Origin of the sequence: Pantoea sp. BS_8, assembly GCF_041954965.1 — a bacterium.
Lineage (GTDB): Bacteria > Pseudomonadota > Gammaproteobacteria > Enterobacterales > Enterobacteriaceae > Pantoea > Pantoea stewartii.
Window position 1 is genome coordinate 172483 of sequence record NZ_JAVAXU010000001.1, and the last position, 55929, is coordinate 228411.

General features: G+C 54.1%; 59 protein-coding genes (2 of these 59 cut by a window edge). 24 read left to right on the forward strand and 35 right to left on the reverse strand.

Annotated elements, in window-relative coordinates; all coding sequences use genetic code 11:
• Together cfa and punC are read right to left on the reverse strand one after the other, a co-directional pair.
• A protein-coding gene (cfa, locus tag RAC65_RS00795; protein WP_033741158.1) for a cyclopropane fatty acyl phospholipid synthase crosses the window boundary here: on the reverse strand, window positions 1–1078 show its 5' portion. Its footprint begins 71 nt before the window's first position; only the first 1078 of its 1149 coding nucleotides appear in the window; it begins with the start codon at window positions 1076–1078; its stop codon lies beyond the left edge, outside the window.
• A gap of 284 nt (window positions 1079–1362) precedes the next feature.
• Window positions 1363–2565: a purine nucleoside transporter PunC gene (gene punC / locus RAC65_RS00800; RefSeq protein ID WP_375096240.1), complete on the reverse strand. Its 1203-nt coding sequence runs from the start codon at window positions 2563–2565 to the stop codon at window positions 1363–1365.
• A 108-nt stretch (window positions 2566–2673) separates the two neighbouring features.
• Between punC and punR the strand changes: the two genes are divergently transcribed.
• A complete protein-coding gene (gene punR / locus RAC65_RS00805; RefSeq protein ID WP_375096241.1) occupies window positions 2674–3579 on the forward strand; it encodes a DNA-binding transcriptional activator PunR in 906 nt (301 codons plus the stop codon).
• Here the strand turns inward: punR and purR are convergent.
• Entirely contained in the window at window positions 3576–4601 is a 1026-nt protein-coding gene (gene purR, locus RAC65_RS00810; protein WP_006118983.1) for an HTH-type transcriptional repressor PurR, read from the reverse strand. The genes punR and purR overlap by 4 nt on opposite strands.
• Window positions 4602–4883: 282 nt before the next feature.
• Here purR and RAC65_RS00815 point away from each other — a divergent pair, with 282 nt between their 5' ends.
• Window positions 4884–4973, forward strand: coding sequence for a YnhF family membrane protein (locus RAC65_RS00815; RefSeq protein WP_100208612.1), 90 nt, complete (start codon window positions 4884–4886; stop codon window positions 4971–4973).
• 330 nt (window positions 4974–5303) lie between these two features.
• Here the strand turns inward: RAC65_RS00815 and RAC65_RS00820 are convergent, their stop codons facing one another.
• Window positions 5304–6122 carry a C40 family peptidase gene (locus RAC65_RS00820; protein WP_164481865.1) on the reverse strand — a complete coding sequence of 273 codons (819 nt, stop codon included), beginning with the start codon at window positions 6120–6122 and terminating at the stop codon, window positions 5304–5306.
• Window positions 6123–6486: 364 nt separating this feature from the next.
• Here RAC65_RS00820 and RAC65_RS00825 point away from each other — a divergent pair, with 364 nt between their 5' ends.
• The gene (locus tag RAC65_RS00825) at window positions 6487–6822 is read left to right on the forward strand and encodes a Grx4 family monothiol glutaredoxin (protein ID WP_170317969.1); all 336 of its coding nucleotides are present in this window, start codon (window positions 6487–6489) and stop codon (window positions 6820–6822) included.
• Between the two features lie 38 nt (window positions 6823–6860).
• Here the strand turns inward: RAC65_RS00825 and rnt are convergent, their stop codons facing one another.
• The 4 genes from rnt to RAC65_RS00845 form a co-directional block, all read right to left on the reverse strand.
• Window positions 6861–7532, reverse strand: coding sequence for a ribonuclease T (rnt, locus tag RAC65_RS00830; RefSeq protein ID WP_375096242.1), 672 nt, complete (start codon window positions 7530–7532; stop codon window positions 6861–6863).
• 122 nt (window positions 7533–7654) lie between these two features.
• Window positions 7655–8062, reverse strand: a complete 408-nt coding sequence (gene gloA, locus RAC65_RS00835; protein ID WP_033741163.1) for a lactoylglutathione lyase — start codon at window positions 8060–8062, stop codon at window positions 7655–7657.
• Window positions 8063–8175: 113 nt separating this feature from the next.
• Window positions 8176–9273, reverse strand: coding sequence for an alkene reductase (locus tag RAC65_RS00840; RefSeq protein ID WP_039340582.1), 1098 nt, complete (start codon window positions 9271–9273; stop codon window positions 8176–8178).
• Between the two features lie 46 nt (window positions 9274–9319).
• Complete coding sequence (locus RAC65_RS00845; protein ID WP_205950101.1) at window positions 9320–9922, reverse strand: TetR/AcrR family transcriptional regulator; 603 nt, start codon at window positions 9920–9922, stop codon at window positions 9320–9322.
• A gap of 124 nt (window positions 9923–10046) precedes the next feature.
• Here RAC65_RS00845 and RAC65_RS00850 point away from each other — a divergent pair, with 124 nt between their 5' ends.
• The 4 genes from RAC65_RS00850 (at window position 10047) to RAC65_RS00865 (ending at window position 12510) form a co-directional block, all read left to right on the forward strand.
• Window positions 10047–10337: a DUF1289 domain-containing protein gene (locus RAC65_RS00850; protein WP_375096243.1), complete on the forward strand. Its 291-nt coding sequence runs from the start codon at window positions 10047–10049 to the stop codon at window positions 10335–10337.
• A 65-nt stretch (window positions 10338–10402) separates the two neighbouring features.
• Window positions 10403–11299 carry an aldo/keto reductase family oxidoreductase gene (locus RAC65_RS00855; RefSeq protein ID WP_033741168.1) on the forward strand — a complete coding sequence of 299 codons (897 nt, stop codon included), beginning with the start codon at window positions 10403–10405 and terminating at the stop codon, window positions 11297–11299.
• 82 nt (window positions 11300–11381) lie between these two features.
• The gene (gene sodC, locus RAC65_RS00860) at window positions 11382–11900 is read left to right on the forward strand and encodes a superoxide dismutase family protein (RefSeq protein ID WP_039340579.1); all 519 of its coding nucleotides are present in this window, start codon (window positions 11382–11384) and stop codon (window positions 11898–11900) included.
• 142 nt (window positions 11901–12042) lie between these two features.
• Window positions 12043–12510, forward strand: a complete 468-nt coding sequence (locus RAC65_RS00865) for a hypothetical protein (protein ID WP_039340576.1) — start codon at window positions 12043–12045, stop codon at window positions 12508–12510.
• On the opposite strand, the gene RAC65_RS00870 is transcribed toward RAC65_RS00865, so the two are convergent.
• Genes RAC65_RS00870 through RAC65_RS00880 form a run of 3 tightly spaced genes read right to left on the reverse strand, consistent with a single transcriptional unit; the run spans window position 12511 to window position 15613 of the window.
• Window positions 12511–14511 (reverse strand): FUSC family protein, encoded by a 2001-nt coding sequence (locus RAC65_RS00870; protein ID WP_375096244.1) that lies wholly within the window; start codon window positions 14509–14511, stop codon window positions 12511–12513.
• Complete coding sequence (locus tag RAC65_RS00875; RefSeq protein ID WP_375096447.1) at window positions 14508–15365, reverse strand: efflux RND transporter periplasmic adaptor subunit; 858 nt, start codon at window positions 15363–15365, stop codon at window positions 14508–14510. The genes RAC65_RS00870 and RAC65_RS00875 overlap by 4 nt, the downstream gene beginning before the upstream one ends.
• Before the next feature lie 5 nt (window positions 15366–15370).
• The gene (locus tag RAC65_RS00880) at window positions 15371–15613 is read right to left on the reverse strand and encodes a DUF1656 domain-containing protein (protein WP_006118996.1); all 243 of its coding nucleotides are present in this window, start codon (window positions 15611–15613) and stop codon (window positions 15371–15373) included.
• A gap of 143 nt (window positions 15614–15756) precedes the next feature.
• Between RAC65_RS00880 and slyA the strand changes: the two genes are divergently transcribed.
• Window positions 15757–16194 carry a transcriptional regulator SlyA gene (gene slyA, locus RAC65_RS00885; protein WP_006118997.1) on the forward strand — a complete coding sequence of 146 codons (438 nt, stop codon included), beginning with the start codon at window positions 15757–15759 and terminating at the stop codon, window positions 16192–16194.
• 46 nt (window positions 16195–16240) lie between these two features.
• Here the strand turns inward: slyA and slyB are convergent, their stop codons facing one another.
• Window positions 16241–16708 carry an outer membrane lipoprotein SlyB gene (gene slyB, locus RAC65_RS00890; protein WP_006118998.1) on the reverse strand — a complete coding sequence of 156 codons (468 nt, stop codon included), beginning with the start codon at window positions 16706–16708 and terminating at the stop codon, window positions 16241–16243.
• A gap of 282 nt (window positions 16709–16990) precedes the next feature.
• Between slyB and anmK the strand changes: the two genes are divergently transcribed.
• A complete protein-coding gene (anmK, locus tag RAC65_RS00895; RefSeq protein ID WP_006118999.1) occupies window positions 16991–18112 on the forward strand; it encodes an anhydro-N-acetylmuramic acid kinase in 1122 nt (373 codons plus the stop codon).
• Window positions 18113–18161: 49 nt separating this feature from the next.
• Here anmK and RAC65_RS00900 read toward each other — a convergent pair whose 3' ends face one another.
• Both RAC65_RS00900 and RAC65_RS00905 read right to left on the reverse strand, forming a co-directional pair.
• Window positions 18162–18395 (reverse strand): DUF4060 family protein, encoded by a 234-nt coding sequence (locus RAC65_RS00900; RefSeq protein ID WP_006119000.1) that lies wholly within the window; start codon window positions 18393–18395, stop codon window positions 18162–18164.
• Between the two features lie 228 nt (window positions 18396–18623).
• The gene (locus tag RAC65_RS00905) at window positions 18624–19835 is read right to left on the reverse strand and encodes a diguanylate phosphodiesterase (protein ID WP_110267815.1); all 1212 of its coding nucleotides are present in this window, start codon (window positions 19833–19835) and stop codon (window positions 18624–18626) included.
• A gap of 701 nt (window positions 19836–20536) precedes the next feature.
• Between RAC65_RS00905 and RAC65_RS00910 the strand changes: the two genes are divergently transcribed.
• On the forward strand, window positions 20537–20812 hold the full coding sequence (locus RAC65_RS00910) for a hypothetical protein (RefSeq protein ID WP_033741176.1): 276 nt from the start codon (window positions 20537–20539) through the stop codon (window positions 20810–20812).
• A gap of 167 nt (window positions 20813–20979) precedes the next feature.
• On the opposite strand, the gene RAC65_RS00915 is transcribed toward RAC65_RS00910, so the two are convergent.
• The 6 genes from RAC65_RS00915 to RAC65_RS00940 form a co-directional block, all read right to left on the reverse strand.
• The gene (locus RAC65_RS00915; protein WP_375096245.1) at window positions 20980–21744 is read right to left on the reverse strand and encodes an SDR family NAD(P)-dependent oxidoreductase; all 765 of its coding nucleotides are present in this window, start codon (window positions 21742–21744) and stop codon (window positions 20980–20982) included.
• 138 nt (window positions 21745–21882) lie between these two features.
• Window positions 21883–23955 carry a glycogen debranching protein GlgX gene (gene glgX / locus RAC65_RS00920; protein WP_033741181.1) on the reverse strand — a complete coding sequence of 691 codons (2073 nt, stop codon included), beginning with the start codon at window positions 23953–23955 and terminating at the stop codon, window positions 21883–21885.
• 59 nt (window positions 23956–24014) lie between these two features.
• On the reverse strand, window positions 24015–26546 hold the full coding sequence (gene treY / locus RAC65_RS00925; protein ID WP_375096246.1) for a malto-oligosyltrehalose synthase: 2532 nt from the start codon (window positions 26544–26546) through the stop codon (window positions 24015–24017).
• Window positions 26543–28330 carry a malto-oligosyltrehalose trehalohydrolase gene (gene treZ / locus RAC65_RS00930; RefSeq protein ID WP_375096247.1) on the reverse strand — a complete coding sequence of 596 codons (1788 nt, stop codon included), beginning with the start codon at window positions 28328–28330 and terminating at the stop codon, window positions 26543–26545. The genes treY and treZ overlap by 4 nt, the downstream gene beginning before the upstream one ends.
• A gap of 465 nt (window positions 28331–28795) precedes the next feature.
• A complete protein-coding gene (gene katE / locus RAC65_RS00935) occupies window positions 28796–31060 on the reverse strand; it encodes a catalase HPII (protein ID WP_375096248.1) in 2265 nt (754 codons plus the stop codon).
• 512 nt (window positions 31061–31572) lie between these two features.
• Window positions 31573–31749, reverse strand: coding sequence for a general stress protein (locus RAC65_RS00940; protein WP_375096249.1), 177 nt, complete (start codon window positions 31747–31749; stop codon window positions 31573–31575).
• Between the two features lie 326 nt (window positions 31750–32075).
• Here RAC65_RS00940 and RAC65_RS00945 point away from each other — a divergent pair, with 326 nt between their 5' ends.
• The gene (locus tag RAC65_RS00945; RefSeq protein ID WP_058701997.1) at window positions 32076–33044 is read left to right on the forward strand and encodes a UV damage endonuclease UvsE; all 969 of its coding nucleotides are present in this window, start codon (window positions 32076–32078) and stop codon (window positions 33042–33044) included.
• Between the two features lie 46 nt (window positions 33045–33090).
• Here the strand turns inward: RAC65_RS00945 and RAC65_RS00950 are convergent, their stop codons facing one another.
• A complete protein-coding gene (locus RAC65_RS00950) occupies window positions 33091–33948 on the reverse strand; it encodes a manganese catalase family protein (RefSeq protein WP_039340546.1) in 858 nt (285 codons plus the stop codon).
• 237 nt (window positions 33949–34185) lie between these two features.
• Window positions 34186–34443 carry a biofilm development regulator YmgB/AriR family protein gene (locus tag RAC65_RS00955; RefSeq protein ID WP_033741464.1) on the reverse strand — a complete coding sequence of 86 codons (258 nt, stop codon included), beginning with the start codon at window positions 34441–34443 and terminating at the stop codon, window positions 34186–34188.
• Window positions 34444–35033: 590 nt separating this feature from the next.
• Between RAC65_RS00955 and RAC65_RS00960 the strand changes: the two genes are divergently transcribed.
• Complete coding sequence (locus RAC65_RS00960) at window positions 35034–35258, forward strand: hypothetical protein (RefSeq protein ID WP_110267569.1); 225 nt, start codon at window positions 35034–35036, stop codon at window positions 35256–35258.
• A gap of 249 nt (window positions 35259–35507) precedes the next feature.
• Here RAC65_RS00960 and RAC65_RS00965 read toward each other — a convergent pair whose 3' ends face one another.
• Window positions 35508–36296 (reverse strand): BPL-N domain-containing protein, encoded by a 789-nt coding sequence (locus tag RAC65_RS00965; protein WP_375096250.1) that lies wholly within the window; start codon window positions 36294–36296, stop codon window positions 35508–35510.
• A 228-nt stretch (window positions 36297–36524) separates the two neighbouring features.
• Complete coding sequence (gene bla / locus RAC65_RS00970; protein WP_375096251.1) at window positions 36525–37406, reverse strand: class A beta-lactamase; 882 nt, start codon at window positions 37404–37406, stop codon at window positions 36525–36527.
• Between the two features lie 271 nt (window positions 37407–37677).
• Here bla and RAC65_RS00975 point away from each other — a divergent pair, with 271 nt between their 5' ends.
• A complete protein-coding gene (locus RAC65_RS00975; protein WP_162285647.1) occupies window positions 37678–38544 on the forward strand; it encodes a LysR family transcriptional regulator in 867 nt (288 codons plus the stop codon).
• 213 nt (window positions 38545–38757) lie between these two features.
• Here RAC65_RS00975 and RAC65_RS00980 read toward each other — a convergent pair whose 3' ends face one another.
• Complete coding sequence (locus RAC65_RS00980; protein WP_155489647.1) at window positions 38758–39045, reverse strand: hypothetical protein; 288 nt, start codon at window positions 39043–39045, stop codon at window positions 38758–38760.
• A gap of 655 nt (window positions 39046–39700) precedes the next feature.
• On the opposite strand from RAC65_RS00980, the gene umuD reads away from it, so the two are divergent.
• The 5 genes from umuD (at window position 39701) to RAC65_RS01005 (ending at window position 43490) form a co-directional block, all read left to right on the forward strand.
• The gene (umuD, locus tag RAC65_RS00985) at window positions 39701–40120 is read left to right on the forward strand and encodes a translesion error-prone DNA polymerase V autoproteolytic subunit (protein ID WP_033741198.1); all 420 of its coding nucleotides are present in this window, start codon (window positions 39701–39703) and stop codon (window positions 40118–40120) included.
• 2 nt (window positions 40121–40122) lie between these two features.
• Window positions 40123–41388: a translesion error-prone DNA polymerase V subunit UmuC gene (umuC, locus tag RAC65_RS00990; RefSeq protein ID WP_033741199.1), complete on the forward strand. Its 1266-nt coding sequence runs from the start codon at window positions 40123–40125 to the stop codon at window positions 41386–41388.
• Window positions 41389–41515: 127 nt separating this feature from the next.
• On the forward strand, window positions 41516–42361 hold the full coding sequence (gene hchA / locus RAC65_RS00995; RefSeq protein WP_375096252.1) for a glyoxalase III HchA: 846 nt from the start codon (window positions 41516–41518) through the stop codon (window positions 42359–42361).
• A gap of 140 nt (window positions 42362–42501) precedes the next feature.
• Window positions 42502–43143 (forward strand): TetR/AcrR family transcriptional regulator, encoded by a 642-nt coding sequence (locus tag RAC65_RS01000; RefSeq protein WP_375096253.1) that lies wholly within the window; start codon window positions 42502–42504, stop codon window positions 43141–43143.
• A gap of 143 nt (window positions 43144–43286) precedes the next feature.
• A complete protein-coding gene (locus RAC65_RS01005; RefSeq protein ID WP_054633877.1) occupies window positions 43287–43490 on the forward strand; it encodes a hypothetical protein in 204 nt (67 codons plus the stop codon).
• Between the two features lie 144 nt (window positions 43491–43634).
• On the opposite strand, the gene ycgZ is transcribed toward RAC65_RS01005, so the two are convergent.
• The 4 genes from ycgZ to RAC65_RS01025 form a co-directional block, all read right to left on the reverse strand.
• Window positions 43635–43874 (reverse strand): regulatory protein YcgZ, encoded by a 240-nt coding sequence (ycgZ, locus tag RAC65_RS01010; RefSeq protein WP_033741208.1) that lies wholly within the window; start codon window positions 43872–43874, stop codon window positions 43635–43637.
• A 227-nt stretch (window positions 43875–44101) separates the two neighbouring features.
• Complete coding sequence (locus RAC65_RS01015; RefSeq protein WP_033741209.1) at window positions 44102–44371, reverse strand: hypothetical protein; 270 nt, start codon at window positions 44369–44371, stop codon at window positions 44102–44104.
• A 563-nt stretch (window positions 44372–44934) separates the two neighbouring features.
• On the reverse strand, window positions 44935–45162 hold the full coding sequence (locus RAC65_RS01020; RefSeq protein ID WP_033741210.1) for a YgdI/YgdR family lipoprotein: 228 nt from the start codon (window positions 45160–45162) through the stop codon (window positions 44935–44937).
• 31 nt (window positions 45163–45193) lie between these two features.
• A complete protein-coding gene (locus tag RAC65_RS01025) occupies window positions 45194–45427 on the reverse strand; it encodes a YgdI/YgdR family lipoprotein (RefSeq protein ID WP_033741212.1) in 234 nt (77 codons plus the stop codon).
• 220 nt (window positions 45428–45647) lie between these two features.
• Between RAC65_RS01025 and uraH the strand changes: the two genes are divergently transcribed.
• From uraH to pdxY, 5 genes are all read left to right on the forward strand, one after another.
• Window positions 45648–46064: a hydroxyisourate hydrolase gene (gene uraH / locus RAC65_RS01030; RefSeq protein ID WP_375096254.1), complete on the forward strand. Its 417-nt coding sequence runs from the start codon at window positions 45648–45650 to the stop codon at window positions 46062–46064.
• 275 nt (window positions 46065–46339) lie between these two features.
• Entirely contained in the window at window positions 46340–46654 is a 315-nt protein-coding gene (locus RAC65_RS01035) for an MliC family protein (protein ID WP_006119010.1), read from the forward strand.
• A gap of 23 nt (window positions 46655–46677) precedes the next feature.
• The gene (pdxH, locus tag RAC65_RS01040; RefSeq protein ID WP_375096448.1) at window positions 46678–47334 is read left to right on the forward strand and encodes a pyridoxamine 5'-phosphate oxidase; all 657 of its coding nucleotides are present in this window, start codon (window positions 46678–46680) and stop codon (window positions 47332–47334) included.
• Between the two features lie 136 nt (window positions 47335–47470).
• A complete protein-coding gene (gene tyrS, locus RAC65_RS01045) occupies window positions 47471–48745 on the forward strand; it encodes a tyrosine--tRNA ligase (protein ID WP_375096255.1) in 1275 nt (424 codons plus the stop codon).
• A 56-nt stretch (window positions 48746–48801) separates the two neighbouring features.
• The gene (pdxY, locus tag RAC65_RS01050; protein WP_006119013.1) at window positions 48802–49662 is read left to right on the forward strand and encodes a pyridoxal kinase PdxY; all 861 of its coding nucleotides are present in this window, start codon (window positions 48802–48804) and stop codon (window positions 49660–49662) included.
• A 29-nt stretch (window positions 49663–49691) separates the two neighbouring features.
• Here the strand turns inward: pdxY and gstA are convergent, their stop codons facing one another.
• Together gstA and dtpA are read right to left on the reverse strand one after the other, a co-directional pair.
• Window positions 49692–50297: a glutathione transferase GstA gene (gene gstA / locus RAC65_RS01055; RefSeq protein WP_172912631.1), complete on the reverse strand. Its 606-nt coding sequence runs from the start codon at window positions 50295–50297 to the stop codon at window positions 49692–49694.
• A 154-nt stretch (window positions 50298–50451) separates the two neighbouring features.
• Window positions 50452–51936 (reverse strand): dipeptide/tripeptide permease DtpA, encoded by a 1485-nt coding sequence (gene dtpA / locus RAC65_RS01060; RefSeq protein ID WP_033741223.1) that lies wholly within the window; start codon window positions 51934–51936, stop codon window positions 50452–50454.
• A gap of 597 nt (window positions 51937–52533) precedes the next feature.
• Here dtpA and RAC65_RS01065 point away from each other — a divergent pair.
• Complete coding sequence (locus tag RAC65_RS01065; protein WP_375096256.1) at window positions 52534–53238, forward strand: CTP synthase; 705 nt, start codon at window positions 52534–52536, stop codon at window positions 53236–53238.
• A 43-nt stretch (window positions 53239–53281) separates the two neighbouring features.
• On the opposite strand, the gene nth is transcribed toward RAC65_RS01065, so the two are convergent.
• The 4 genes in view from nth to rsxD are tightly spaced (at most 3 nt apart) and all read right to left on the reverse strand, a layout consistent with a single transcriptional unit that may run on beyond the window.
• A complete protein-coding gene (nth, locus tag RAC65_RS01070) occupies window positions 53282–53914 on the reverse strand; it encodes an endonuclease III (protein ID WP_006119017.1) in 633 nt (210 codons plus the stop codon).
• The gene (locus RAC65_RS01075; RefSeq protein WP_054633871.1) at window positions 53911–54615 is read right to left on the reverse strand and encodes an electron transport complex subunit E; all 705 of its coding nucleotides are present in this window, start codon (window positions 54613–54615) and stop codon (window positions 53911–53913) included. The genes nth and RAC65_RS01075 overlap by 4 nt, the downstream gene beginning before the upstream one ends.
• Entirely contained in the window at window positions 54608–55240 is a 633-nt protein-coding gene (gene rsxG, locus RAC65_RS01080; protein ID WP_375096449.1) for an electron transport complex subunit RsxG, read from the reverse strand. Before rsxG ends, RAC65_RS01075 begins: the two co-directional genes overlap by 8 nt.
• A gap of 3 nt (window positions 55241–55243) precedes the next feature.
• Window positions 55244–55929, reverse strand: the 3' portion of a protein-coding gene (rsxD, locus tag RAC65_RS01085) for an electron transport complex subunit RsxD (protein ID WP_006119020.1). The gene runs 373 nt beyond the window's last position; the window shows 686 of its 1059 coding nt (coding positions 374–1059); its start codon lies off the right edge, out of view — the gene reads right to left on this strand; its stop codon occupies window positions 55244–55246.

Sequence of the window (55929 nt, forward strand, 5' to 3'; positions counted from 1 at the left end):
CGCGAAACGCACCCGCGCAGGCATTCAGATAGTACGTGAACATGCGGCGGAAGCGTTCGTCATAGCGCCCGGCAAGCTGCGGCCAGGCATGTAAGAAGCGTTCGTGCCAGGCCATCAATGTCGTGTCATAGTCCGCGCCAAAGTTATGCCAGTCTTCCATAATAAAATGGGGTTCGCTGACGTCAGCGATATGGCGCAAAGAGGGCAGGCAGCCGTTCGGAAAGATATATTTGCCAATCCAGGGATCGACATGCATATCCGTTTTGATCGCGCCTATTGTGTGAAGCAGGAAAATCCCGTCAGGCTTCAGGTTGCGATCGACCGTAGCAAAATAGGTGGGGTAATTTTTAGGCCCGACATGTTCAAACATGCCCACCGACACAATGCGGTCAAACTGCTGATCGAGATCGCGGTAGTCCTGCAACAGGATTTGGACATCCAGCCCCTCACAGCGCTGTTGAGCCAGTTTTTGTTGCTCTGCCGAGATGGTTACGCCCTGAACGCTCACGCCATAATTTCTGGCGGCAAAGGCCGCCAGGCCGCCCCAGCCGCAGCCGATATCCAGCAGGCGCATTCCCGGTTTGAGTTGCAGCTTGCGGCAAATCATATCGAGTTTGGCTTCCTGCGCCGCCTCAAGCGTGGTGGCGTCTTTCCAGTACGCGCAGGAATACTGCATGTAAGGATCCAGCATCAGGCTGAAGAGATCGTTGCCTAAATCGTAGTGGGCTTTACCCACCTGCCAGGCCCGCTTTTTGGATTGCAGGTTCACCAGACGCGCCAGCGCAATACGCAGGATGTCCTGAATATGATGCGGCAGTTGCTCGTCGAGTTTATGCTTCAGCGCCCGATGAAAAAACATATCCAGCCGCTCGCATTCCCACCAGCCATCCATATAACTCTCGCCCAGGCCCAGGGATCCTTTCTGCAGAACGCGTTTGAAAAAATCGGGGTGTTTGACCTGAATATCCCAGGGCCGCGAACCGTTAATTTCAATATCGGCTTTTTGCAGTAACTCCTGAACGATGCGATACCAATGGTTACGTTCGATGCCTACTTCTTCTACACATGATGAACTCATAGCCACTCCATCACCAGAACCGTCAGAACCTGAGAAAAAGCAGGAGCTGTTTCTCAGGATTATGAGAAAAGTCACAGATGACGCCTTGCGCCAGACAACAAAAAGGGTACAGAGAAGAGAAAACGTCGGTATCCATGCAGCGTTGCTCACACAGATGCCGTCACAGCCTGAAGGCTGTGTGAAACATTTTTATTATGATGACAGTGCGAGTGGGTCTGGCAGAGGAGGCACACTGGCAGACCCTGATTCAGTCAGTGAAAACGGGTAACACGCAAATCGTTGCCTCAGTGATTATCCTGGCAGGGATGTGCAGATGAGGCAATATCAGTTTGTGCGCCGGCGCGGCGCTGTAGCTGATAGCCCATCAATGCCAGACCAATCGTCACCATCATAATTAGCGTGGTCGTAAACAGAGCCTGGATCAAGCCTGCGGACACCGCAAGGCTGGCGGCAAAACAGAGTCCGAGCTGAAGCGTGTTCTGCAATGCCGCCGCTTTCCCGGTGGCATTTGGGAAGGGCAGCAGCGCACTGGACACCACAATCGGATAAATCGCGCCATTTGCCAGCGCCATGCCGCAGAACGGCACCAGTAACGCCGTGAGTGACGGGCTTCCCGAAAGCGCGACGGCAAACAGCGCCCCGACACTCAGGCTATAGACGCCGAGCAACCACGGCAGCAGTGTTGCGCCAGAAAACCGGTTGAGCAGCGCACGGCAGCCAAACCCGCCGATTAAAAAGGCGATGGTTTGGGGAATATAACTGAGCCCGATATCCGCAGGAGACAGACCAATATCAGCCAGAATAAACGGCGAACCCGTCAGCCATGCAAAAAAACTGGCCGAGCAGGCGGAATACATCAGTACGTTACCGCTGTAGGCACGTGCGCGCAGCAGCGTCAGAAACCCAGGCTGCGGAGCAGAGGAACGTTGATTTTTTTGCGGCGAAGGCAGGCGCAGCGTGACCAGGATGAGCGCCACAGCAATTCCCGTCAGCACCGCAAAAATGGCGCGCCAGTGAAAATGGCCAATCAGCCAGGCGCCCAGTAACGGCGCCAGGGCGGGAGACAGCGCGACGAGCGGCATAATGGTAGCAAAGACTTTATTGGCCTGTGACTGAGGATAGCGATCGACGACCAGCGCCTGCCAGCTGACGGCCGCCGCGCACACGCCGATAGCCTGTACAAAACGCAGTACCAGCATCAGGATCACATTATCTACCCACAACATACCCGCACAGCCCAGAGCAAACAGGGCGAGGCCTGCCAGCAGCACCGGCTTACGCCCCAACCGATCAGATAAGGGGCCCCAGACCAGTTGCCCACAGGCAAAACCGGCCAGAAACAGGCTCATGCTGGCGCTGATCATCCCGGCTGACGTGCTAAAACTTTGCTGCATAGCGCCGAAGGCGGGCAGGTACATATCGGTTGCCAGAAAGCCCAGCATACTGAGCACGGCAAGATAGGGAATAAAGCCTTTTGAAGCGGTCATCGGGTTCTCATCAGTTGCAGAATAAACGCGGGGCAGTGTAAAAGCTGTACTTCACGCTGTGAAACGGTAAAATTTGCCTGTTGCTGTTAAAAATTTTGAAGGCAAATTATGTGGTCTGAATATGCGCTGGAAGTGGTGGATGCGGTCGCACGCGGTGGCAGCTTTAGCGCGGCCGCCCAGGAACTGCACCGTGTGCCTTCTGCCATCAGCTATACCGTTCGCCAGCTGGAAACCTGGCTGGCTGTGCCGCTGTTTGAACGCCAGCACCGGGAGGTGATTCTCACCCCGGCGGGCGAGCATTTTGTGCGGGAAGGGCGCAGCGTTATCAAAAAAATGGATGCCACACGACGTCAGTGTCAACAGCTCGCCAACGGCTGGCGCGGTCAGATTGGTATTGCCGTCGACTGCATCGTCAAACCGCAGCGGACCCGGCAGTTTGTCAGGGATTTTTACCGCCATTTTCCCGACATGGAGTTGCACATCAGCTATGAGGTCTTTAACGGCGTCTGGGATGCGCTGGCAGACGGGCGAGTGGATGTGGCGATAGGTGCGACACAGGCGATTCCGGTGGGGGGGCGTTTCGCCTTTCGCGATATGGGCACCCTGAACTGGCGTTGCGTGGTGGCGCATCAGCATCCTCTGACGCAGGTTGCTACGCTGGATGATGAGGCGTTGCGCAACTGGCCTTCTCTGGTGCTGGAAGATACGTCACGCGCGTTACCGCGTCGTATGACCTGGGCGCTGGATAACCAAAGCCGGCTGGTGGTCCCGGACTGGCAAACCGGTCTGGACTGCGTGCGCGCCGGCTTGTGTGTCGCGATGATACCCGGCCATTTAGCGCGGCCCTTACTGGACAGCGGCGAGATGGCAGAGCTGAACTTACCGCAGGCGTTTCCGGAAAGTCCCTGCTGCGTCAGCTGGGCGGAAGATCGCGCATCACCGGCGCTGGGGTGGTTACTCCAGTACCTGGGCGATGCGCAAACGCTAAATCAGGAGTGGTTGAGCGAGGATTAACGGCGGTAATCGCGATAAGGGCCATAGCCCACCGAGCGTCGCTCAATAAGCGTCGGGTGGACTTCAATTGTCTGCGACTCTTCCCGTTTACTGGTGATGCGATCTAACAACATCTCCAGCGCTTTCTCACCCAACTGGGCTTTAGGTTGATGCACCGTGGTCAGTGCCGGAGTGAAATAGCGCGCATTGCGCACATTGTCGTAACCAATGACGGAGATATCCTGCGGCACGCGCAGGCCCATTTCGTCGGCCGCGCAGATTGCGCCCATCGCCATGATGTCGCCCCCACAGAATACGGCGCTTGGGCGCTGCTTCTGTGACAGAATCTGCTGCATGGCCTGATAGCCAGATTCGGGTTCAAAGTCACCCTGCACAATCCATTCGGCACGTGGCTGAATACCCGCTTCTTCCAGCGCCTTGAGGAAACCGGCATGGCGACCGCCTCCCGTGTTACGCTCCATCTGGCCGGGAATGGCACCAATATCGCGATGACCACGCTCAATCAAATAACGTCCCGCCAGATAACCGCCCTGGAAAGCATTGTCCAGTACGGTATCGGTAAAGTCGGCACGGGATTCGCCCCAGTCCATCACCACCATCGGAATATTGCGGTTCGCTTCCAGCATTTGCAGCAGATCATCCGGATACTCTGAACACATCACCAGAAGCCCGTCAACGCGCTTTTGCGCCATCATTGACAGATAGGCGCGCTGTTTTTGCAGGTCATTATGTGCGTTGCCCAGAATCAGGGTATAGCCTTTATCGAAGCAGTGATTCTCAATGGCTTCGATAATTTCAGCAAAGTAGGGCGCTTCACTGGACGTGGCGAGCAGGCCCAGCGTTTTGGTGTGATTCACCTTCAGGCTACGCGCGACTGCGCTGGGAGAATAATGCAGTTCCCGAATCGCTTCCCACACCGCTTCGCAGGTATTTTCTGCGACAAAGCGCGTTTTATTGATGACGTGTGAGACGGTCGTGGTGGACACGCCCGCACGCTTCGCCACATCTTTAATTGTTGCCATGTAAATCGAACTCCCGGGCCTATCTAAATTATTGATAAGCATATTGTTAAACGTTTGCGTCAGCGGACGGTTATTTCTACGAAAAACATCGCTTTTCTGTCCGGTATTGAGTCATCAGGGCAGGAAATAACGTCTGAAAAGGGCGCGGACGCAACCGATATTGCGCGCTGTTGCGCAACAAAGGGGGGATTCTAACAAGGCTGTGCGGATAAAACGAGATTTTTACCCACGCGTATGTGAAAATGCTTTCACCTTAAAAACGTCAGGGTTAAAGGAGAGGGGATGAGTACCGATTTAAAACTGTCATTAATGACGACGGCAGCCGCACTGTTAATGATCATCGCGTTTAGCTTCACCGCTATTCTGCACTAGCCGCATTCGTTTGCAGCGACGCTATACTGGCTGACTGGCTGACTGGCTGACTGGCTGACTGGCTGACTGGCTGACTGGCTGACTGGCTGACTGGCTGACTGGCTGACTGGCTGACTCGCTGACTCGCTGACTGGCTGACTCGCTGACTCGCTGACTCGCTGACTCGCTGGCTGCGCGTCCAGCCTTGCTGGTGATACGTCCTGTCTGTCAGACCTTATCATCGGCAGGTGCGGCATTTTCGCCTGGAACATCCGGCTGCACAATCGGGGTGAGGTGGGCAATAAAAAAGCCGGGAAGTTGCCTTTCCCGGCTTTTTTGTATGAAGGACGTTTAGCGAACGGTCTTTGGCGTCATAACGCGACGCGCACCAATATAATGGCGCTGCCAGTAATCTTCGCTCAACGCACTGATTTGAATATCTTTACCGGTACGCGGTGACTGAATGAATTTACCGTTGCCCAGGTAAACCCCGACATGATCTGCGGTTCCACGCCCGTTGATGCGGAAGAAAACCAGATCGCCTTTTTCAAGGGATTCGCGGTTGACCGGTGCTGCATCCCGCAGATGGTACATTTCGTTAGCGGTACGGGGGATCTTAAACTTCACGACGTCTTTGTAGGCGTACCATACGAGGCCACTGCAATCAAAACCCGTATGGGGCGATTTGCCTCCCCACTGATAACGCTTGCCAAGTTGCCCCATCAGTTTTGCCATCGCCGTTTCACGCGCTTTCTGGTAACGCTGGCGATGCGCTTTACTCATTTTAATGGTGCCGGTTTCGGTATTGTCTGCCGTTAACGCCTTCGCAGCACGTTGATGACCATACCGTTTTTTGCTGGCGGCATTGGCGGCGACTTTTTTGCTCAGCGTCTTGTGCGAGGCAGTCGTTTTAGCGAGCGTTTTGTGCGTGGTGGTGTGAGAGGTCGTTTTGCTGGTTTTCGTGGTCTTACTGACTTTCTGAACAGCGGAGGTGCGACTTTTTTTAGATGAGGCTTTAACCGCGCGTCGTTTGCGCCGATCATCGTCGCGCGCACTTTTTTTCTCTACCTTATGCAAGCTGGCCTTAACCGTCGCATGCGGGGAGGCAGCAGCGATGTTAAAGAAGAGTTGCGCAAAAGCCAGAATAAGAAGCGTAATGATTGAACGCATAGTCCGTTTACTGGTTAAGCTGTCAGATCAAACAGGTCTCTGACAAAGTTAAGAAAAATCTGATCACCGATCAGCGCCGAAGTCATTCTAGTCCAGTTTTTTTTAAAAGAGTAAGTCCTTTTTTTATTAATTGATGGCCTGGATAAAAATCAGGCATAAATCAGGAATTTCAGTCTCTTATAACAGCAAATTCATTGCAAATTATGAATACATTCATAGTCTTTGTCACAGTTTCCTGCGAATGCCTGACCAGCCTACTTAGCAAACATGGCGATTTAACGTCGGACGAGCCAAAATCTCGTTTTCAGTCCTGGCGTGAAGTCGCTACAATAAAGAAACACGAAGTGACGAATTAAGGAAGGCAATAATGAGTACTGTAGAAAAAATTCAGCGCCAGATCGCAGAAAACCCGATCCTGCTGTACATGAAAGGTTCGCCGAAACTGCCAAGCTGCGGTTTCTCTGCGCAGGCGGTCCAGGCGTTGTCTGCCTGTGGTGAGCGCTTTGCTTACGTGGATATTCTGCAGAACCCGGATATTCGCGCAGAGCTGCCAAAATACGCCAACTGGCCCACGTTCCCGCAGTTATGGGTTGATGGCGAACTGGTCGGCGGCTGCGACATTATTGTTGAAATGTTCCAGCGCGGCGAGTTGCAGCCGTTAATCAAAGAAACCGCTGAGAAGTTTAAAGAAGCGGAATAACTGAAAAAGGCCGACCTCGTCGGCCTTTTTTACGCGCGTTACTCGGTTGTTTCTCCACCCGTCGCCGACGCTTCCGTTACAGCTAACGGCCAGCCTCCCAGCCGTTTCCAGCGGTTAACCAGCTCGCAAAATAAGGTCGCCGTTTGCTGTGTATCATAGAGCGCGGAGTGCGCCTGACTGCTGTCGAACGTCATTCCTGCGGCTTTGCAGGCTTTCGCCAACACGGTCTGGCCCAGCACCAGTCCGCTCAGCGCGGCCGTGTCGAAGGTCGCAAAGGGATGAAAGGGATTGCGTTTCAGGCCCGCACGTTCCGCCGCCGCATTCATAAAGTTCAGATCAAACGTGGCGTTGTGAGCGACCATGATGGCGCGGTTGCATCCGGTCTCTTTGATGCCTTTGCGCACCATTTTAAAAATGGCATGCAGGGCCTCATATTCGCTGACTGCGCCGCGCAAAGGATTCGTGGGATCGATGCCCGTAAACGCCAGCGCTTCAGGGTGCAGGAGCGAACCGACAAAGGGTTCCACATGAAAATGCAGCGTCTCGTCGTGATGAAGCCAACCCTCATCATCCATTTTCAGGGTGATGGCAGCAACTTCCAGCAGCGCATCGGTTTGCGCATTAAAGCCCGCCGTTTCAACATCGATCACGACAGGATAAAAACCACGAAAGCGTTGATTGAGTGCGTTGGGGGAAGACGATTCAGACATCAGGATCTCATTGCAGAAAAAGGGCAGCGCGTAGTATGCCAAAAAAGCGCACTCTCTGCAGCAGATGTGGGCGAGGGAAGTAAGAATCAGCCTGCAGGAGGCAGGCTGATAGGCGGTAACGGTTAGTTACCGAGGCCGTGACCGGCATGTTTGTTTTCGATCAGCTCGATCTTATAACCGTCAGGATCTTCAACGAAGGCGATGATGGTGGAGCCGCCTTTCACCGGGCCCGCTTCACGGGTCACGTTGCCGCCGTCGTTACGGATACGTTCACAGGTTGCCGCGACATCATCAACGCCCAGCGCAATGTGGCCATAAGCATTCCCCAGGTCGTAGCTGTCTACGCCCCAGTTATAGGTCAGTTCAATCACCGCGCCTTCGCTCTCTTCGGTGTAGCCGACGAACGCAAGCGTATATTTATATTCAGCATTTTCGCTTTGACGCAGCAGACGCATGCCCAGCACACGGGTGTAAAAATCGATTGAGCGTTGTAAATCGCCAACGCGCAGCATGGTATGAAGTAAACGCATAGTTTCCTCTTTAAAAAAACGTCATCCCCGGATGACATAAATATGCAGTATAGCGACGATCATCGCCAAACAATAACCGCAGCCGTGACACCTTCTCACGGCTGCCTGCTGTTTTACAGCGCAGGATAATCAGTATAGCCCTCTGCGCCACCGCCGTAGAACGATTCGGGACGTTGTGGGTTAAGCGGAGCATCTTTTTGTAAACGCTGCGCCAGATCCGGGTTGGCGATGTAGTCACGACCAAACGCAACGGCATCGATCAGGCCACGGCTGATCAGGTCATCGGCTTTTTCGACCGTGTAGGCGCCGGCACCAATGATGACGCCCGGGAAGGTATCCCGCACTTTCTGGCGGAACGCATCGCTGTAAGGCGTGCCGCCTGCCCAGTCCGGTTCGGACATGTGCAGATAAGCGATGTTGCGTTTCGCCAGCTCAGCGATAAACCACAGCGCATCTTCTTCTTCGTTCGGACCGTTATCCAGGTTCTGGAAACTGCCAACAGGCGACACGCGAATACCTACGCGGTCTGCGGACCAGTTAGCAATGGCGGCATCGACGACCTCCAGCGCAAAACGGCCACGGTTTTCCACGCTGCCGCCGTAGGCATCGGTACGATGGTTAGACGACGGCGACAGGAACTGATGCATCAGATAACCATGAGCAGAGTGCAGTTCCAGCAGGTCGAAATCAGCTTCACGCGCATTGGCGGCTGCCTGACCAAAATCCGCCACAATCTGCTGGATTTCACTGACGCTCAGCTCGCGCGGCATCGAGGTATCTTCGCGATACACGCTGCCGTCTTCAGCACGCAATGAGGTGCGGGTGCCTGCCGGAATGGCGGACGGTGCAACCGGTGCCTTACCTTCAGGCTGAACGCTGTTATGTGAAATGCGGCCGGTGTGCCAAAGCTGGACTGCGCTGTGGCCGCCTGCCTGATGAATGCCCTCATTGATGACTTTCCACGCGGCAATTTGTTCCTGCGTGTGCAGGCCTGGCGCGCCCGCATAACCTTTCGCCTGGAAGGAGACCTGAGTCGCTTCAGTGATAATTAACCCCGCACCCGCACGTTGGCGATAGTATTCGGCCATCAACGGCGTCGGGATATCGCCCGGTTCGATGCTACGTAAACGCGTCAGTGGGGCCATAAAGACACGATGAGGAACGGTAATTGCGCCCACTTTTAACGGACGAAACAACTGAGTACTCGCCATAACAACTCCTTTCAAGTAGACCGGTCGTCTACAAATGGTGGTTTTTTTAAACCAGCGGTTTTGTTAGCCACTGTTCGATGGTAATTAAGGCCAGCCGCATGGGCTGTGCATTACGGGATAGCTTGCTCTGTAAACTCGCACCCAGCCAGAGAACATACAGCAGTTCAGCCAGTTGCCCCGGAGGCGAGGGCAGAGATAAATCCTCTTCGTGCTGTGCCTGCGTCAGCGCCTTAACATAGACGGCGATAACGTGGCTGGCTCCCTGCTGCAAGGCTATGCGCATAGGCTCTGACAGGTCGCAGACTTCGGCTGATAATTTTACGCTCAGGCAGCCCACAATATTGCCCTGCCGTTCAAACAGATCGAGCGCATGGCGAAAATGGGCCAGTAATCGCTCACCCGCCGATCCCGCAGGCTGGAAGAGCTGCTGCTCAAGGTTCTGCAGGTAACGGACAAAGTACCGCTCAAGCAACGCCACGCCAAAGGCTTCTTTAGAGGGAAAATAGTAATAAAACGATCCCTTAGGGATCTGCGCCTGGTTCAGTAGCTGGCTCAGGCCCATGCCGGTAAAGCCCCGTTGCAGACAAAGCGATTCGCCTGTCGTCAGCAGGTGTTCCCGGGTTTCATTACGTTGCGGCATCTTATTCATGGGGTTCATCCTGGTAGACCAATCGGTCTAATGCAAACTTTTATCGCGCGCCAGGCACGCAGTGTTAAATTGAAGGCGATTTAGAGTGAATAAATTGTTCAAGTTATGATTATTTCTTGCACAAATGCCGGACTCTGGCTTCAATAGACGTATCACCTTTTCAGTAGAGGCCGTTGTGGCAGAGCAGCTTGAGTTTTTTCCGGTACCCAGTCCCTGCCGGCGTATTTGCGAAACCGATTCACGTGGCTACTGCAAAGGCTGCCTGCGCAGCCGTGAGGAACGTTTTAACTGGCTGCAATACAGCGACAGTCAAAAGCGTGAGGTGCTCCGCCTCTGTCACCAGCGCCGTTTGCGCCTGTTACGTCAGCAGCACAAAGAAGAACCGCAGGAACCGCAGCAACCCACCTTATTCTGACCGCATGGTGATTTCCGTTATACTCCCTGACACACATCCAGCCTCAAGGCCACAGGGAGAACACTATGCTACAACCGCAAGCCATCGCGCCACAGGGCCCCGACTTTTCACCGCTGATTATGGGCTATTGGCGTTTGATGGAATGGGGCATGACACCACAGCAGCTGGTGGGGTTTATTGAGCACCATCTTTCACTGGGCATTTCGACGGTCGATCATGCCGACATTTATGGTGATTACCGCTGTGAGGCCGCATTTGGTGAGGCGCTCAGACAGGCCCCGGGATTACGTGATCGGCTGCAGATCGTCACCAAGTGCGGTATCGCGACCCGCGCAAAACCTGAACACCAGATTGGCCATTACATTACGGAAAAAGCGCATATTGTGGCCAGTGCCGAACGCTCGCTGGGACATTTCAATACCGATCGCCTTGATCTGCTGTTGATTCATCGCCCCGACCCGCTCATGGCGGCCGATGAGGTTGCCGAAGCCTTTCTGCACCTGCATCAGGCAGGCAAAGTGTTGCATTTTGGCGTGTCCAATTTTACCCCCTCGCAGTTTGCCCTGCTGCAGTCTCGTTTGCCGTTTAGCCTCGTGACCAACCAGCTTGAGATCTCACCCGTTCAGCAACATGTTCTGCTTGATGGATCGCTGGATCACTGCCAGCAGCAGCGTTTGCGCCCAATGGCCTGGTCGTGCCTGGGGGGCGGACGTCTGTTCAGCGATCCGCATTTTCAGCCGCTGCGCGACGAGCTGGAAGCCATTCGTCAGGAGATCGGGGCATCAAGCCTTGAGCAGGTCGTCTATGCCTGGGTGATGCGTCTGCCGAGTAAACCCTTGCCCATCATCGGGTCAGGCAAAACCCATCGCATTACAGAAGCGGCAGGGGCGGCCGGGCTGACGCTCAGTCGGCAGCAGTGGTTCCGCATCCGCAAAGCCGCACTGGGCTATGACGTGCCCTGAGCGTAAACATTCGTCAATTTGCGGCAATCTTTGCGCTACGGGGCCAGGCTTAAGCTGAACCCCAGAGCAAAAAGGAGCCACAATGAAAGTGAACGCAATTGCGATAGCGACGCTGTTAGCCTGCGGTGCCGCGCAGGCGGCCAGCGAACAGGTGACAATTCATGCCGTTTCGGCGCAGGGAATCGGCAATGCCATCGGCACGGTAAATATTGAAGAGACGCAATACGGTTTGCAACTGACGCCCATGCTGGAAGGACTGAAGCCGGGCATTCACGGTTTTCATGTCCATGCGAAAAGCAGCTGTGAACCCGGCGAATCGGAAGGAAAAAGGGTGGCCGCGGGGGCGGCAGGGGGGCATCTTGATCCGGCGAACACCGGCAAGCACCTGGGGCCTTATGCTGAGGGCCATTTAGGGGACCTGCCTGCGCTCTATGTCGATGCGCAGGGTAAAGCCACCTATCCGGTGCTGGCACCGCGCATTAAAACGCTGAGCGAGGTAAAAGGCAAAGCGTTGATGGTGCATGTGGGCGGGGATAACCATGCGGATCACCCACAACCTTTGGGCGGTGGCGGGGCACGGTTTGCCTGCGGTGTTATCTGACGCTGTGTGTCGCTGATGGCGGCAGATTTTGCCGCCATCACGGCTTTTCGCTTGTTGACAATTTGTTGTAGCATCATCGTCTTATTCCCCCCTATGATACTGATTCCCGTTACAAAGCCTGACAAACTGAGGAGCAGTGCAAATGAAATGGAAGGGCGCCTGGCTACTGTGTCTGTTGCTGGCAGGATGCGATAAACCCAATGATACGCAACTGATCACAGAAACAGGACGTGAACTGCAGCGCACCATTGATACCAGTTCAGCACGCCTTCGCTGCGAAGAGATTGCGAAGGGCCGTGAACGGCTCAGTCGGGATGTGCGGCAAAAGCTTGAAGCGCAGCATTGCCAGAATGTTCTGCGCAGCGCCACGGAAACCAATTTCACGGATACCACCATTTACCGGCATAACACGACAATGATTTGTGGTGGCATCCTGGGCAAAAGTTTTACGGGGTCGATGATTTACCGGCGTTTTATCTATTCACCCGACGAAAAAGCCCTGGTGATTGAGCCTGTTTCCGAAGCCGATAAAACCCGGTTCGAAGGGCAAAAAACCGTTCAGCAACTTCAGGATGATTTTAACCGGCAGCACCAGCAGTATTGCCAGTAATCAGTCGGGAATCGCCTGTTTCAGCTGCGCCAGTGAACAGCGCAACCGCCACAGCAGGCCGGCCAGCGTGCCGGCGTCGGCACTGTTGACACTAAGCGCCTCTTCTGTGAGGTCCTGAAGCGCGTCCAGCGCGGTGTCCAGGTGGCGATGCTGCACACCGTGTAAGCTCATAATATTCTGTAGATTGTGCAATGCTTCGCTCCGGTACTGGTTCAGTAGCAGTGTGTCTGTTTGCCAGTCACGCAGTTGCCAGACGAGATGGGAACAGTTAAGCAGAACGACGCCCCAACGCAGTAGCCAGACGCGCGCCGTTTCATCTTTACTGTTACTGAGTTGACCAATTTTATGATAAATCAGCGATTCAAAACGGTTCTGATCCCGATGGGGATGCTGACGAAGCTGATCCAGAAACGCCAGCCTCAACGCCTGGATATGGCGACGGCTGCGGCGTGAATCGGAGCTGGGACGCAGGATCTGGAAAGCCAGCCAGGCCAGCAGCACACCGCAGACTTTCGCTATGTTATCGTTCACGAACCCCTGATAATCCCAGTCGGGCGGATTGGTGACGGCCAGAAACGACCCCAGAAAAACAATAAACTGGCCCCACATCGCCGCCCGCTGTTTTTGCTGTACCCGGAACAGTTGTAGCGTCAGCAGCAGCGGAAACAGGATGGCCAGCAGTTGCCACAGCTGATTAAACTGCACCATCACACCAAATTTAAACAGCACGCTAAAAGCAAACAGCCAGAGCAACGTTTTCAGTAACAGCGTAATGCTGCCTGTGGGCGAAAGGGCCGAGGCGTAAAGGACACAGGCAATCGCCGTAAACGTCAGGGCCGAGGCACCCGAGGTCCATTGTGTCGCGATCCAGAATGCGCAGCCTGCCACGATGATGCTGAATGTTCGTAGCGCACTCCAGCCGGCTTCGGCGCTGTCACTTTCGCTGGCCAGCGCAGACACTGCAGGCGGTTGAAAGCGGGTATCGGCATCAGCCTGTTCCAGTTGCCTTATCCAGCGCAACACATTGAGATACATCCAGCAGAAGTAGCGCAGCCGCTGACAAAACGCCCGTTGCCGGTAATCACCATCGCTGGCAGGGGTGATGCTGCGTAACAAAGCTGCCAGCCGGTACTTATCACAGTCCGGTTTTGCCAGCTCCTGCGTAATGCGTGTTAAAGCCTGATACAGCGCTTCCGGCGCATCTGGCCAGTTCAGCAGCATGCGCCGCAGGCTGGACAGGACGCTGGTCAGACGAAGCTGCTGATGCAGGATATAGTTCAGAACGTTATTTTGGCGACGAAAGCGGTAATGGCTCCAGAATGCCTGGATACGCAATAAATTCATGGTCAGGATCTGGCCAATCACCGCTTCATGAGCGTGACGGATCTCGTCGTTCCGGGTGTCCTGCAAGAGCAGCGTGGCGTGATCCAGCAGACGCGTGTGCATCTGCTTCAGGGCGGTGATCAGGGCTTCACCGTCTGACGTACTGGGCAGGATCATCATCATTAAACCCGCACAGAGCAGCCCGGAAATCACCTCACAGACGCGCGCCTGGGCAATGTCCCACAGGCCACTGATATCGGTCAGATTGACACAGCTGAAGGCAATGATCGCCGCAGTGTACCCGGCCAGCGAAAACCCATAGGCGACATTATTTTGATAGTGGTTGGCCACCCAGGTACACAGCGCCAGCCAGCCTGCGATAAAAAAGGCAAACAGCCAGGGTTCATTAAGCGTATGGCCCGCAATCAGCAAGGCGGCCGTTGCCCCCAGCAGGCTTCCAACAATACGTCCCAGACTCTTACTGATCACACCGCCGATTGTCGGGAAGCTTACCACCGCAGCGGAGGTCATGGCCCAGTAGGGTTCGTTAAGATCCAGTCCATAGGCAATGCTAAGAGCCAGGCACATGGCAGCCGCATTACGCAGAGCATAACGCCACTGATTGCTGTCCGCTTTCAGCCAGGGCAGGTTTTGCCAGGCCAGTCCGTTGAGGTTCATGGTTGTATCGTAATCGTGCAGGTCGTACCGGCGATTAACAGAGCGTTATCCGGGAGAGCAGCGAGACGAATGCGTACAGGAACACGTTGAGCAAGGCGCACCCAGGGCACGTTCGGTTTGATATCGGGCAGCAGCCCACTGTCGGCGTCCAGACTCTGATCGTAAATCGCGCGCCCTATGCTCTCAACCTGACCGGATAACTGCCGGCCCGTACTGTAGAGCGTCACCTGAGCGGCCGCACCCGGACGAATATGGCGCAATTTGGTCTCTTCAAAGTAGCCCACGACATAAAAAGCGTGACTGTCCACCAGCGCAAAAAGCGGAGTGCCAGCCGTGGCGAAATTGCCGGGACGTAGTGTCAGATTGCTGACCCAACCGTCCGTGGGGGCGTTCACGGTGGTTTGCTGTAAATTCCATGCGGCCTGTTCACGCGCGGCCTGCGCGGCCTTGACGTTGGCCTGCGCCGCCGCTGCATTCAGTCGGGCGACATCCAGATCTTCGCCCGAGATGGTATTGCGCGGCAGTTTACTGCGCCGGTTGAATTCATTTTGGGCTTTCGCCATATCGGCCTGCGCCTGGCTCAGCTGTGCGTCGGCTTTATGCAGAGCGATTTGCCAGGGCACAGGATCCAGCGTCAGTAACCGATCCCCTTTATGTACAAACTGATTATCGACCACGTTCAGTGCCGTGATCCGTCCCGAAATTTGCGGGGTGATCGTGACCAGCTCGGCACGTACTTTGCCGTCGCGCGTCCACGATGACTGCATGTAGTAGTTCCAGGCCCACCAGGCGCTGAGAAGCGCCAGCGTGAAAACAATCAACGTAGAAAAGTACTTTAATCCTGAAAGGTTCATCTTTTTCATCCGTGCGCCATTAACCAGAGTGCGCCTGTTACACACAACACAAACAGCGAGAGATCGAACAAGGTGGGATGCCAGACCTCACCCGACGCAAGCCAGCCGCGCAGAAGCGGGTGGATAAATAACCAGAGAACAAAACCGGCCAGCACCGCTTTAAACAGGGGAGGGAAATAGAGTGAGGCGCCGAAAATCAATTCGGAAAGCGGGCTGATGCTGAAAAATCCTTGGCGAATGATATCCATTGCAGTGCAGTATCCTGGAACCTGTGCGTGAAACAATTTCAGCCGAAACTGTTCACTTGGTTATTTGTAATTTAAACTTCGGGCTTGCAAAATGCTATACAATGCAGCTTGATAGCTGCGTACATACATTATAAGGAGATAGCATGGATACCCCTCTCGGCACGGATCTGTCCAGGCTGGTGCGAATCTGGCGAGCACTGATTGATCAACGTTTGAAGCCGTTAGAGCTGACTCAAACGCACTGGGTAACACTGCACAATATCCATCAACTGCCGCCTGAGCAGTCGCAAATCCAGTTAGCGAAAGCCATTGGTATCGAGCAGCCTTCTCTGGTCAGAACCCTGGATCAACTTGAGGAGAAAGGGCTGATTACCCGGACCACTTGCGCCCACGATCGCCGGGCCAAACGCATTAAGCTCACACAACAGGCAGAGCCAGTCATTCAGCAGGTTGAACACGTGATTGATATTACCCGGGATGACATTCTCTCCGGTATCAGCCGCGACGAAATCAACCAGATGGTGACGCTGATTGCGCGTCTTGAAAAGAATATTCTCGAACTGCAAAACAAAGAGAAATAAAACCGACGCGCAGTGCGACCGGCACCGGCGTCGGTTGGTCACTGCGTTAACGCGGAGAAACGGTAACCTGACTACCGTCGGTGGCCAACGCAACACGTTGTCCGACTGAGTAACGGCTGGCTGCCTGTTTCTGCACCACCATAATGGTGTTGCCGTCATCCTTACGGATTTCCAGCTCAACGCCGTCAGTTTTGTTCATTGCGCCTTGTACGCCCTGACCTGCAACGCCACCCAGCACCGCGCCTCCCGCTGTTGCCAGGCTACGTCCTGCACCACCGCCGATGGTATTACCCAGGAATCCACCCAGTACGGCGCCGCCAATGGCCCCAATGATGTTGCTGTCGTCTCCACCCTGGATTTTAACCGGGCGAACTGAGACTAAGGTACCGTAAGAAACACTTTGTACCTGCTTGGCCTCACTGGCACTGTAGGTATCGCCCGATAACGTATCGGTATTGCTACAGCCCGCCAGCATCGCACCAGTCAAAGCGACCACAATTAAACGCTTAATCATTTGAAACTCCTTTATTCAAGAATGCGCCATCTCTATCGCGAAATCCTGTAAACAGTATAAGACAGAAAACTGGCGAATTAACCTTCTGCGGAATAAAACATGGCTGTCGACAGCATAGACCGCAAATTTTTAACAATGATTCAATCAATCATAAAAATACCCGGGACGTTAACCACCAGACAGTTTATTGATTTAAAACAAAGTAATCGTGGATTCAGGGCCGATATTTTGTCAGGCTACAGGCAGCGTATTCACTTTTTCATCCCGATGAAAGGAACGGCTATGAAATCAGGACGCTACATTGGCGTGATGTCGGGTACCAGCCTTGATGGGGTCGATGTCGTGCTGGCCGCCATCGACGAAAATATGGTGGCGCAGCAGGCGAGCTACTGCCATCCCATGCCGCCCGACCTGCGCCAGAGCATTCTGGCGATTTGTCAGGGCCAGGCAGTGACGTTGTCGCAACTGGGGCAACTGGACACGCGACTGGGCCAGCTATTCGCTGACGCAGTACTGACGCTTATGCAGCGCGAGGCGCTGGAGATGAGCGATGTGGTGGCGATTGGCTGTCACGGTCAAACGGTATGGCATGAGCCGCACAGCGCGGCACCCAATACCTTACAAATTGGCGATAACAACCAGATAGTGGCGGCAACAGGCGTGACGGTGGTCGGGGATTTCCGTCGGCGCGATATGGCGCTGGGTGGGCAAGGCGCGCCGCTGGTGCCTGCCTTTCATCAGGCCCTGTTAATGGATGCCACGGAACGGCGCATGGTGCTGAATATCGGCGGTATTGCCAATCTCTCCCTGCTGATTCCGGGGCAGCCCGTGCGCGGCTTTGATACCGGGCCGGGCAATATGCTGCTGGACGCATGGATATGGCGTAATCAGGGCAAAGCCTATGATAAGGACGCGAACTGGGCGCGAAGCGGTAAGGTCAGTCCTGCGTTACTGGAAGCGCTACTGCGTGAACCCTGGCTGGCGCGGGTGCCGCCCAAAAGTACCGGACGTGAACTGTTTAATCTGGGCTGGCTTGAACAGCATTTGCGCCACTTTCCCGGCATCGCTGCTCAGGATGTGCAGGCCACGCTAAACGAATTTACCGCCGTGACCATTGCGCAACAGGTACAACTCAACGATGGCTGCGATCGGTTGCTGGTATGCGGAGGCGGCAGCCGAAATCCGTTGCTGATGGCCCGCCTGGCGGCGCATCTGGCCGGAACAGAAGTCACGACAACCGATACCGTCGGGATTAATGGTGACGACATGGAAGCGCTGGCATTTGCCTGGCTGGCTTACCGCACACTGTCTGGTTTGCCGGGCAATTTACCTGCGGTGACCGGGGCGCGGGAGAAAAGCATCATCGGGGCGATTTATCCGGCGAATCCGCGCTTTTACCGCTGAGAGAAAGGGGACAGGTTTGTCCCCTGAGCAGAAGGCGCGTAAAACAGCATCAGGCCACGCCGGGCAGGTGCGTCAGTTTACGCACGCCGGTAATGACGGTGGCGACGATCGTTTCACGTCGTGTAATGACTTCAACCTGGTAGTATTTGCTGCGATAGGCAATTGAATAGATAACCGGATGGTATTTATTTCCCTCACCATAGCGGGACATATGGGCTTCAAGCGCGCGCGAGGCGGCTACGATATGGACGGGTTCTTTATCACCGCGGATGATTTGCTTCATTCAGTTCCTCAAATGCTGTACCTGTGGGGCGCGCCTTAAAACGGCGCGTGACTTCGGCCTTTAACACTGAACATCTGACTGCTTAACATCTTTGATAATTTAAAAACAGCGTGCACGTCGACTATTGCAATGCGATGACACAATCTGAAACGCGCTTCTAATATTTAGCAGCGCGTTTTCAGTCCGGCAAGGAAGAACGAAAAATTCACTTTCCTGCGGATAACCGTCTTATTTTAACTCAGGCCAGGTAACAGAGGAGACGCCGTTGACTTTCGGCCAGGAGAAAAGAAACCCCTGGAATTGTGAAACGCCGGCCGCTTCCAGCCACATCCATTCTTCGGGCTGTTCAATGCCCTCTGCAATCACGGTAATTTCCAGTGACGAACAACAGGCTAAAATAGCGTGCACAATAGCCTGCTTCGGGCCGCTTTTATGCACATTGCTGATAATGCTGCGATCAATTTTTATTTTGTCGGGCTGAATCTGCGTCAGTAAGGATAGCCCGGCATAGCCCGCGCCAAAATCATCCAGTGCCACGCTGATGCCCGCTGCTTTGAGCTGTTTCAGCGCCGCTGCAAAGTCGTCAGGACGGGAAATGATTTCATTTTCGGTAAACTCGACCACGATCTGCTCAGGAACCAAATCGTGGGCATAGATTTCAGTAAGCAGAAACGTTACGGCATCCGGCACCAGCACCAGCGACATGGGCAACAGGTTGACTGACAGCATAATGCCTTCTATCCCCAGCGCCTTCGCCTGTGCAAAAGCGATGCGTTTGGACTGCAGATCGTCGCGGTAGATGTTCTCCGGCGGGAGGCGTGAAAAGTAATCCTGTTGTGTTTCGCCCTGCGAGCCCCGAAGCAGGGCTTCCAGCGAGACGATTTTACGTGCAAGGGGATCGATAATCGCCTGAAAAGCAAAATTGACGCCTTCGTGATTAATCAGCGCGTCGTCACCTTCGCGCACTTCCTCATCATCACTGATAAAATCCCAGCTTTCCGCTGAGGGAATTTCAAAATAATTCTCTTTTTCCCGTGCTTCGACAAAGGTGCGCAAAAATTTAAGCGCTCTGTCTTCATAGGTCAGCTGATATTTGGTTGTGCCTTTTTCAAGCACGGCATTAAGCACAGTGGTTTTATCGTATTCACGCAGATCAAACAGCTCCATGCCCACGTTACCGAAACGGCGGGAAGGCGCATAATCCCGCATTAATTCCACAATATTATGATGGCTGGTATCACGGCAGATACGTTCGTAAACCGCCAGTACATCATTCTCTGGACCTTCAAGAACCTGAAAAAAATGGGTGCCATTAAATAATAAGATGCCGGTAACGCTTGATGACTCATTAATTTTATTGGCTTTAGCGACCAGGCCTTCCAGCATTTTCAGTGGAACATGATCAGCGATGTGACTGCGATAGATAATTGTCAACAACATAACGTCTTCCAGATTCTTGTTCTTTTTACCGCACACATTGCCAAAACCCAGACCGGGCGGCCCCGAGCCTGCGTGAATGCCGTTGCAAAATGTGTTTGAGCCAGGCGTTTCCAGCATGGCGCAAGGAGGGTGCTTACCTGTGAGGTTCCGTTGTCACAGACGGGTTAATAGCGTTCAGATCACGCTGTCGGGCATCAACCGATTTGCTCTGGTTTTTTCTTTACCAGCGTGGTATCGCATCGTTTCCATTATATCAGCACTTCGACGTCCGGCGAGGAAATCCTGGTGTCTTTTTTGCAGTTTATGAACGGTTAATAAAGCAGTTTCTCTGCCTCAGCAGTCAGGTTACGCGGGGTAATCAAATTTTCTCTTTTATTGTCTCCTGCACGGGATTTAAAAAGGGTAGTGCCTTGATTTGGTATGATTTTCTCAGCGGGAGGCCAGACGATAAGGCCGAACGTAATGATTAAGACGGCGAACCGAACTTTTCGTATAAACCGTTTTGTAAAACAGGATGCTGATGCAACATTAACGGAAGGGCGAAGATGGGTTGCGAATAAATCTCAAAACCACCGTTTTATAATTGCCTGCGTAGTTTTAGGCATAATTCTCAGCTAGTGTTAATGACGCTACATTATTAAATAAAATCATACTTTGCTTTTTCTCACCTGATTGATACAGCAACCACCGGGGGCAGTACCATGCTTAAATCAAGCTACTATTATGTGTGTCCATACAACAGAAGCGGATGGATCATTCATAAAGAAGGCTGTGTTCATCTTTATAACAGCCGTGGCCGGGAATTTATTGGTTCACTGTATAGCCGTCAGCAGGCGCTGACAGTGGCAAAAATCCATCATCCCGAAGCGATTCTGTGTACGGTCTGCCTGAGCCATTATGTCTGTCCCACAGCCGGCAACCGTCTCACTTCCCGTGGCCGTCCGCTGCCGACACGACATACGCCAAAATCATCCTGAATAAGGCTGAGTGATAAAGCAGGGGACTATGATGTCAGAAGGCGGAGGGCGCCGGTCAGCCCGACGTGCCAGAAGTTGAAATGGCGGTTGCTGAGCCCGTGAAATAACGGGCAGCGGCGCTGTCGTGCAGTCAATAAAAAGCAGCTGCGAACAGCTGCTTAAGTCGGTTAAGCCTGTTTAGGCTGACCGTTTGAGGCGGTCAGGCCGCCATCGACAGGCAGATTCGCCCCGGTAATGTAGCGGGCGTCGTCGCTGGCAATAAACGCAATCGCATCAGCGATATCTTCCGGCTCCCCGGCGCGACGTAGCGGAATTCGGTCGTAGAAGCGTTCAAGCAGTGCCTGATCGTTCTTAACGCCTTCGGTCAGGTCGGTAAACGTAAAGCCAGGACAAATGGCGTTGACCCGCACGCCATCGGTGCCGTAGTCCATCGCCAGTGAGCGGGTAAAATTGGTGATTGCGCCTTTCGCCGCGTTATACACACTCATGCCCCAGTCGCCGCCCAGGCCTGATACTGACGAAATGTTCACGACGTTGCCCCGGGTTTTCAGCAGGGCAGGCATAAAATAGTGCACGCAGTGGAAGACGCCGTCGAGATCAACGCTCATCAGCTTTTTCCAGTCAGCGAGTTCAATCTCGTGAATGCGGCCCTGCACGATGATCCCGGCGTTATTCACCAGCACATCAACGCGGCCATATTTTTCTTCAACGCGGCTTGTCAGGTCCTGAACCTGGTCGGCTTCAGCGACATCACAATCGGCAACCATATGGTCCTGACCCGACAGTTGTGCCGCGACCTTTTCCAGTTTATCCCGGGTACGTCCCACCAGCACAACAGACGCGCCTTCCTCCGCAAAGCGTTTTGCACTCGCTGCGCCAATTCCTGATCCGGCGCCTGTCACTACAACGATTTTTCCTGTAAATCTGGACATGTTGCCTCCTTAATGGCGTTGCTTTTCTGTTGATACGCGTTTAAGCCTGGCAGCCACCAGGCTCAGGTCAAGCGCAGCGCGTCCGGATGCGCAGAGTTTAACCTGAGCAATCGCGGTACGCGTTGCGCTAACGCCGGCCTACGGCCTTCTGAACAGCGCCATACTGCGGCCTTCCAGTTCGAAGTCCTTTTCCTTGGTAATCACCAGACCGCGTTTATCCACATCGCTGGTGGTCAGTTCCAGCACCCAGCCGCCGTCACCGAACTGCGGAATACGGAAGGGCACATTACCCTCGAAAGGATTAATTAACATCAGCACGTCATACCAGATTCCTTCCTGATTCTGCAGGTCGGGCCGACCGATATAAACGCCAAGGGTTGAGCCTTCATCCCACTGTTCAGCCTGTTGCAGACCGCCGCCCGCATTGAACCATTTAATTTCCATGCCATCGCGCCAGCTTTCGCGCCGCAATAACGGCTGGGTTTTACGTAAGGCGATAATGTGACGGGTAAATTCGCGTAACGCTTCGGCGGAAGGGGGCAGATTGTCCCAGTGAACCCAGGAAATTTCACTGTCCTGACAATAGCCGTTATTATTGCCCATCTGGCTACGGCCAAACTCATCGCCTGCCAGCAGCATGGGCGTACCGTGCGAGAAAAACAGGGTGGCCAGGAAGTTACGCTTCTGACGCTCACGGACGGCATTGATGCCTTCGTCATCCGTCGGCCCCTCAACGCCATAATTGTACGAACGGTTATCGTTATGCCCGTCGTTATTGTCTTCACCATTGTCGGCATTATGTTTCTCGTTGTACGACACCAGGTCGTTCAGCGTGAAGCCATCATGCGCCGTGATAAAATTGACGCTGGCCCAGGGGCGGCGACCGCGCTGGTCATACAGATCGCCGGAGCCAAGCAACCGCGCCGCAAAGTCGGTAGAGACATTATTGCCTTTCCAGTAATCACGCACCGTATCGCGATACTGATCGTTCCATTCCGCCCAGCCCGGCGGGAAACCACCGACCTGATAACCACCCGGACCAATGTCCCACGGTTCCCCGATCAGTTTTAATCGGGAAAGCAGCGGATCCTGAGTAATGGCGTCGAAGAAGCCGCCGCGTGGATCGAAGCCTTCCGGTTCACGTCCCAAAATTGTACCCAGATCGAAGCGGAAGCCGTCGATATGCATGGATTCTGCCCAGTAGCGCAAGGAGTCCGTGACCATCTGCAACACACGTGGATGCGAGGTGTTGACCGTGTTACCGGTTCCGGTGTCGTTAATGTAGTAACGATGCTGGTCCGGTAATGTACGGTAGTAGGAGAAGTTATCGATGCCTTTAAACGACAGGGTTGGACCGAGCTCATTGCCCTCGGCCGTGTGGTTATAAACCACGTCCAGAATCACTTCGATACCGGCATCATGGAAGGCGCGCACCATATCGCGGAATCCCTGAATCCCACGCGGGCCGAAATAACGTGTGGCCGGGGCAAAAAAGTTCAGTGAGTTATAGCCCCAGAAGTTTTTCAGCCCTTTATCCAGCAGGTGTTGATCGTCGGGAAACCAGTGCACCGGCAGCAACTCTACTGACGTAATGCCCAGACTTTTGATATAGCCCACCGTCGACTGATGGCTCATGCCATCGTAGGTGCCGCGCATCTCCGGAGGTAACGCCATGTTCAGTTGGGTGAAGCCTTTCACATGGGTTTCATAAACGATGGTTTCTGACCAGGGAATCTGCGGCCGGTTCTGATCCTGCCAGTCAAATTCGTTCGGATCGATGACGCGACATTTCGGCGTAAAAGGCGCACTGTCGCGATCGTCAAACGTCAAATCTTTATCGTCGTGATACAAATCATATGCGAAGTGCGCCTCATTCCAGGCAATATCCCCGGCCAGTTCGCGCGCATACGGATCGACGAGTAATTTGTTAGGGTTGAATCGGTGACCGTTTTCCGGGTCGTAAGGGCCATACACCCGGTAGCCATAAAGCGCACCTGGCTGTAAACCCGGCACGTAACCGTGCCAGATCTCATGCGTAAACTCTGGCAGCTCCAGACGGGCGATCTCCTGCTTGCCGCTGGGATCATAAAGACACAGCTCTACGCGTTCTGCATGCGCAGAAAACAGCGCAAAGTTGACGCCTTGCCCATCATAATTTGCCCCAAGCTGATGGGCCGATCCCGACGTAATTTCAAAACGATGATTTGACATCTGTCCCTCTCAATTAACGAACCCAGTAACGGCGTTTTAGTCCTTGTACCAGCCTGTTTCTAGCAAGCTAACAGTGCCAGTGCCCAAAAGTTATTTAATCTGTCCAGCGCAATATGGTCGGTCAGGGTGATTTCCTCACCGCTCAGCAGATCGCGGTAGCGTCGATGCGCCAGCGTCTCAGGCAGCGGGATCGCGGTGTCATCCCAGCGTCCGGCAGGTGGGGACGTCAGCGTCTGTAGCGTGTTAAAAATCAATCGCGGCGTAATCACGATAATCGCCTCGTCACCCTGCGTGCGGGCAAACGCCAGCAGCGCGTCCTCATGGGCGCCCTGTGCCGTCAGCGGCAGGTACGCGCCCCGGGCAAACAGCGCGGGGTGCGACTGCCGGGCGTTCAGCAAGGCCTGCGTGGCATACTGGTTCACGTGACCACTGAGCCAGCCCTCAGGCGTATCGGGCAGCGCGGTGATGCCAGCATGCAGCATCTTGTCCAGCGCCGCGTAATCGGGCTCACGCCGGTTGTCTGGATCGACCAGGCTGAAGTCCAGCGCTTCACTTCCCTGATAAATATCCGGCACGCCGGGTGCGGTAAGTTTGATGATTCGCTGGCTCAGACTGTTTATCAGCCCGGCCTGAATAAACGGCTGTAATGCGGCGACAAAATCCTGCAGAAAAGCCTGATTATCAGGGGAGAGCAGATGATGAGCGTAATCGAGTACCGCCTGTTCGTAGTCCGTATTGTTTTCCGTCCAGTCGGTACGCAGCTTGGCTTCACGCAGGGCTTTTTCAACGTAGCCGGCAAAGCGCTCGGCCAGGGCTGCCAGTCCGGCACGATCATCCGGTTGCAACGTCGGCGGCCAGACGCCCGCCAGTGCCTGAAAGAGTAGCCATTCCACGGTGGCTTCGGGTGCCGGACCTTCCGCAAGCGAGCGGACCGCCGGGCGATTCAGCTCACGCCAGCGCGCGACGCAGGCTGCCCACTGCTGCGGTGCTTCTGTCAGGGTATAGAGACGGGCACGGGCATCTTCGCCACGCTTGGTATCATGGGTTGAACTGGCGGAAAGAGCATCGGGCTGGCGCGCAAGGCGGTCCTGCATTTCCTCATGAAACTGCGCCGGTGAAAACTGCGCCTGCAGCGGTTCTGCGCCCACTTCATTCAACGCCAGCGCCATGTTTTGACGATAAAACAGCGTGTCTTCGATGGATTTCGCCATCAGCGGGCCGGTCAGTTGCTGGAAACGTGTACGGAAGCTGCCTGCCTGCCCGGTCACCGCATGCGCCACATCACCCTGCATAATGCGCAGCAGGAAATCCAGCGCGTGGCTGTCCGGTGCATGGGCTGATGCCTTGACGTCTGCGGCGACCGCCTGTAACCGTTGCTGGTCATCGGCGGCCAAGCCCTGCGTATTGCCATAGGTACGATAAACCGGAAACGCCACCAGCAGCTCACGCAGCGCGTTACGCAGATCGTCCGGGCGCACGGCGACGTTTTCATCTTCGGCAATAGCCGTGGCCAGCTGCAGCAGACGTGAAAACTCGCCGGCAAAGTTACGGTCTGCCATCAGGCATTTCGCTTTACGCAGTTCCTCTTCCATCTGCACGTCAGCGCCGCTGACGTCTTCCCAGGCCTGACGCAGTGACCCAAGCGTTTTATTATCCACCAGCACATGAGACAACGCGCTGATAAATTCATAGCCCGTGGTGCCCGAGATGGGCCAGTCGGCCGGAAGGTGTTCTCCGGCGCCCAGGATTTTCTCAACGGTGAGATAACAATCTGGCCCGGCGGCCTGGCGGAGTTGCTCCAGATAGCCTTTGGGATCGGCCAGCCCGTCAACGTGGTCAACGCGCAGTCCGTCAACCGCACCGCTGTGTACGAGGCTCAGAATAAGCCGGTGCGCATCTTCGAACACCGCCGGATCTTCCACCCGCACGCCCACTAAACCGGTGACCTCGAAAAAGCGACGATAGGAGAGGTCGTGTGCAGCATCGCGCCATGACATCAGCCGCCAGGGCTGCTGCTCATGCAGTGCCGCCAGGTCGCCTTTGCCGCTGAGCTGGAGCACCGCCGCTTCATGACCCTCCCAGCTTGCCGGGGTCAGCGGATAATAGCTTTCGAAATAGGCCAGCGCGGGCTTACCTGTATCGGGATCGCGCTTCACGCTGATCTCGCCATTTTCCAGCACGGTATCGATATCGTCGCCCAGGAACGGCAGTGTTAAGCGCCGTGACCAGTCAATATCAAAGTAACGTGCATAGCGGCTGTCCTGACCATGCTCAAGGACGTCGCGCCACCAGCCATTTTCCAGCGAGGCCGCCATGTGGTTGGGTACGATATCAATAATCAACCCCAGTCCGGCGGCTTTCAGGGCGCTGACCAGACGATCAAAGCCCGCACGACCGCCAATGGATGGATCGATCGCGTTGACGTCGGTGACATCGTAGCCGTGGGTGGATCCCTTTGTAGCGGTAAAAATGGGCGAGGCATAAAGATGGCTGATGCCCAGGTCTTTCAGATAGGGCACCAGCGCCGCAGCACGATCAAACGTCATGCCGTTACGAAACTGAATACGGTAGGTAGCGGTTGGAATACTCATTTGCTGTCTCCCGCAGCCAGACGAACCACGATGGAATGTTGGGGCAACCGATCGGCCGCTTGTGGCCAGGCAAAGAGGGTTTCACCGGGCATTTCAGGCAGCGGCTGGGCCTGCTCACCTATGTTCAGCGCCATGGACAGTGTCCCCGCAGGGAAGGTCCAGCTCACGGCAACAAAGCCCTCGGCGGTCGCCAGCACCTGACCGCTGTGACCGCCTGCGGTGGCCAGCAGCGGGACAATGGACTGCTGTCGGATTGCCAGCAGTGACCGGGTCAGCGTCAGCCAGCGTTGGCCTTCCTCACTTTCCAGCTTGCGCCAGTCCAGCTTTGAACGCACAAACGTCGCTTCGTCGTTTGGATCGGGCACGCTTTCGCCCTCATGACCGGCATGGCCTTCAAACTCTTTTGCCCGGCCTTCACGCACGGCTTTAGCCAGATCGCCATGAAAATCGGTAAAGAACAGGAAAGGGTGGGTTTCGCCATACTCTTCCCCCATAAACAGCAGCGGGATATGCGGTGATAACAGTAATGTCGCCAGTAGCACCTGTGTGCGTTCAGCGCCGGCCAGCGAAATCAGCCTTTCGCCCTGCGCACGGTTGCCCACCTGATCGTGGTTCTGAATAAAATCAACAAAGGCCACAGGCGGCTGTCCCGTGCTGTCTACACCGCGTTTCTCACCTGACTGAACGGACACCTCACCCTGATAGACAAAGCCCTCGGCCAGCGCGCGCGCCACGCGTTTTTCAGGCTGATCGGCAAAGTCTTTGTAGTAAGCGTGCGTTTCACCGGTGGCGAAGACATGCACGGCATTATGGAAGTCGTCATTCCACTCCGCCGTAAACAGCGGCACGCCGCCGTTTTCCGTCCTGGGGTGCAGGAAAATGACGTTACGGCAATCTTCGGTGGTGAGGTGAATCTGGCGGTCAGGAATGTCCGCCCGGATCCGCTCAGCAATCTCCGTCAGCACGTGTTTGTCAGCGATATCCTCAATCTGATCGATGGCATCAAAACGCAGGCCGTCCAGACAATACTCCTGCAGCCAGAAAAGGGGCGCTTCCGCGATATAGCGGCGAACGGCGTCAACATCATAGGCAATACCCGCGCCCCATGGCGTCATGCGATCTTTGTGAAAGAAGTCGGGTGACAGCAGCGGCAGATAATTTCCGTCCGGACCAAAGTGGTTAAGCACGATGTCGAGTACAACTGCAATGCCATAGCCATGCGCGGCATCAATAAACGCTTTGAAATCGTCGGGCGTACCGTAGGCGGCATGCGGTGCGTAAAGCAGCACGCCATCGTAGCCCCATCCGCGCTGGCCGCCAAACTGCGAGACCGGCAACACCTCAATCATGGTGATGCCGGTCTCAGCCAGATAAGGCAGTTTTTTAATTGCGGCCTGGAAAGTACCTTCTTCCGTAAACGTGCCGATATGCATTTCATAGACCACGCTTTCCTGCCACGGACGACCACGCCAGTCGGTGTTCTGCCAGCGATAGTGTGTCGGATCGATAACCAGCGACGGTCCACTGACATCATCCTGCTGCGCGCGTGAGGCGGGATCGGGGATAACGGTGCCATCGTTCAGCACAAAGTTGTACGCTGCGCCCGCCTGAATGCCGCTGGCATGATATTCAAACCAGCCGTCTTCGGCGGGTGTCATGGCACTATCCTGACCGTCCAGTCGCAGCGTGACCTGCTGCTGGCCGGTCGCCCAAACGCGGAAACGCACGCTCCCGTCGGCCAGAAACTCCGCCCCCCAACTCTTACAAAATGCTGTCGATCCCATTCCGTTGCCTCTTTAATCAGAAAGTACGCAATAAGCACCCTCACGCTATCGGTCAGCCGAGGGTACGGGTTGAAAATGTTGTTAACGAGATCAGGCACCCAGGAGAGGGGAACGCCTTCATCACCTCTGCCTGCGTTACTATTCAGAAAGTGTTATGTGTCATACCGCTTCAGACGCCAGGCAGCGTCTGTTTCACACCATGCTTAAGCCCTAATCATAGACTACGTTGCCGCATTTACTGCGCGTGCCCGCCTTTGTACACGATTTATTCCTCAGCGAGGCTGATACGCACCGCCATCGGGCCCGCCCTGGTTTTCGCTGATCTTTATGGAAAATCAGATAAAACCCTGTGCCGTTATGCACAAAAAAACCGCCGTAAACAGCGGTTTCGCGGTCAAACAGGTGAATTTATGTGACGTTGTCACGATAACGTCAGCCAGACCCGAAAGCCTGGCTGACGCGCCATCAGGCCGGGATGGTTTCCGCCTTTTGGCTACGTGACCAGACGCGGTGTCCGGCCATGGCCGCCGTGAAATCATTCATCAGCGCGATTTCAGCATTGTCGGCTTCCACGATGCCGTCTTCCTGCTGATTCTCATCCAGGTCAAACTGCGCTTTAAAGCGACGCGCTTCCCCACTCAGACCAATGACTTTCAGGTGCTTGTACGCTTCCTGCAGGAAGTAGCGCGCATCACCGCTTTTCAGCAGCGCATCCATGTTGCCATTGGGGACGATCACGGCGTCGAACGTAAGGGAAGGCAGGCCGTTAAAGGTGGCATCGATGGGTAACTGTGATCCATCGTCGGCACTGACCTGGCCCATGTGCGCCGCCAGCAGTTTCGTATGCACGCCGGCCGTTTTCAGGTGTTGCAGGATATGCAGCACATCATCGGCGTTAACGCCCTCGCTGACTAACAGCGCCACCTGGCGGCCTTTGATATCCCCATCCGGGATCGCGTACAGGCTCAGGCTGTCATCTTTTTGCAGGCCGTTAACCTCTTTTGGCGCGGCGGTATTCAACTGGTCGTCGCTGAGCGCAATCCCCAGATTGGCGGCAACGCCCTGCGCCAGCGTGACGTCAATGCGCAGCAGATGATCGAGCACGCGCTCACGAATGTAAGGGCGAGCCACTTTACTCAGTTCAAACGAATACGCGCCAATAATATGTTGCTGTTCGATGGCAGTCTGGCTGTTCCAGAACAGTCGCGGCTGTGAATAGTATTCGCCGAATGAAGGGCTGCGTTCGCGCACTTTATGTCCTTCAATGCGCTCCTGATAGCTTTCAAAGCCGCCTCCTTTTGCCGCCGGTGGGGTTTCCCGTGGCCAGTTGTCATTGATCGAGTTCGGCTCGTAGTTGGCCGGATTGGTATCAATGTCCATCCGGTGCATGCCCTGACGCTGAAAATTGTGGTAAGGGCAAACCGGGCGGTTAATCGGAATTTCATGGAAGTTAGGCCCGCCAAGACGGCTGATTTGCGTATCGGTGTAGGAGAACAGACGGCCCTGAAGCAGGGGATCGTTGGTGAAATCCAGGCCGGGAACGATGTGACCGGGATGGAAGGCGACCTGCTCGGTTTCGGCGAAGAAGTTGTCCGGGTTGCGGTTCAGCACCATTTTGCCGACGCGCACCACAGGCACCAGCGCTTCAGGAATCAGTTTGGTGGCGTCCAGAATATCAAAGTCAAACTTAAACTCATCCTCTTCCGGAATCATCTGCAGGCCAAGCTCAAACTCAGGGAAATCACCCGCTTCAATCGCTTCCCACAGATCGCGACGGTGGAAGTCGGGATCGCGGCCTGTCAGCTTCTGAGATTCGTCCCACAGCAATGAGGCTTTACCGGCCAGCGGTTTCCAGTGGAAACGCACAAATGTGGCTTTACCTTCGTCGTTGATCAGGCGGAACGTATGAATGCCGAAGCCTTCCATCGTGCGGTAGCTGCGTGGGATACCGCGGTCGGACATCGCCCACATAACGTTGTGCAGGGTTTCGGGCTGCAGCGAGACATAATCCCAGAATGTGTCGTGCGCACTCTGGCCCTGAGGGATCTCATTGTGCGGTTCGGGTTTCACCGCATGCACAAAGTCCGGGAACTTATGCGCATCCTGAATAAAAAAGACGGGCGTATTGTTGCCCACTAAATCAAAAACGCCTTCCTCGGTATAGAACTTGGTGGCAAAGCCACGAATATCCCGCACGGTATCCGCCGAACCGGCACCGCCCTGAACGGTAGAGAAGCGCACAAAAACCGGCGTGATCTGCTCAGGCTCGCTCAGAAAATGGGCTTTGGTCACGTCCTTCAGCGAGCAGTAAGGCTGAAAGTAACCATGGGCGGCCGAGCCGCGCGCATGGACGATGCGCTCAGGGATGCGTTCATGATCAAAATGGGTGATCTTCTCCCGCATAATAAAATCTTCAAGCAGCGTCGGACCGCGTGATCCGGCGCGCAATGAGTTCTGGTCGTCTGCAATACGGGTGCCCTGGTTGGTGGTCAGCGCGCTGCCTGTGCCGCCTTTGCGGTTCACCTCCAGCTGATCCAGCTTTGCATTACGCGTCTCAGGGGCTTTAAGGCTGCCGGGCGCCGTTGGTTGTTTCCCCGGTGGTGTGGGTTCGGCAGGAGGCTGATGTGAACCGTCTTTGGGGGCTAATGATCCCAGGCCGGGCTGTGAGGATTCGGGGCCGGTGGTTGGGGCACGGTGATTCAGGGGCGTAGTAGATTTCTCATTCGACATGACACATTGCTCCAGCTTTTTTTATACGACGTGAGGTGGCTGTAAATATAGAACACCTCACCGATTACGCCTGAAAATATTCTGTTTAACCGGTGCGCTTAAATATCGCACGGTGTGTGATGCCTGTTTTTTTATTTTCAGCAAAGCACAGGCGGAAATAATTCATTAGCGAAATTAAATGGCGAATTCTTGATGATTTTTATTTGTTTTTCATCTGGTTGATTGTTTTCTGTAAAGGCGGGGAAGGGCCGGGGTAATCGCCGCACGTTTATTTTTCATGCGGTACTTTCTGAAACAGGTCGCCTCTCGTGATTAACGCACTTTGCTGGCGATACGGTATTTTACGCATAGCGTTATACCGCTGCGCTTATTAAGATAAAGGGCGATGTGATTGAGTCAGACAAAAGACAAAGCAGAGCCGGTGATAGTGTGCAGAGCGGATAAAAGGGGAACTGACAGAGGAAAAGTGCCAGTCCATGGCGTCGTCCTTCCTTAAGGCGCCTTACTCAGAACTACTTAGACGTGCGTCGGCTGGTTTTGCCGCCTTTCCGACCGGCCTCCCTGGCTCTTTCAGGATCGTTCCTTAAATTACCTCCGCTGGCTTTGCCTCCTGCACTGCCAGCTTCACTGGCGCGATCAGGATCGTTAGCAAAATTTCCGGCTCCACCTCTGTATTTCTGTTGTGTCATAGTCAGACCTCATATCAGTGTTCCGTAAGATAAAAAGGACTAGCTAGTCACACTGTCATTTTAGTTGTTACAGGAAATTATGCCACTCTGCACACGCAGACTTTTTGCGGCTTTCGTAAGTTATTTCCCGAAAAATCAGTAAGTAATATTCTGTTACGGGTAAGCGGCTGTGACGGGATGAGTGACGCTTATCGTTCACCCACTGTCAGAATGGGTTTAATGAAGCATTACCTGGAAAGATGGTCATTAACCTATTGATAAAATTGCCCAAAATGGCGAGTTAAAAATTAGCTGTTACACTTTCTGGATACCTTTCAGGAGTGACTATGAAATTAGGCTTTGCATGCAAGTACTTAAATGCGGACGGCAAGCAGTTCTTTCCCTTTCGCGCCACCACCCGGACACGTTTTCTCCGCCTGGATAAGGCGCAGGGCAGCGCACTGCTTTATGAGATCGCGCAAACTAATTTGCAGAATCTGTATTTAACGCTGGAGGCGATAGCGACACAGCCTGACGCGTTAAGAATGATGCGCATTGGCAGCGATTTACTGCCGCTCTACACCGTGCCAGAAGCAAAACCCCTGTTTGCCCGTTTTTTGCCGGAACTGTATCCGCTTTTTGCCCGCTGCGGTGAACTGGCCAGACAGCATAACATTCGTCTGTCATTCCATCCGGGACAGTACAGCGTGCTGGCGTCAGACAATCCTGATGTAGTAACCCGCGCGCTGGAAGATGTGGAATACCATGCCCTGTGCGCCTGCCTGATGGGCTACGGCAAAACCTTTCAGGATTTTAAAATCAACATCCATATGAATGGCAAACGGGGTTTTGACGGGTTTAAACAGGCCTTTCACCGTCTCAGTCCCGAAGCCCGCCTGATGCTGACGGTAGAAAATGATGAGATATCCTGTTCGCTGGACGACGTGCTTCAGGCCCGTGCATTGTGTCCCGTCGTGTTAGACATTCATCATCACTGGGTGAAAGAGAATCAGTTTATTCAGGCCGATGATGTTCGTATTGCCCAAATTACAGAGTCCTGGCGTGGCGTACGGCCAGTATTGCACTATTCCATTTCGCAGGAGGGCCTTATCCCTGAGAAGGGGTTCCCCGATCAGCAGCAACTGGCGGTGCCAAAAACCAAACTGCGGGCACACTCCGATTATTATTTCAACGCGACGCTCAATGACTGGGCATTGTCGTTTAGCGATTTCGACATTATGTGCGAAGTGAAAATGAAGAACCTGGCCAGAGAAACGCTTTACACGCAGGCAAAAAGTCACAGGCTGGTGGCCTGACAGGACCGGCGGGCAAAAAAAGAAGGGCCGGTGGCCCTTCAAATCATCACAATCCCTTTTTCAGTGGCGGAACGCCACCTTCGATTTGTGCCTGCTGAGCACCGGAACCGGGGCGGGCATTCCCCAGCAGCGGCTCTTCTCCTAAAATATCCGGCTGCTCTTTCGCGCTAAACTCACCGCGACCGTCGAAGGAGGGGCCTTCACTCCAGCGGCCTTTCGGCAACGGTTTATCCAGTGAGGTATTCAGGCAGTAGTAAGCGTGTTCCTGCGCTTCCCCTTCCTGTGGGAAACTGTCCGGGATGGGCAGCGACGCATCCAGGCCGCCTAAATCTTCGATTACCGCCAGCCACTGCTGCTGGTGCATCGTGTCGCGGGCAATCAGGAAAGACAGGAAATCCTTCATGCCTTTATCCTCAGTCAAATTGTACAGGCGCGTCGCCAGTACCCGGCCAGTGGCTTCAGCCGTCACGTTTGCCAGCATATCGGCAGCCACATTGCCGGACGCGTATATATGGCTCATGTCAAAAGGCATGCCGTTCGCATTCACCGGCAGGGCAGCCAGCCCTGATGACAGGATATGACGGGGATTCATTCCGCCGAGAATCGCATTCACCACGGGATCTTTTGCCGAGGCTTCCTGATAAGAAAGGGGTGCGCCCTCCAGGTTGAGGGCCACCGCATGGCCCAGCATCTCAATATGGCTCAGTTCTTCAGTTGCCGTAGAGATAAGAAGATCTTTGATCCGCGCATCGCCGCGTGCGCCCATGGCCTGGAAGAAGTACTGCATTGCCACACGTATTTCGCCTTCCACGCCGCCAATGGCTTGCTGGAGTAACATGGCGAATTCAGGATCGGGTTTCTCTACTCGCACGGGGTACTGCAGCTTTGATGAGTGATGAAACATGGTTATCTCCTGGTTAGTGAGGAATCGATCAACAGCCAAAAGCCTGGTCATGAATGCCAGAGAAATAAAGCGCAGCGAGGTAGGTTTTCTTCATCGCCGCTGCGTTTAACCTGTTGATTTACCGCGAAAGGAGAGGCGAGGTAAGCTGAAAAAAAATAAAAAAAAAGCCCCTGAATCAGGGGCGAATTTTTAGGGAAGGCAAAGCATCCATGCTAATTAGCGTTTCATCACAACTTATCAAAAACGGACATCGCCCGGCGTACGCTGAAGCACAATCTCCAGGGCCTGACGATAGATATCCTGCATGGTCACATCGGTTTCACATTCGAGTTTGTGAATCAAACCCAGCACGATGTCTTTTTCAGAAACGTGAGCCTTATAGGCAGCAAGCTCTGACCAGGTTTCGGCAATCACATCTTTTTCGCTGGTGAAATGGGCACCCGCGTTCATGAAATAGTCTGAAATCTGAGACTCAGTATTCGTTGTCGTTTGCATCATGGCCTCAAAATCGTTAGAAAGAAAAATTTTGCATCTGAAGGTGGAAATCCACTCACCTTCAGATGCGGTGCAAAGCACCTTTCGTTACAAGTTACTTAACATCACGCCTTAAAGTTATACAAAAAAACCAAGTTTGTACAATTTTTTGTATAAAATTTTAAGTGGTCGGATGACTTTTCGGCGCTTATTGCAACATAAAATCTAAAAATATTAACATTTTCTGTTGATTTTTAAGGGGTTATTGAGGGTGCACCTCTGTGCGGCGCCTCTTTGGAAAGTTGTACAACCTTGTACAAGATGGCTTTTCTGAGCGGGCCGGATTGTACAGGCGACGCGGGAACGGATCACTGTCACGCGTGCTGTGTGCGGCAGCGTCCTCCCTGGCGGCAACGTCGACATGGCAGGCTAATAACTCCTGAGCTCAGACGGGGAACCGCGTCTGGCAGGTGAACTCTGCAAACAGGCCGGGGCGGGCGCGTTGCCCGGAAGCGCCGTGTGAATCTGTCGGGAGCCGTGGTCATAATTTACTTTCTTATGAACGCGCAGGGCGTTAAGGTTTACGCCTCTTGAATCACAAGGACATGATAATGGTTAACGACTATTTTTCACTGCCGCCCGCGGGCATGACGCAGGAACAACACAAACGTACGGTCGCCGTTGCGGCGGCGCTGGCAGTGGCAAAAGAGTCAGTCAGCGCCTCGACGTCAGCGAATGGCTCTAAAGCAGCCTGGGATTTGCAGGCCGTGGCAAACGAAATTGCCAATCTGGCGGATGCGATTCAGGATGCGCTGGAGGCCGACAGCACCGTGTAATCTCCCTGCCTGACGGGATGCGCGACGCTGATTGCCTTCACGTGCCAGCCGTCAGGCACGGCGACCTGGCGGGCGCAGGGCGGATTAAGGAACGTGAGCGTCAGCTGTCCGCCAGCCGGATTCTCCCGGTTATATTCACGACAGACAGCTACGTAGCGATCCGGATGCCGCTCACATCGCGTACAGGAAAAGCGGTACCGCCACGACAGGACAACGCCGCCCGGCCACGGACACTCACGCAGTGCGGGCTTAAGGCACGCGGCGGGTGTTATCAAACCCGGCCAACAGGCGGGACATTTTTTCCTGGGGCGTGGTGTCAACGCCGTCTTTACCGCCGTCTGCCTGGCCCATCCAGCTCTCGTCGGCTTCCGGATGCGGTCCGGTTAACACAACCGTGCCTTTTCCATACGTATAGTGGGCGATAGCGACGTCACCATTCCGGTAAAAGGCCAGAGGGGTAAAACCATCCCGGGCTTGATTGCCCTCAAGGTACGGACCGTCCTGATAATAGAACCGCGTTGGCTGACGCTGCCAGTCAACGCGAATCGTGTAATCGCCCTCATCAGCAATGCCCGAGCCTGGACGGCCCACTTCCGATTCCAGCGGTGAGCTAATCAGCCCCAGCCACTGACTGTCTGCCAGGTAGGCCCCCATGCAAAGGCCCAGAAACCCCTTGCCGCTGCGAACAAACTGTCGAATAGCCCGGACGCCTTCCTCTCCCAGTGCGGCATAAGCCGCGGGAATATCCTGACCGCCGCCAGGCTGAATATAGAGATCAAACTGACGCAGGTTCTGTGCCGTCAGCCTGAGCGTTTCATGCTCGCCGATGTACGTTGTGCGAACCGGCCGGGTGAGGCCGTGGAGCGATTTCACCACCATTTCCGAACAGCCGTCACATCCTGCCGCGCCGCGATAAACGGCGATGTTCAGCGGCGGCGGGACAGCCAGCACCGCGCCGGGCACCAGGCTTAAGGCAAGCAGCAGGGCGGTCAGTCTTCCGTTACGGGGGCGAAGGATTGCATGATAAGCCAGCCTCATAGGTTATTTCCTGTCGGTTAAATAACGTGGGTATGCACGGCGTAATCCCGGCCAGTCGCCTGTGCTCAGGCAGGCGTACTGGCGGTAAACCGGTGACTTGAGCAAGCGCTCAATTTAGGGAAGTGACGGATGCCTGTCAACGGGTTTATTGACCTGACAAACCTTTTCAGCGGCGTGATACAGCCCGTACAGACAGGCCATATCACGTGTTAACGCCGTTACGGTCGCTTAGTTTTCATAACCTGAGGCGATAATTTTTGCGGCGCTGGCCAGCACATCCTTACGCGAGGCCGCGTGTTTGTCGGTCTGCGTGTAGTAGGTCACCAGCACCAGCGGGGCATGATGCGGTGGCCAGATCACGGCGATGTCGTTGGTGGTGCCGTAATCACCGCTGCCGGTTTTATCCGCGACCACCCAGTCAGCAGGCAGACCCGCACGTATGCTGTAGGTGCCGGTTGTATTGCCCTTCATCCAGTCGGCTAACTGCTGGCGTTGAGCAGGTGCCAGCGCCGTGCCTAAAACCAGTTTTTGCAGGCTCTGCGCCATCGCTGTCGGTGACGTTGTATCACGTGTATCACCCGGAATAGCGGTATTAAGCGTGGGCTCGGTTCGATCGAGACGAAACGTGTTATCGCCGATGCTGCGGGCGAAGGCGGTCACGGCATGCGGCCCGCCAAGATGCGTCAGCAGTTTATTCATCGCCGCGTTGTCGCTGTACTGCAAGGCCGCCGCACTGAGTTCTGCCACGGTCATCGTGCCGCCCACCTGTTTTTCGGTCACGGGGTTGTAATTCACCAGGTCGGCGTGACGAATCGCGATGTTTTCATTCAGCAGGCCTTGTGCGGTTTCCGCTTTCTTCAGAATGGCCGCCACCGTAAAGACTTTACTGGTGCTGCAAAGGGGAAAACGTTCGTTACCACGATAAGTAAAAACAGAACCATCACCGGTGTCGATCGCCGCCACGCCTAAGCGTCCGCCTGCGGCGTCTTCCAGCTGCCGGACAGGTTGCGCTAACAATGCGTCATTGAAATGGGCCTCGGCGACAAAAGGGACCGCCAGCGCCAGTAGGGTTGCCGCTGCACAGATGCGCAGCCGGGGAGCCGTAGCCATATAAACCTCCGTTAATGTGTATCTGCATTCAGACATACCCGGCACCTCACCGCCTCAGGAAGCGGGGCGTGCTGAGCGAAACGTGTAAAATGCGCCACTCGTGAAACTTATGTCAGTTTCTGCCACCTGATGCCCCCGTTATGACACGAAGGTCGCGTTATTGCGGGACATATCGCCTGTCAAAAGTGTGACGAGGGAGAGATTAAGGGATTTCAAATTATCGACAAGCGAGATAATTTGAGAGAAGCCAAAAGAATTTCTGGGGTTAACAATGAAAAATGATGTTCCGCTTAATGCACTTCGGGCCTTTTATGCTTCGGCCCGGTACCTGAATTTTACTCACGCAGGTATGGCACTTTTCGTCTCGCAGGCGGCCGTGAGCCAGCAGGTCAGGCTACTTGAAGAGCGGCTGGGCGTGACGTTATTCCGGCGCTTACCGCGTGGACTGGAGATGACGGACGAGTCCCGGCTGCTGTTTGCCGAGGTGTCCGAGGCGTTCACCCAGCTTGAAAAAGCCTGGCGCCGGTTTGAAGGGGGTGAATACCGCGAAGTGATGACCCTCGCCTGTGTCGGGACCTTTGCGCTGGGCTGGCTGCTGCCGCGTCTGGATGCCTTTCATCAGCAGCATCCTGCGCTGGAAGTGAACGTGCGCACCCATAATAACGTCGTGAATCTGGCGGGCGAAGGCATCGATTATGCCATTCGCTTTGGAACGGGGGCCTGGCCTGCAACGCACAACGAACCGCTGTTTACCGCACCGCTGACTGCGCTTTGCCGGCCAGATATCGCCCGTCGGCTGCAGCAGCCCGGCGATCTGTTACGGGAAACGCTGCTGCGTTCTTATCGCGCGGATGAGTGGGGCAACTGGTTCACTGCGGCAAATATCACGCCCCCCAGAATGACTGGTCCGGTTTTCGACTCCTCGCGGCTGATGGTCGAGGCAGCGGTTCAGACGGGCGGTGTCGCGCTGGTGCCGGTCTGCATGTTTCAGCGGGAGCTGGAGGCGGGCATCCTGGTGCGGCCTTTTGACATTGAGATTGATGTCGGTGGCTACTGGTTAACCTGGCTGCGATCAAAAACGCTGACGCCATCGATGGAGATATTTCGCGAATGGATAAGGCAGCAGGTAAATGGCTGACCGGATCGGTCACAAGCCCATGCGCCCCACACGCCGCTCAGGTTACGGGCGCAGGCGGAAAGCGCAGGGCGAGTCAGGCGCGCGGTGACGTTATCCCGGCATGATGACGGCGCAGGGTTAACCGATGATGCCTGCGCGGACATTGTGCGTATTCATCACACGGGCGGAGGCAACGTATTATCCTGCCATGCGGGCAAAACAGCGCGACGTTTTTTATTTTCTGAGATGAATCAGCCAGAGGATAAACTCACTGTTATTTCTCACGCCTACTTTCTGCATGATTTTTTGCTTAAGATAATAGATGACGTGTACAGGTGAAGCCATCTGGTACGCGATCTGGTTAACCGTCATACCGGTCATAAAAAGCCAGCTTAAAGAAAGTTCCTGCTCGGTTAAATAGACCTTTTTTCCCTGTGTACTTTTCAATTCCATTTTTATTCTGCCTCTCAATGCTTTTTTCAATGCCACGGTGATAGCCGTGTTCGGCGGTAATGCAGGCATGATAGGCAAACGTGTTGGATATCACAGTATAAATCATTTCACGTTATCTTATTTTTTTAACTATATGATTATTGTCACTTTTAATCCGAATGAGACACGTTCACATCACAAAAGATGAACGTTGTATCCGGCGATCCTGTCTTCATTTTTGCAAAAAAGATCGGCTGTAGTGATTTTCCCGTCATAAAAGCAGCGTGAAACAGCGCTGGCAAATCAGACCCCGTTTATCGCCTGCTATTTTGACGCCTTTTTTCGGACTTGCTTAGGGCTATTTTTATCACTATGCACGGTCAGGCGGTTGTTTATTTCCGTTATCGTCTGCGCGCCGCTTGTACGCTTAGCCGATTGATGTTGCTAACGCTGTCAGCATTATTTCCGCCCGGATTGTGCGGCGAATAAGTACGCGCCGCTAACGGGCAGCGTTCCGTGCTTTTTAAACATCCGTTCAGCGAAGAGAAGAATTCTGCATGCGCCGGCGAAAAAACAACCGGTACGGTTAATGGCTGCACAGGCCTGTCATAAGGCGATGAAAAGGGCAGAAAAAAATATCCATCCACATCAACTGTTTTACATAAACCTCTCCGGTTTCGCTTGATCGCACTGGCGGATCGCGATTACTGTAATTATATACAGTAATTTGGCGTGAGAGGTGAATATGGAATTTATCAGGCCAGCAAAAGTGAGCACGCCTTTGCAATTACCGCTGTTTGTCGAGCGGGTGCCGTGCGGTTTTCCGTCTCCGGCGCAGGACTACGTTGAGCAGCGGATTGATTTGAACAAGCTCATCGTTCAGCATCCCAGTTCGACATACTTTGTGCGCGTCAGTGGAGAATCGATGTCCGGAGCGGGCATTAACGACGGCGATATGCTGGTGGTGGACAGCGCACTGGTGGCTTCTCATGGCGATATTGTGGTGGCCGCGATTGAGGGCGAATTTACCGTCAAGCGGCTTCAGCTTCAGCCCTGCCTGCAACTGATGCCAATGAACCGTCAGTTCAAACCCATTGTGATTAGCACAGAAGACGCGCTCGAAGTGTTTGGCGTTGTGACCTATGTGATCAAGTCGGTTTATTAATCATGTTTGCGCTGGTCGATGTGAACAATTTTTATGCCTCCTGTGAAACGGTGTTTCGACCGGATCTCAAGGGCAAGCCCATTATTGTGCTCTCTAACAACGATGGCTGTGTGATTGCGCGTAATGCCGAAGCCAAAGCCCTTGGCGTCACCATGGCCGTGCCGTTTTTTAAAATGAGAGAAATCATTGCCCGCCATAACGTGCAGGTCTTTAGCTCTAACTATGCGCTGTATGCGGATATGAGCACCCGGGTCATGACGCTACTGGAGGAAATGGCCCCGTCGGTAGAAATTTATTCGATTGATGAGGCCTTTCTGGATTTAACCGGCGTCAGCCACTGCATGTCGCTTGATACCCTGGGGCACCAGATTAAAAAACGCATCAAAAAAGAAATTCATCTTAACGTCTGTGTCGGGATTGCCCCTACCAAGACGCTGGCGAAGCTGGCGAATTTTGCGGCCAAAAAATGGGCGGGCTACACCAACGGTGTGGTCGATCTGTCCGATCCGGTGCGCCAGCAAAAACTGCTGGCGAAGGTGTCGGTCAAGGATATCTGGGGCGTTGGCCGCCGTCTCAGCCAGCGGCTTGAGGAGATGGGGATAACCTCGGCCGCAGACCTGGCGCGTCAGCGTCCCAGCCTGATTCGTAAGAATTTCAGCGTGGTGCTGGAACGCACGGTCAGAGAATTATGCGGTGAACCCTGTCAGGATTTAGAAGCCCTCGAACCCACCAAACAGCAGATCATGTGCTCACGTTCTTTCAGTAGCCGTCTTTCAGACTATGCACAGGTGCGTGAGGCAGTCTGTACCTATGCCGAACGTGCCGCCGAAAAACTGCGGAAAGAAAAACAGTACTGCCGACAAATCGGGGTGTTTCTGCGCACCAGCCCCCATGCCGTTGGTGAAAACTTTTACGGCAATCAGGCCACTGGTCAGTTACTGACGCCGTCGCACGATACGCGCGACATTATCCGGGTGGCGACCGACATGCTGGACTACATCTGGATCGCGGGCCACCGCTATATCAAAGCGGGCGTTGTCCTGAGCGACTTCTTTGACCACGGCGTGACTCAGTTGGATTTGTTTGATGAGCGACCGGTCAACCCGGGCCGTAACGATCTGATGCAGGTTATCGATCAGATCCACAAAGCGGGCAAGGGGAAAATGTGGTTCGCCGGACAGGGGACAGAGAAGCGCTGGGCGATGAAGCGCGAAATGCTGTCGCCGGCTTATACCACGCGCATCAGCGATCTGCCGGTGGTGAAGTAAGGCGTGGGCAGGGATGACAGCAACAGAATGCTCTTATAAGGGGGCCGTTTGGGCTGCCGCTCGGTTTAAATCTGGCGTTGTGGTCTAGGCTAAAACAGGTATCCATCCCCTTAAGGAGAGCTTTGTCATGTCAGAACTCAGTAAATCGCCGGTGGCAGATCGGGCCGAACATAACGCCTTTTTTCCTTCTGCCTACTCACTTGACCAGTTCACCCGCCCCACATCTGATCTCGGTGATGCCGACTATCCCCAGCCGTATTCAGGGAATAAAAAGGTCCTGGTGATCTGCACCGACGAGCGCTATCTGCCGCTTGATAACGACACCCTGTTTTCCACCGGTAACCATCCGATTGAGACGCTGCTTCCGATGTATCACCTGTATCAGGCCGGTTTCCAGTTTGATGTGGCGACGTTGTCCGGGCAGATGGTGAAGTTTGAACACTGGGCGATGCCCCAGCAGGATGAGGTGGTCATTGGCTTTTACAATCACTGCCTGTCGCTGTTTCGTTCCCCGCTGACGCTGAACGCTGTCGTTCAGTCACTGACGCCCCGGTCAGAGTACGCAGGCGTCTTTATTCCGGGCGGTCACGGCGCGCTGATAGGGCTGCCCGAAAGTGAAGTCGTCGCTGAGGTGATCCGCTGGACGCTGGCCAACGATCGTCACCTGATTTCGCTGTGCCATGGCCCGGCTGCCTTTCTTGCTCTGGACAAAGGCGACAATCCGCTTAATGGCTATAAAATTTGCGCCTTCCCCGATGCGACCGACAAACAAACACCGGATATCGGCTACATGCCGGGACAGTTAACCTGGTTCTTTGGGGAGAAACTTCAGGCCATGGGACTGACGCTGGTTAACAGCGATATTAAAGGGACCGTGCATAAAGATCGCCGGGTACTGACGGGCGACAGTCCCTTTGCGGCGAACGCGCTCGGTAAACTGGCGGCAGACGAGCTGCTTAAAGCCAACGCCTGATCGGCCTGCTTTTTATCCCACCACGGCATCGCCTGCACCGCACTTTGTGCAGACGATGCGCCGGGGTGGGATTCGGGTGTACTTGCACCCGGTGCCTGAGATACAATCGTTCTGCCTATCGTTTCCGGGTAATGTCGGAAATGCAGCCTCTCAAACTGGTCGTCATGAGCAGCCAACAATCCACAGCGAATAAACAAAAAGAACGCGGCAGGCCCAGAGAATTTGATATCGAACAGGCTCTGGACCAGGCGATGATCGTGTTCCGGCAAAAAGGATATCATGCCGCCTCGCTTAACGATTTGAGTGAGGCAATGCAGCTTTCTGTCGGTAGTATCTACAAAGCGTTTCAGGACAAGCGATCGTTGTTCCTGCTGGTTTTTCAGCGTTACATCACGCTCCGCAACGAGGATCTGCGCGGACGCCTGGCCCGCTTTTCGACCGGCCGCGCAAAGTTAAGTGAACTACTCCAGTTTTATCTGGATTCTTCCCGGTCAACGGAAGGGCGGACCGGCTGTCTGGTCGTAGGCAGTGCTATTGAATTACAGGTGCTGGATGCGGAGCTGTCACAACAGGTTACACAGGTTATCTTCCGCAATAAGGCCTTTCTGATGTCACTCTTGCAGGAAGGGCAGCATGATGGCTCCATCAGGCGCGACCTGGATGTGGAGACGGCTGCAGGACTGATTTTGCGTATTGCCTTTGGTATGCGTGTTACCGGCAAGGTGGCGGATGTACACGATGAACAGGCTACGATTGCGCTGGCCCTGAAAATCCTGGATTAATCTTTGCTCATTTAGGAAGTAAATATTCCCTTATGTCATCCATGCAGGGCGGCCGGTCACCCACGGGCTGCCAGACACAGGCACAGTGTGCCTTCTCTAAAACACTTTGCTGTTACAGAAAAAGTAAAATTTGAGGATTATGCGTGAAACATGACAGGGCAAACATCGGTGAAGAGATTCACGCGCTTTTAGGGCGCGTTGTGTCAGACATCCTGCAGCCGGGTAAAACGCTCACACTGCAGGAAATTATTGGTGCGTTGCACCAGCAAAGTCTACAGACAAGCTGTAAAACGACCCGACAGACCTGCGAAGAGGCTATCCGTATCCTCGCGCATAAACTCCATTAATGACGACGGGCTGAAGCAAGGAAGCCTGTACGGCCGTCACGTCACAGTAACGACAGCAGCAACAATAATGCCAGCAGCAGCAGCGAAAAGGCCGCAACGGCTTCGCAACGATGCCCCGTCCCGTCACGGCAGTCACTGGCCGTCTTAACGACCAAACAGCAACCCAATCAGTTCACGGCAAAGGCGCTCTTCTTCCTGACTGGCTGACAGCTCAAGACGGCGCAGCAGTTTAGTGCAGATAGACTTACGGTTCACGTTCTGACCGGCGCGTAAAATATCTACCACGATTTGCCCCAGCATTTCCTGCTGTGAAGGGAGACCCGCCGCAGAAAAATAGCGGGAGATATCGTCGGCGCTCTGCGGTAAGCGATGATTGCGTTGCATAGATGTTCTCGGGTGGTTCAAAAGTAGTCAGTTGAAAGTAGCGTAAAGTTATACAATAAAATAAAACTTGTACAGCTATTTTCGCAGAAAAAGTGCGCGGCGCGATTCAGACGGGGACAAGGAGAAGGGCGCAAAGCGGACACAAAGAGAATACAGACAGTTAGCACGCAGTAAACGCGGACGCATCCGGCGTCCGCGAAGCGCGGTATCGCACTAACCTGTCAGCGTTAATGCTCGGTCACATTGGCGGGAACCTGGCCCGTTACTACCATCCAGTTGAGTTCGGCCCGCTCGCGCGTGGCCACGTTAATAAAGCTTTTCAGCCATTTACGCGCATCGGCGATCAGGAGCACGCGCTCATCGTCACTTTCATGGTCCGCCATCGTGCTGAGCTGGCGAATCAGTGAAACCACCGTGATCTCCTCATTCTGTAGTGCCAGGTTCACCGCAGCTTCACCAATAATCTTATGACCGGTAGCCTCATCGTGAAAATTCATATGCACCTCCTGAGAGTGAGTGAGAATGTCGTCGACCCAGTGATTAGTTTAGTAAAAGAAATGAATAGCGATAGTGTGATTTCATTCGGTGATACCTATCAAAGAAAATATTAAAAACAGTGAACTTTCATACCGCAGGCTAACACCTTAATAAGCGAGCGAAAATTTATACAGACCCGTTTTATCCGCCAGAATTGAAGTGATTAAACCACTAGATAGTGGCGAACTGGCCTGGAATTACGATAGGTCCTTGACACAGTGACCTGGCCGTCAGCGGCATTCCGGACCGCAACCTGACGCTGTAAATAAAATGTACATAAGAAAGAGATGCTAATGTTTTTGTGTTGTCACAAAGCAAAGTGAGAAGGAACGAAAAAGGCCATAACAGGCGAGCACCTGCGTCAGAAAGACAAAAGGATATATGAGCCATGATCATGCCGTGTAAGTCGTTATTACACTGTTTACGACGATCCGTTATTTCCAGATAAAAAGAAATTGAGAGGGTGAAGCAATGAAGAGGCGGCAGGAAATAAAAAAGCCGCCCTGATCAGGCGGCAACGCTGTTATTTTGGCACTTCGGAAACGGCTTTAACGTCCGCTTTATTGATCTGCTGTTTCACACCATTGGCATCGGTATAACCCAGTAAACCGGCATCAGATTCAGACGGCTTGCCGTCGCTGATAATAGTGCGGCCATCGTTGGTATGAATAGCGTAGCTTGTGCGGGTACAACCTGTTAATGCGGTCATGCCGATCAAAACTGCCAGCGGTAAAATCAGAGTCTTCTTCATATTATCCACCTTATTTCTGTGATTGAGTCCGTTAGTTATCAAGTTCACTCATATTGCTGATCTGATCGCGATTAATTTGTTCGGTTTTGCCTGTCTGGGCGTCACGATAGGACACCAGCCCCGTATCGCTGTCAATTTGAGGCTTACCATCGGTCACTATTGTACGGCCGTCTGACGTTTTAATGGACTGGTTGGAAGAACAACCGGCTAACGTTGCCAGAGAGAGGGCAAGCAAAACGGCAGCTGACAGGGATTTAGTATGCATTTCATCTCCTTGAAGTGGACCTTGAATTAAACAGCATAGTCGCTTTTGAGAATTTTGCAGGGCGGTGAGCGAAACAATAAACGCACTTGCGCAGAAAAAGCGCGAATAGCTAAAGCGTATTTATGCCTCTCAGAAATTTCACATTTAGCGCCTGCGGTTTGGTATTTAGTCTGCGGCCCTTTACGCTCGTTGACAGGTTAACGAAAAAAAGGAATCGAGAATGAAATGGCAAATGGGTGCAGTTGCAGCGTTATTAATGGGTTCCGTTGCTTGTGCGGCAGAAACAACCGCGATGAAGAATCCGCTGAGTGTACACGTATTAAATCTGGAGACCGGCACGCCGACTCCCGGTATTTCTGTTGACCTCGAACATAAAGAACAGGGCAGGTGGGTTAAGCTTTCCTCAGGGGTAACCGATAAAAACGGCAGAATTAGTGCACTATTCCCGACAGATAAACAATATGAAACGGGCGATTATAAAGTTGTATTTAAAACGGGAGATTATTATCAGAAGGTTCAGCACGCGTCCTTTTTCCCGGAAATTCCGGTGATATTTCACATGGACAAAAGTGAATCGCATTACCATATTCCATTGCTGCTGAGCCCGTACGGCTATTCTACCTATCGCGGTAATTAATCTTCACCGGCAACGCCTGAATACCCGGGTGTTGCCGGTCTCTTTCGCCCCCTCCACCCTGGTCATCGCCGCGCGATGTCGCGTTTTCCCGACCGGACCCTGGCTTTGCAGTCTTCACCTTGCCACGCCCGGACAAAAAAACTTTTGCTGCTACGGGTGCGATCATCGGTTAAATTGCCCCTCTGTGCCGGAACGGTTAACCTGCCGGTGCCGGAACCTTCATACCGAACAAAACAGGGCGCGCTGTGCCTGCTTTACGTACAGGAGAATCGCTGATGCGAAAAGGATTAACTGTGGTTGCCATGGTCATGCTGTCAGGCTGCAGCCTGATGCACAAATCGTCGCCCGCGCCAGAAACGTTACACTATCGCTGTGGCACTTTGCCGCTCACCGTCACCCTGGATAACGCTAAAGATCAGGTCAGCTTTATCATGGATGGCAAACCGCTGACGCTGACGCAAACCGTTTCTGCCTCGGGGGCCCGCTACAGCGACGGACAGTATGTTTTCTGGTCTAAAGGAAACGGTGCTTTTATTGAGCGCAACGATAAAATCGTCGTGAATGACTGCGAGCTGCAACCGGCTGGTTAACGTTATCTGAGTGAGTGTGCATGATGAGTGACAATGAAATGCTGCAAAACATTGCCCACCTGCGTCGTGAATACACGCGTGGTGGTCTGCGTCGTAACGATTTGCCGGATAATCCGCTGGCGCTGTTCGAAAGCTGGTTAAAGCAGGCCTGCGAGGCACAATTGCCCGATCCTACAGCCATGACGGTAGCCACGGTCGATGAGCAAGGCCAGCCTTATCAGCGTATCGTGCTGTTGAAGCATTATGATGAACAGGGCATGGTGTTTTATACCAACCTTGGCAGCCGTAAAGCACAACATCTGGCCAACAATCCGCGTATTTCGCTGCATTTCCCGTGGCATTTTCTGGAGCGCCAGGTCATGGTGCTGGGCGAAGTCGAAAAACTGTCGCCGCTGGACGTCCTGAAATATTTCAGCAGCCGCCCGCGTGACAGCCAGATCGGTGCCTGGGTTTCGCGTCAGTCCAGACGGATTTCTGCCCGCGGTGTGCTGGAAGCGAAGTTTCTGGAACTGAAGCAGAAATTCCAGCAGGGCGATGTGCCGCTGCCCAGTTTTTGGGGCGGCTATCGGGTAAAATTTAACACCATGGAGTTCTGGCAAGGGGGCGAGCATCGCCTTCACGATCGTTTCCTCTACCAACGGGATAACGACGGCTGGAAAATTGACCGGCTCGCCCCGTAAAACTGCGCTTTCCCCTTATCAGCGCTGGCACAGAAGCCGTCAGCGCTTTATGCTATAGCCCTCATTTTTTTCTTCCGCAACTCAGCGGAAAGCTGTGTACCAGCCTAGGTGCAGTCTGATCAATTTGGAGTCAGTGATGACCAGCAGTAACCTGATACAACAATTGCAAGAACGGGGCCTGATCGCCCAGGTGACGGATGAAGACGCGTTAGTCGAGAAACTGGCGCAAGGGCCAATTTCGCTCTATTGCGGCTTTGACCCCACTGCTGACAGCTTGCACTTGGGCCATCTGGTACCGCTGCTCTGCCTGAAACGTTTTCAGGACGCCGGACACAGGCCGGTGGCGCTGGTGGGCGGCGCAACCGGTCTGATTGGCGATCCCAGTTTTAAAGCGGCAGAGCGTAAGCTCAACACCAGCGAAACCGTCGGTGAATGGGTCGAAAAAATCCGTAAACAGGTTGCGCCATTCCTGGATTTTGACTGTGGTGCGAACAGTGCGATTGCGACCAACAACTATGACTGGTTTGGCAATATGAACGTGCTGACCTTCCTGCGTGACATTGGTAAACACTTCTCGGTTAACCAGATGATCAACAAGGAAGCGGTCAAACAGCGTCTGAACCGTGACGACCAGGGGATCTCGTTTACCGAATTCTCCTACAACCTGTTGCAGGGCTATGATTTTGCCTGCCTGAACGAACTGCACGGCGTAACGCTGCAGATCGGCGGCTCGGACCAGTGGGGCAACATCACTTCCGGTATCGATCTGACACGTCGTCTGCATCAGAACCAGGTGTTTGGTCTGACCGTTCCTCTGATCACCAAATCGGACGGCACCAAGTTCGGTAAGACCGAAGGCGGCGCGGTCTGGCTGGATGCTAAGAAAACCAGCCCGTACAAGTTCTACCAGTTCTGGATCAACACCGCCGATGCGGATGTTTACCGTTTCCTGAAATTCTTCACGTTCCTGAGCATTGAAGAGATTAATGCCCTGGAAGAAGAAGATAAAAACAGCGGAACCGCGCCGCGTGCACAGTATGTACTGGCCGAGCAGGTTACGCGCCTGGTTCATGGCGAAGAGGGCCTGGCAGCCGCGAAACGCATCACGGAAAGTCTGTTCTCCGGTGCGCTCAGTGACATGACCGAGGCCGATTTCGAACAGCTGGCGCAGGACGGCATGCCCACCATTACGCTGTCTGCTGAGGACGATCTGCAGCAGGCACTGGTTAAAGCGGAGCTGGTACCCTCACGCGGCCAGGCGCGCACCATGATTGGCTCAAATGCCGTATCGCTGAACGGTGAGAAGCAGTCTGATGCGGAATACCGCTTCCGCGACAGCGACAAGCTGTTTAACCGCTTCACGTTATTACGCCGCGGTAAAAAACATTACTGCCTGATCAACTGGCAGTAGCTTTTCAGGGCCGGTTTCCGGCCCTTTTTTATGGCAAGGCACGACAGGGTAAAAAAGTGAAAAACGTTTTAGCAATTCAGTCGCACGTGGTGTTTGGTCATGCAGGCAATGCGGCGGCAGAGTTCCCGATGCGCCGTATGGGCGTGAACGTCTGGCCGCTGAATACCGTGCAGTTTTCCAATCATACGCAGTACGGGCACTGGACCGGCACCGTCATGCCGGCGTCGCATCTCACCGACATTGTCAAAGGCATCGCCGATATCGACCGCCTGAAAACCTGTGATGCGGTGTTAAGCGGCTATCTGGGATCGGCCGAACAGGGCGAAAAGATTCTGGACATCGTGCATCAGGTAAAAGCCGCCAACCCTGAGGCCTGGTATTTTTGCGATCCGGTCATGGGGCATCCGGAAAAGGGCTGCATTGTGGCACCGGGCGTGGCGGAGTTTCACTGCAAAATGGCGCTACCGGCCAGCGATATCATCGCGCCAAACCTGCTGGAGCTGGAAATGCTCAGCGAACGCACGGTAACCAGTGTCGAATCCGCCGTTGAGGCTGCCCGCCTGCTGATCACGCAGGGGCCAAAAGTGGTGCTGATTAAGCATCTGGCACGGGCAGGGCGCCGCAGCGATCGCTTTGAAATGCTGCTGGTCACCGCCGACGAAGCCTGGCACATCAGCCGTCCGCTGGTGGACTTTGGCGTTCGCCAGCCTGTAGGCGTGGGCGATTTAACCAGCGGCTTATTGCTGGTCGATCTGCTGCACGGACAGTCGCTGCAGGCGGCGCTGGAGCACGTCACGGCCGCCGTCTATGAAGTGATGCTGAAAACGCATGAGATGGGGGAATATGAGCTGCAGTTGGTTGCCGCGCAGGACGCTATCGCCCGGCCAACGCACTATTTTCCGGCAGAGAAGCTGTAAAAAAAGGGCCGGTAACGGCCCTGATCGTGTCAGATAAGGCCTTCCGCTTTTAGCGCGGCCTGAACCGATGGCCGTTCTTCAACGCGCGCAAACCACTGTTGCAGGTGGCTCAACGCGCTGACATCCAGGTTCAGCGCTTTCGCCCAGCGCGTCACCACATACAGATAAGCATCCGCAACGCTGAAATGCACGCCCATCAGCCACGGCTTGTCCTGCAGTTCACCGTTTACCCAGGCAAATTTTGCCTCCAGCTGACGGCGCACCAGCGCTTTGTACTCGTCGGGCGCATCGTTGCGGAACAGCGGTGAAAAACTCTTATGTAACTCACTGCTGATGTAGCCGAGCCACTCAATGGTGTGATAACGCGTCAGGCTGCCGACGGGGGCCAGAAGATGACGATCGGGCTTGAGATCGGCCAGGTACTGCACAATCGCCGCGCCTTCGGTCAGGACATTACCCTCACTTAATTGCAGCGCCGGTACCTGACCCTTGGGGTTGATTTGACGAAAATCATCCCCGCGCTCGGTGAGCTTGGTTTGCAGGTCGACATTGACCTGAGTGAAATCCAGACCACATTCACGCAGAACAATATGGGGTGAAAGAGAACAGGCACCAGCTTTACAAAACAGTTTCATCATGAAGCCACCATGTTGCGAGTCGTGTTTGCATAGTAATCCCCTGTGGCAGAATTACCAGTTATTAGCATGAGTAATCTACCAGGAACCGATCGGCGACAAAAACAAAAAAACCGGGCAAGGCCCGGTTTTTGCTGCGTGTCAACATCGCCACTCAGGCTTTTTCCGCTTCCGTCGTCTGCGTCATACGGTTCAGCAGCGGGGCCGTCACCAGCATCAGCACAGCGATGACGGCGGTGGCAATCCCGATCTGCTGGAACACTTTGCCGTACGTGACCAGCGAAATCAGCGGATCGGTAACGTTTTCAGGCACCGCCATCAGGTTGGCCACTTTACCGGCAATGACGGCAGCACCCGCGGTGGTCAGGAACCATGAGCCCATGATAAAGCCCATCAGGCGCTGTGGAACCAACTGTGCCACCATCGCCAAACCCAGTCCCGAAATCATCAGTTCGCCGATACTTTGCAGGCCATAGCTGAGAATGAGCCAGTTCAGGGACACGATACCGGCATCGCTGGCAAATTTCGCGCCGACAGGCAATACCAGGAACGCGGCAGAACACAGCACCATGCCGATAGCGAACTTGTGCGGCATCGGCAGCTTGTCGCCCAGCTTGTTATACACGGCTGCCAGAATGGGGCTGGCCAGCATAATCCAGAACGGGTTCAGCGCCTGGAACTGCTCTGGCGCAAAGGTAATGCCAAAAAGGGTATGCTCAACGTTACGAATCGCAAAGAAGTTCAGCGACGTAGGCATCTGCATGTAAAGCACGAAGAAAACGATGGCTTCGACCATCAGCAGGAAAGCGACAATCATACGGCGGCGTGCCGCGCCCTTCAGTGCGAAGGCTTCTTTGGCAAAGATCACCATAATGCCCAGCGCAATCAGGCCCAGCAGAATACGGGCAATGGCCTGATGGTGCAGCATCCAGTTAGCCAGGGCGATCAACACCACAATACCTGCCAGCGTCATCAGCAGCTTGCCGAACTGGAGTGGGGCAAAGTCCGGTTTGGAACCAAAGTCTTTCACCAGGCGCTTACAGAACAGGAAGTTAAGCAGCGTGATGACCAGGCCGATCACCGACAGCGAAAATGCCACGTTATAGCCATATTTCTCGGCTAACCACGGCGTCAGCATCATTGAAAACAGTGAGCCGATGTTGATGGACATGTAGAACATGGTAAAGGCGCCATCAATGCGCGGATCGTCTTTCTCGTAGCAGGTGGAAAGCAGGGAAGAGGGGTTCGCTTTAAACAAGCCGCTGCCCACCGCAATAGTCGCCATACCGATATAGACGACGCTGACGTTATGACCGGAGAAGGCGACAAGCGCGTAGCCGATGGCCAGCACCAGTACACCCAGCACGATAACGCGTTTGGTGCCCAACACTTTATCGCCCAGCCAGCCGCCGATAGCGACCAGACCATAAACCAGTGCGCTAAAGGACGAGAACAGGGTAATGGAGTCGGACTCCGACATGCCCAGCTGTCGAACCAGATAGACGGCCATAATGGCCTGCAGGCCGTAGTAGCCAAAACGTTCCCATAATTCGATTGAAAAGATCAGGTAAAACGCTTTGGGCTGTTTAAAAGCATTAAGGCTGACGGCCTCGTCGGTGTGTTTGTTTGCAGTTGACACTTGTACCTCTGTTATTTCATATCCTGCGTCGTGACAGGCATTCCGTCCGCGCCATGTGATCACACCATGGGCCAGATTTTTATTAGATGGGAAAAACGGCGACTAATTTGGCTGAATAAAGGCGGCAGGGCAAGCGTTTTCTACCTTCTGCCAGAAAGGGTCAATATGGTGTTAAAACCTAAATAAATATTACTGATTGAAATTTTGTCATGTTTTCAGGTTTTTTATTGGTTCAAAATACCTGCGTGAAGCTTTTCAGATCGTCAATAATGACATTAACCACTAAACGGCGGTTGCGTAGAGCTTTGCTTTGGAAAGTGATCTTTCATCAGAATAAAGCGCCGGAAATGCGGCTTTTGACGTCGTTTTGCTGAAATAATCTGCATATTATGACGCAAAACGACGTCGGGTGCGCAATAAAGTTGATTAAACTCACATTATTCGCTGTTATTTCAGCAGAAGAAAAATGGTTTCATCAGGAAATAATGCGTCCGGCCCTTAATTAACAGGCGTAAAAAACCAGCAAAAATGCGCTCACCTGCTCGACAGCGCACGCGCACTCACGTAGCCTCTTTATTTCCTAAAAAGGATGTTGCTATGTCGTTATCTTTACGTCTCGCCTTAGTGGGTGACTACCGCCCGGATGCTGTTTCGCATCAATCCATTCCCCTGGCGCTGGCGCGCGCCGCGGCGCACCTTGCCATCCCGATTGAGCCTGACTGGATTCCCACCACGGATTTAGATGATCTGTCCGCCGTTACGCAGCATGATGCCGTCTGGCTGGTGCCCGGCAGCCCCTATAAAAACGATGACGGCGTGTTTAGCATGCTGCGTTGGGTACGGGAAAACGGTAAGCCCTTTCTCGGCTCCTGTGGCGGGTTTCAGTATGCGGTTATCGACTATGCCCGCCACGTATTGGGCTGGGAAGATGCCAGTCATGCCGAAACCAGCGAGATCGGTCGGATGGTGATTGCGCCGCTAAGCTGCTCACTGGTCGAACAGCGAGGGGAGGTCACGTTTGTACCCGGCTCGCGTATGGCCAGCGCCTACGGTGCGCTGACCAGCGATGAAGGTTATCATTGCAATTTTGGCGTGAACCCGGCTTTCAGTGCGGCGCTGCAGGGTAAAAACATGCGGATCACGTCCTGGGATCTGAACGGCGATGTACGCGGCATTGAACTGACCGATCATCCTTTCTATGTCGCCACCTTATTCCAGTCCGAACGGGCGGCATTACAGGATAAGGATTCGCCGCTGGTGATGGCCTGGATGCGGGCGGCGCTGGCGCAGCGTCAGCGCTGAACAGTAAAACAGCCTGTGACCGGTCACAGGCTGTTATCCGGGCTTACTCGACCTTATCGGGATATTCACACAGGTCTTCAATCAGGCAGGACCCGCAGCGCGGTTTGCGCGCCACGCAGGTGTAACGCCCGTGCAGAATCAGCCAGTGATGGCAGTCGACTTTAAACGCCTTCGGCACGACTTTTAACAGTTTCTCTTCGACCTGCTCGACGTTCTTACCCGGCGCAAAATTCGTCCGGTTGCAGACGCGGAAAATGTGCGTATCCACCGCAATCGTCGGCCAGCCAAAAGCCGTATTCAGCACCACGTTAGCCGTTTTACGGCCGACGCCAGGTAAGGCTTCGAGCGCGGCGCGATCTTCAGGCACCTGACCGCCGTGCTGGTCCAGTAAAATACGGCAGGTCTTAATCACGTTCTCGGCTTTACTGTTGAACAGGCCGATCGTTTTGATGTACTCCTTCACGCCGTCCACGCCCAGCGCCAGCATCGCAGCAGGTGTATTCGCCACCGGGTACAGCTTTGCAGTAGCCTTGTTAACGCTCACGTCCGTCGCCTGAGCCGACAGCAGAACCGCAATCAGCAGTTCAAACGGCGAGGTGAACTGCAGCTCGGTCGTAGGGTGAGGGTTGGCCTGCTGCAGACGACTGAGAATCTCAATGCGTTTCGTCTGGTTCACACGGCTTTTCCCGTGTTGCCCTGCGGCGCATCAAGCGCCGCGTCTTCTGCGCGACGCGCTGCGCGCTGCTTCATTTTCTGATCGATCACATATTTCCCCGCCAGCATCATGCCCAGACCGATAAAGGCACCCGGCGGGAGCATTGCCAGCAGCATTGGCGAGTTAAAATGAATCACGTCAATCCGCAACACTTTAGCCCAGGGACCCAGTAACTGATCCGCACCGTTAAACAATGTGCCGCTGCCGATGATTTCACGGATCGATCCCAGTACCACCATTGCACAGGTGGCGCCCATACCGATAGCAAAGCCATCCAGTGCGGCAAGGGGAATACTGCTTTTCGAGGCCACGGCTTCAGCCCGGCCCACTACGATGCAGTTGGTCACGATCAGCGGAATAAAAATACCGAGTGACTGATACAGACCGTAGGCGTAAGCGTTAATCAGCATCTGCACGCAGCTTACGACAGAGGCGATGATCATCACATAGATAGGAATACGGATCTCAGAAGGCACCCAACGACGCGAGGCCGAAATAAAACTGTTTGTCAGGGTCAGCACCAGCGTCGTGGCAAGCCCCAGCCCCAGAGCATTGGTGGCCGTGGCGGTCACCGCCAGCAAAGGGCACAGGCCCAGCAGCTGCACCAGCGCCGAGTTATTTTTCCACAGCCCGCCGACCAGCAGGTTTTTCGCTTCACTCATTGGCGTCTCCACATTCGGGTAACGAAGAGAGTTTCCCTTTCAGGGATTCAATTAACAATGCCGTACGTTTGGTGGCATTCACGACGGCGCGCGGGGTAATGGTGGCACCGGTAAACTGGTCGAATTCGCCGCCATCTTTTTTGACGGCAAACGCTTTGTCATTCGGCCCGGTTACCACTTTGCCATTAAAACTGTTGATCCAGTCAGAAATCCGTAACTCGATTTTGTCCCCCAGGCCCGGCGTTTCATGGTGCTCAATCACCCGCACGCCGAGTACCTTACCGTGAAAATCCGCGCCGACCAGCATCTGAATCGCGCCAGAATAGCCATCCGGGGCGGTGGTTTCCAGGGCGGCGGCCACAGGTTCGTTGCTTTTTCGCGCCAGATAAAGATGATGAGGACTGGCATTACCCAGCGCCGCATCAGTGACAACGTAACATTCCTGCTGAATGTGGTTATCGTACATATCGGTCGGCACCACCTGATCCAGCAGATTTTTTTGCTGTAATTGCGTCTGGTGCTCGACGGTGGGTTTGGTCACGGTATTTACAACAGCAGTAACGCCGGTGGTAATCGCGGCAAAGAGAGCCAGGGTCACGCCATTCTTGCGTATGGTGTCCAGCATCATTTAATCCTTTTGATGACCGTAAACGCGCGGCTGCGTGTAATAGTCAATCAGCGGTACGCATATATTAGCCAGCAGAACGGCGAAAGCAACGCCGTCCGGATAACCGCCAAAACTCCGAATGAGCCATACCAGCAGACCAATAAGGGCACCATAAATCAGACGGCCACGGTCAGTGGTGGAGGCGGTAACCGGATCGGTGGCGATAAAAAATGCGCCCAGCATCGTCGCCCCGGAAAACAGATGAATCAGCGGACTGTTCAGCGAGGCGGGAGCCAGTAACCAACCAAGCGTGGCGCAGACGGTCAGCGACAGCAACATCGCGGCCGGAATATGCCAGCGAATGGTGTTTTTCCACAGCAGGAATACCCCGCCAAGCAGGTAACCCACGTTGACCCATTGCCAGCCCAGACCGGCCAGAACGCCGCTGTAAATGGGCTGGGCTAACAGTTGCTCTGCACTGTGGCCTGCGCGCAAGCCGGTTTTAAAGGTATCCAGCGGTGTAGCCTGGCTGACACCGTCTACGCCCAACTGCAGTTGCTGTAACGTATCGCCCGCCAGGGTATGACCCGTAAAGATCATGCTCAGCGAGTCCAGCACGCCGGGTTTAATCACCTGTAAGGCTTCTGGCGGCATCCAGCTGGTCATCTGAACCGGAAATGAGATCAGAAGAACGACATAGCCGACCA

Bases quoted from the DNA above. Each gene is read 5' to 3' on its own strand.
- punC (WP_375096240.1), bottom strand. From the start codon at position 2,565: ATGACCGCTTCAAAAGGCTTTATTCCCTATCTTGCCGTGCTCAGTATG.
- punR (WP_375096241.1), top strand. From the start codon at position 2,674: ATGTGGTCTGAATATGCGCTGGAAGTGGTGGATGCGGTCGCACGCGGT.
- purR (WP_006118983.1), bottom strand. From the start codon at position 4,601: ATGGCAACAATTAAAGATGTGGCGAAGCGTGCGGGCGTGTCCACCACG.
- RAC65_RS00815 (WP_100208612.1), top strand. From the start codon at position 4,884: ATGAGTACCGATTTAAAACTGTCATTAATGACGACGGCAGCCGCACTG.
- RAC65_RS00820 (WP_164481865.1), bottom strand. From the start codon at position 6,122: ATGCGTTCAATCATTACGCTTCTTATTCTGGCTTTTGCGCAACTCTTC.
- rnt (WP_375096242.1), bottom strand. From the start codon at position 7,532: ATGTCTGAATCGTCTTCCCCCAACGCACTCAATCAACGCTTTCGTGGT.
- gloA (WP_033741163.1), bottom strand. From the start codon at position 8,062: ATGCGTTTACTTCATACCATGCTGCGCGTTGGCGATTTACAACGCTCA.
- RAC65_RS00840 (WP_039340582.1), bottom strand. From the start codon at position 9,273: ATGGCGAGTACTCAGTTGTTTCGTCCGTTAAAAGTGGGCGCAATTACC.
- RAC65_RS00845 (WP_205950101.1), bottom strand. From the start codon at position 9,922: ATGAATAAGATGCCGCAACGTAATGAAACCCGGGAACACCTGCTGACG.
- RAC65_RS00850 (WP_375096243.1), top strand. From the start codon at position 10,047: ATGCCGGACTCTGGCTTCAATAGACGTATCACCTTTTCAGTAGAGGCC.
- RAC65_RS00855 (WP_033741168.1), top strand. From the start codon at position 10,403: ATGCTACAACCGCAAGCCATCGCGCCACAGGGCCCCGACTTTTCACCG.
- sodC (WP_039340579.1), top strand. From the start codon at position 11,382: ATGAAAGTGAACGCAATTGCGATAGCGACGCTGTTAGCCTGCGGTGCC.
- RAC65_RS00865 (WP_039340576.1), top strand. From the start codon at position 12,043: ATGAAATGGAAGGGCGCCTGGCTACTGTGTCTGTTGCTGGCAGGATGC.
- RAC65_RS00870 (WP_375096244.1), bottom strand. From the start codon at position 14,511: ATGAACCTCAACGGACTGGCCTGGCAAAACCTGCCCTGGCTGAAAGCG.
- RAC65_RS00875 (WP_375096447.1), bottom strand. From the start codon at position 15,365: ATGAACCTTTCAGGATTAAAGTACTTTTCTACGTTGATTGTTTTCACG.
- RAC65_RS00880 (WP_006118996.1), bottom strand. From the start codon at position 15,613: ATGGATATCATTCGCCAAGGATTTTTCAGCATCAGCCCGCTTTCCGAA.
- slyA (WP_006118997.1), top strand. From the start codon at position 15,757: ATGGATACCCCTCTCGGCACGGATCTGTCCAGGCTGGTGCGAATCTGG.
- slyB (WP_006118998.1), bottom strand. From the start codon at position 16,708: ATGATTAAGCGTTTAATTGTGGTCGCTTTGACTGGTGCGATGCTGGCG.
- anmK (WP_006118999.1), top strand. From the start codon at position 16,991: ATGAAATCAGGACGCTACATTGGCGTGATGTCGGGTACCAGCCTTGAT.
- RAC65_RS00900 (WP_006119000.1), bottom strand. From the start codon at position 18,395: ATGAAGCAAATCATCCGCGGTGATAAAGAACCCGTCCATATCGTAGCC.
- RAC65_RS00905 (WP_110267815.1), bottom strand. From the start codon at position 19,835: ATGTTGTTGACAATTATCTATCGCAGTCACATCGCTGATCATGTTCCA.
- RAC65_RS00910 (WP_033741176.1), top strand. From the start codon at position 20,537: ATGCTTAAATCAAGCTACTATTATGTGTGTCCATACAACAGAAGCGGA.
- RAC65_RS00915 (WP_375096245.1), bottom strand. From the start codon at position 21,744: ATGTCCAGATTTACAGGAAAAATCGTTGTAGTGACAGGCGCCGGATCA.
- glgX (WP_033741181.1), bottom strand. From the start codon at position 23,955: ATGTCAAATCATCGTTTTGAAATTACGTCGGGATCGGCCCATCAGCTT.
- treY (WP_375096246.1), bottom strand. From the start codon at position 26,546: ATGAGTATTCCAACCGCTACCTACCGTATTCAGTTTCGTAACGGCATG.
- treZ (WP_375096247.1), bottom strand. From the start codon at position 28,330: ATGGGATCGACAGCATTTTGTAAGAGTTGGGGGGCGGAGTTTCTGGCC.
- katE (WP_375096248.1), bottom strand. From the start codon at position 31,060: ATGTCGAATGAGAAATCTACTACGCCCCTGAATCACCGTGCCCCAACC.
- RAC65_RS00940 (WP_375096249.1), bottom strand. From the start codon at position 31,749: ATGACACAACAGAAATACAGAGGTGGAGCCGGAAATTTTGCTAACGAT.
- RAC65_RS00945 (WP_058701997.1), top strand. From the start codon at position 32,076: ATGAAATTAGGCTTTGCATGCAAGTACTTAAATGCGGACGGCAAGCAG.
- RAC65_RS00950 (WP_039340546.1), bottom strand. From the start codon at position 33,948: ATGTTTCATCACTCATCAAAGCTGCAGTACCCCGTGCGAGTAGAGAAA.
- RAC65_RS00955 (WP_033741464.1), bottom strand. From the start codon at position 34,443: ATGCAAACGACAACGAATACTGAGTCTCAGATTTCAGACTATTTCATG.
- RAC65_RS00960 (WP_110267569.1), top strand. From the start codon at position 35,034: ATGGTTAACGACTATTTTTCACTGCCGCCCGCGGGCATGACGCAGGAA.
- RAC65_RS00965 (WP_375096250.1), bottom strand. From the start codon at position 36,296: ATGAGGCTGGCTTATCATGCAATCCTTCGCCCCCGTAACGGAAGACTG.
- bla (WP_375096251.1), bottom strand. From the start codon at position 37,406: ATGGCTACGGCTCCCCGGCTGCGCATCTGTGCAGCGGCAACCCTACTG.
- RAC65_RS00975 (WP_162285647.1), top strand. From the start codon at position 37,678: ATGAAAAATGATGTTCCGCTTAATGCACTTCGGGCCTTTTATGCTTCG.
- RAC65_RS00980 (WP_155489647.1), bottom strand. From the start codon at position 39,045: ATGCCTGCATTACCGCCGAACACGGCTATCACCGTGGCATTGAAAAAA.
- umuD (WP_033741198.1), top strand. From the start codon at position 39,701: ATGGAATTTATCAGGCCAGCAAAAGTGAGCACGCCTTTGCAATTACCG.
- umuC (WP_033741199.1), top strand. From the start codon at position 40,123: ATGTTTGCGCTGGTCGATGTGAACAATTTTTATGCCTCCTGTGAAACG.
- hchA (WP_375096252.1), top strand. From the start codon at position 41,516: ATGTCAGAACTCAGTAAATCGCCGGTGGCAGATCGGGCCGAACATAAC.
- RAC65_RS01000 (WP_375096253.1), top strand. From the start codon at position 42,502: ATGCAGCCTCTCAAACTGGTCGTCATGAGCAGCCAACAATCCACAGCG.
- ycgZ (WP_033741208.1), bottom strand. From the start codon at position 43,874: ATGCAACGCAATCATCGCTTACCGCAGAGCGCCGACGATATCTCCCGC.
- RAC65_RS01015 (WP_033741209.1), bottom strand. From the start codon at position 44,371: ATGAATTTTCACGATGAGGCTACCGGTCATAAGATTATTGGTGAAGCT.
- RAC65_RS01020 (WP_033741210.1), bottom strand. From the start codon at position 45,162: ATGAAGAAGACTCTGATTTTACCGCTGGCAGTTTTGATCGGCATGACC.
- RAC65_RS01025 (WP_033741212.1), bottom strand. From the start codon at position 45,427: ATGCATACTAAATCCCTGTCAGCTGCCGTTTTGCTTGCCCTCTCTCTG.
- uraH (WP_375096254.1), top strand. From the start codon at position 45,648: ATGAAATGGCAAATGGGTGCAGTTGCAGCGTTATTAATGGGTTCCGTT.
- RAC65_RS01035 (WP_006119010.1), top strand. From the start codon at position 46,340: ATGCGAAAAGGATTAACTGTGGTTGCCATGGTCATGCTGTCAGGCTGC.
- pdxH (WP_375096448.1), top strand. From the start codon at position 46,678: ATGAGTGACAATGAAATGCTGCAAAACATTGCCCACCTGCGTCGTGAA.
- tyrS (WP_375096255.1), top strand. From the start codon at position 47,471: ATGACCAGCAGTAACCTGATACAACAATTGCAAGAACGGGGCCTGATC.
- gstA (WP_172912631.1), bottom strand. From the start codon at position 50,297: ATGAAACTGTTTTGTAAAGCTGGTGCCTGTTCTCTTTCACCCCATATT.
- RAC65_RS01065 (WP_375096256.1), top strand. From the start codon at position 52,534: ATGTCGTTATCTTTACGTCTCGCCTTAGTGGGTGACTACCGCCCGGAT.
- RAC65_RS01075 (WP_054633871.1), bottom strand. From the start codon at position 54,615: ATGAGTGAAGCGAAAAACCTGCTGGTCGGCGGGCTGTGGAAAAATAAC.
- rsxG (WP_375096449.1), bottom strand. From the start codon at position 55,240: ATGCTGGACACCATACGCAAGAATGGCGTGACCCTGGCTCTCTTTGCC.